Origin of the sequence: Candidatus Thiothrix putei, from assembly GCA_029972225.1 — a bacterium.
In the GTDB taxonomy this organism is placed as follows: Bacteria; Pseudomonadota; Gammaproteobacteria; order Thiotrichales; family Thiotrichaceae; genus Thiothrix; species Thiothrix putei.
Genome location: CP124756.1, coordinates 4178638 through 4234220 on the forward strand (window position 1 = coordinate 4178638; position 55583 = coordinate 4234220).

The 55583-nt window shown below is 52.0% G+C and carries 62 protein-coding genes and 2 pseudogenes (2 of these 64 only partly in view); 40 read left to right on the forward strand and 24 right to left on the reverse strand.

All coding sequences use genetic code 11. From position 1 onward, the window contains the following. Nucleotides 1-907, reverse strand: the 5' portion of a protein-coding gene (locus QJT81_21430; protein ID WGZ94307.1) for an RNA-guided endonuclease TnpB family protein. Its footprint begins 302 nt before the window's first position; 907 of the gene's 1209 nt are visible here — the first part of the coding sequence; the start codon lies at nucleotides 905-907; its stop codon lies off the left edge, out of view. Nucleotides 908-1030: 123 nt separating this feature from the next. Then, nucleotides 1031-1354, reverse strand: coding sequence for a chalcone isomerase family protein (locus QJT81_21435; GenBank protein ID WGZ94308.1), 324 nt, complete (start codon nucleotides 1352-1354; stop codon nucleotides 1031-1033). Between the two features lie 115 nt (nucleotides 1355-1469). Here QJT81_21435 and QJT81_21440 point away from each other — a divergent pair, with 115 nt between their 5' ends. Then, entirely contained in the window at nucleotides 1470-2045 is a 576-nt protein-coding gene (locus tag QJT81_21440) for a LemA family protein (GenBank protein ID WGZ94309.1), read from the forward strand. Further along, nucleotides 2020-2940 carry an EF-hand domain-containing protein gene (locus tag QJT81_21445; protein WGZ94310.1) on the forward strand — a complete coding sequence of 307 codons (921 nt, stop codon included), beginning with the start codon at nucleotides 2020-2022 and terminating at the stop codon, nucleotides 2938-2940. The genes QJT81_21440 and QJT81_21445 overlap by 26 nt, the downstream gene beginning before the upstream one ends. A gap of 175 nt (nucleotides 2941-3115) precedes the next feature. Here the strand turns inward: QJT81_21445 and QJT81_21450 are convergent, their stop codons facing one another. Beyond that, nucleotides 3116-5119 (reverse strand): M1 family aminopeptidase, encoded by a 2004-nt coding sequence (locus QJT81_21450; GenBank protein WGZ94311.1) that lies wholly within the window; start codon nucleotides 5117-5119, stop codon nucleotides 3116-3118. Here QJT81_21450 and QJT81_21455 point away from each other — a divergent pair. The 3 genes from QJT81_21455 to QJT81_21465 all read left to right on the forward strand — a co-directional run bounded on the left by QJT81_21455 (nucleotide 5102) and on the right by QJT81_21465 (nucleotide 7308). Continuing rightward, nucleotides 5102-6286 carry a ChaN family lipoprotein gene (locus QJT81_21455; protein ID WGZ94312.1) on the forward strand — a complete coding sequence of 395 codons (1185 nt, stop codon included), beginning with the start codon at nucleotides 5102-5104 and terminating at the stop codon, nucleotides 6284-6286. The genes QJT81_21450 and QJT81_21455 overlap by 18 nt on opposite strands. Before the next feature lie 112 nt (nucleotides 6287-6398). Next, nucleotides 6399-6719, forward strand: coding sequence for a helix-turn-helix transcriptional regulator (locus QJT81_21460; protein WGZ94313.1), 321 nt, complete (start codon nucleotides 6399-6401; stop codon nucleotides 6717-6719). Continuing rightward, nucleotides 6652-7308, forward strand: a complete 657-nt coding sequence (locus QJT81_21465; protein ID WGZ94314.1) for a thiopurine S-methyltransferase — start codon at nucleotides 6652-6654, stop codon at nucleotides 7306-7308. The genes QJT81_21460 and QJT81_21465 overlap by 68 nt, the downstream gene beginning before the upstream one ends. A gap of 2 nt (nucleotides 7309-7310) precedes the next feature. Here the strand turns inward: QJT81_21465 and QJT81_21470 are convergent, their stop codons facing one another. The 8 genes from QJT81_21470 to QJT81_21505 all read right to left on the reverse strand — a co-directional run bounded on the left by QJT81_21470 (nucleotide 7311) and on the right by QJT81_21505 (nucleotide 13325). Next, on the reverse strand, nucleotides 7311-8024 hold the full coding sequence (locus QJT81_21470; GenBank protein WGZ94315.1) for a hypothetical protein: 714 nt from the start codon (nucleotides 8022-8024) through the stop codon (nucleotides 7311-7313). A gap of 102 nt (nucleotides 8025-8126) precedes the next feature. Next, the gene (gene yidD, locus QJT81_21475; protein ID WGZ94316.1) at nucleotides 8127-8381 is read right to left on the reverse strand and encodes a membrane protein insertion efficiency factor YidD; all 255 of its coding nucleotides are present in this window, start codon (nucleotides 8379-8381) and stop codon (nucleotides 8127-8129) included. 8 nt (nucleotides 8382-8389) lie between these two features. Continuing rightward, nucleotides 8390-8905, reverse strand: a complete 516-nt coding sequence (locus QJT81_21480) for a hypothetical protein (protein WGZ94317.1) — start codon at nucleotides 8903-8905, stop codon at nucleotides 8390-8392. 61 nt (nucleotides 8906-8966) lie between these two features. Continuing rightward, nucleotides 8967-10088, reverse strand: a complete 1122-nt coding sequence (locus QJT81_21485; protein WGZ94318.1) for an ISAs1 family transposase — start codon at nucleotides 10086-10088, stop codon at nucleotides 8967-8969. Between the two features lie 54 nt (nucleotides 10089-10142). After that, nucleotides 10143-11003, reverse strand: coding sequence for a nicotinate phosphoribosyltransferase (locus tag QJT81_21490; GenBank protein ID WGZ94319.1), 861 nt, complete (start codon nucleotides 11001-11003; stop codon nucleotides 10143-10145). A gap of 59 nt (nucleotides 11004-11062) precedes the next feature. Further along, nucleotides 11063-11341 (reverse strand): NUDIX domain-containing protein, encoded by a 279-nt coding sequence (locus QJT81_21495; GenBank protein ID WGZ96524.1) that lies wholly within the window; start codon nucleotides 11339-11341, stop codon nucleotides 11063-11065. 80 nt (nucleotides 11342-11421) lie between these two features. Then, complete coding sequence (locus tag QJT81_21500; protein WGZ94320.1) at nucleotides 11422-12543, reverse strand: ISAs1 family transposase; 1122 nt, start codon at nucleotides 12541-12543, stop codon at nucleotides 11422-11424. 53 nt (nucleotides 12544-12596) lie between these two features. Continuing rightward, nucleotides 12597-13325, reverse strand: coding sequence for an adenylyltransferase/cytidyltransferase family protein (locus QJT81_21505; GenBank protein ID WGZ94321.1), 729 nt, complete (start codon nucleotides 13323-13325; stop codon nucleotides 12597-12599). Nucleotides 13326-13572: 247 nt separating this feature from the next. Here QJT81_21505 and QJT81_21510 point away from each other — a divergent pair, with 247 nt between their 5' ends. After that, the gene (locus QJT81_21510) at nucleotides 13573-14040 is read left to right on the forward strand and encodes a Dps family protein (protein WGZ94322.1); all 468 of its coding nucleotides are present in this window, start codon (nucleotides 13573-13575) and stop codon (nucleotides 14038-14040) included. Here QJT81_21510 and QJT81_21515 read toward each other — a convergent pair whose 3' ends face one another. Both QJT81_21515 and hisI read right to left on the reverse strand, forming a co-directional pair. Next, nucleotides 14041-14775, reverse strand: a complete 735-nt coding sequence (locus QJT81_21515) for a sulfite exporter TauE/SafE family protein (GenBank protein WGZ94323.1) — start codon at nucleotides 14773-14775, stop codon at nucleotides 14041-14043. Then, entirely contained in the window at nucleotides 14775-15161 is a 387-nt protein-coding gene (hisI, locus tag QJT81_21520) for a phosphoribosyl-AMP cyclohydrolase (protein WGZ94324.1), read from the reverse strand. The genes QJT81_21515 and hisI overlap by 1 nt, the downstream gene beginning before the upstream one ends. Nucleotides 15162-15255: 94 nt before the next feature. On the opposite strand from hisI, the gene QJT81_21525 reads away from it, so the two are divergent. The 5 genes from QJT81_21525 (at nucleotide 15256) to QJT81_21545 (ending at nucleotide 20319) form a co-directional block, all read left to right on the forward strand. Further along, nucleotides 15256-15924: a glutathione S-transferase N-terminal domain-containing protein gene (locus tag QJT81_21525; protein WGZ94325.1), complete on the forward strand. Its 669-nt coding sequence runs from the start codon at nucleotides 15256-15258 to the stop codon at nucleotides 15922-15924. Nucleotides 15925-15975: 51 nt separating this feature from the next. Next, nucleotides 15976-17760 (forward strand): AAA family ATPase, encoded by a 1785-nt coding sequence (locus QJT81_21530; GenBank protein ID WGZ94326.1) that lies wholly within the window; start codon nucleotides 15976-15978, stop codon nucleotides 17758-17760. A gap of 25 nt (nucleotides 17761-17785) precedes the next feature. Next, nucleotides 17786-19570 (forward strand): AAA family ATPase, encoded by a 1785-nt coding sequence (locus QJT81_21535; GenBank protein WGZ94327.1) that lies wholly within the window; start codon nucleotides 17786-17788, stop codon nucleotides 19568-19570. A gap of 103 nt (nucleotides 19571-19673) precedes the next feature. Next, nucleotides 19674-19925: a DUF6290 family protein gene (locus QJT81_21540; GenBank protein WGZ94328.1), complete on the forward strand. Its 252-nt coding sequence runs from the start codon at nucleotides 19674-19676 to the stop codon at nucleotides 19923-19925. Continuing rightward, nucleotides 19906-20319 (forward strand): PIN domain-containing protein, encoded by a 414-nt coding sequence (locus QJT81_21545; GenBank protein WGZ94329.1) that lies wholly within the window; start codon nucleotides 19906-19908, stop codon nucleotides 20317-20319. Before QJT81_21540 ends, QJT81_21545 begins: the two co-directional genes overlap by 20 nt. On the opposite strand, the gene QJT81_21550 is transcribed toward QJT81_21545, so the two are convergent. The 3 genes from QJT81_21550 to hslV all read right to left on the reverse strand — a co-directional run bounded on the left by QJT81_21550 (nucleotide 20316) and on the right by hslV (nucleotide 22660). After that, nucleotides 20316-20681 (reverse strand): DUF971 domain-containing protein, encoded by a 366-nt coding sequence (locus tag QJT81_21550; protein WGZ94330.1) that lies wholly within the window; start codon nucleotides 20679-20681, stop codon nucleotides 20316-20318. The genes QJT81_21545 and QJT81_21550 overlap by 4 nt on opposite strands. A gap of 78 nt (nucleotides 20682-20759) precedes the next feature. Next, complete coding sequence (hslU, locus tag QJT81_21555) at nucleotides 20760-22127, reverse strand: ATP-dependent protease ATPase subunit HslU (GenBank protein ID WGZ94331.1); 1368 nt, start codon at nucleotides 22125-22127, stop codon at nucleotides 20760-20762. After that, entirely contained in the window at nucleotides 22127-22660 is a 534-nt protein-coding gene (hslV, locus tag QJT81_21560) for an ATP-dependent protease subunit HslV (protein ID WGZ94332.1), read from the reverse strand. The genes hslU and hslV overlap by 1 nt, the downstream gene beginning before the upstream one ends. A gap of 513 nt (nucleotides 22661-23173) precedes the next feature. Between hslV and QJT81_21565 the strand changes: the two genes are divergently transcribed. From QJT81_21565 to glnE, 3 genes are all read left to right on the forward strand, one after another. Continuing rightward, the gene (locus tag QJT81_21565) at nucleotides 23174-24313 is read left to right on the forward strand and encodes an FIST N-terminal domain-containing protein (GenBank protein ID WGZ94333.1); all 1140 of its coding nucleotides are present in this window, start codon (nucleotides 23174-23176) and stop codon (nucleotides 24311-24313) included. Continuing rightward, on the forward strand, nucleotides 24310-25932 hold the full coding sequence (locus QJT81_21570; GenBank protein ID WGZ94334.1) for an ATP-binding protein: 1623 nt from the start codon (nucleotides 24310-24312) through the stop codon (nucleotides 25930-25932). Before QJT81_21565 ends, QJT81_21570 begins: the two co-directional genes overlap by 4 nt. 81 nt (nucleotides 25933-26013) lie before the next feature. Then, nucleotides 26014-28674, forward strand: coding sequence for a bifunctional [glutamate--ammonia ligase]-adenylyl-L-tyrosine phosphorylase/[glutamate--ammonia-ligase] adenylyltransferase (gene glnE / locus QJT81_21575; GenBank protein WGZ94335.1), 2661 nt, complete (start codon nucleotides 26014-26016; stop codon nucleotides 28672-28674). A 92-nt stretch (nucleotides 28675-28766) separates the two neighbouring features. Here glnE and purE read toward each other — a convergent pair whose 3' ends face one another. Next, a complete protein-coding gene (purE, locus tag QJT81_21580) occupies nucleotides 28767-29270 on the reverse strand; it encodes a 5-(carboxyamino)imidazole ribonucleotide mutase (GenBank protein WGZ94336.1) in 504 nt (167 codons plus the stop codon). Between the two features lie 77 nt (nucleotides 29271-29347). On the opposite strand from purE, the gene QJT81_21585 reads away from it, so the two are divergent. Continuing rightward, nucleotides 29348-30250, forward strand: coding sequence for a phosphoribosylaminoimidazolesuccinocarboxamide synthase (locus QJT81_21585; GenBank protein WGZ94337.1), 903 nt, complete (start codon nucleotides 29348-29350; stop codon nucleotides 30248-30250). On the opposite strand, the gene QJT81_21590 is transcribed toward QJT81_21585, so the two are convergent. Next, a complete protein-coding gene (locus QJT81_21590; GenBank protein WGZ94338.1) occupies nucleotides 30237-31928 on the reverse strand; it encodes an AAA family ATPase in 1692 nt (563 codons plus the stop codon). The genes QJT81_21585 and QJT81_21590 overlap by 14 nt on opposite strands. A 188-nt stretch (nucleotides 31929-32116) precedes the next feature. On the opposite strand from QJT81_21590, the gene QJT81_21595 reads away from it, so the two are divergent. From QJT81_21595 to QJT81_21605, 3 genes and pseudogenes are all read left to right on the forward strand, one after another. Further along, nucleotides 32117-32254, forward strand: coding sequence for a hypothetical protein (locus QJT81_21595; protein WGZ94339.1), 138 nt, complete (start codon nucleotides 32117-32119; stop codon nucleotides 32252-32254). 22 nt (nucleotides 32255-32276) lie between these two features. Beyond that, nucleotides 32277-33325 (forward strand): annotated as a pseudogene (locus QJT81_21600) (IS630 family transposase). A gap of 115 nt (nucleotides 33326-33440) precedes the next feature. After that, a complete protein-coding gene (locus tag QJT81_21605; GenBank protein ID WGZ94340.1) occupies nucleotides 33441-34886 on the forward strand; it encodes a hypothetical protein in 1446 nt (481 codons plus the stop codon). Nucleotides 34887-35095: 209 nt separating this feature from the next. On the opposite strand, the gene QJT81_21610 is transcribed toward QJT81_21605, so the two are convergent. Beyond that, nucleotides 35096-36151, reverse strand: coding sequence for a transposase (locus tag QJT81_21610; protein WGZ96525.1), 1056 nt, complete (start codon nucleotides 36149-36151; stop codon nucleotides 35096-35098). Next, nucleotides 36138-37462 (reverse strand): annotated as a pseudogene (locus QJT81_21615) (UPF0236 family protein). Before QJT81_21615 ends, QJT81_21610 begins: the two are co-directional and overlap by 14 nt. An 84-nt stretch (nucleotides 37463-37546) precedes the next feature. On the opposite strand from QJT81_21615, the gene QJT81_21620 reads away from it, so the two are divergent. Continuing rightward, nucleotides 37547-37675 (forward strand): hypothetical protein, encoded by a 129-nt coding sequence (locus QJT81_21620; protein ID WGZ94341.1) that lies wholly within the window; start codon nucleotides 37547-37549, stop codon nucleotides 37673-37675. Between the two features lie 22 nt (nucleotides 37676-37697). On the opposite strand, the gene QJT81_21625 is transcribed toward QJT81_21620, so the two are convergent. After that, entirely contained in the window at nucleotides 37698-38111 is a 414-nt protein-coding gene (locus QJT81_21625) for a hypothetical protein (protein ID WGZ94342.1), read from the reverse strand. A 283-nt stretch (nucleotides 38112-38394) separates the two neighbouring features. Here QJT81_21625 and ybaK point away from each other — a divergent pair, with 283 nt between their 5' ends. The 11 genes from ybaK to QJT81_21680 all read left to right on the forward strand — a co-directional run bounded on the left by ybaK (nucleotide 38395) and on the right by QJT81_21680 (nucleotide 43809). Further along, the gene (ybaK, locus tag QJT81_21630) at nucleotides 38395-38871 is read left to right on the forward strand and encodes a Cys-tRNA(Pro) deacylase (GenBank protein WGZ94343.1); all 477 of its coding nucleotides are present in this window, start codon (nucleotides 38395-38397) and stop codon (nucleotides 38869-38871) included. A 44-nt stretch (nucleotides 38872-38915) separates the two neighbouring features. Further along, complete coding sequence (locus QJT81_21635; GenBank protein ID WGZ94344.1) at nucleotides 38916-39755, forward strand: MOSC N-terminal beta barrel domain-containing protein; 840 nt, start codon at nucleotides 38916-38918, stop codon at nucleotides 39753-39755. 156 nt (nucleotides 39756-39911) lie between these two features. After that, nucleotides 39912-40037 carry a hypothetical protein gene (locus QJT81_21640; GenBank protein ID WGZ94345.1) on the forward strand — a complete coding sequence of 42 codons (126 nt, stop codon included), beginning with the start codon at nucleotides 39912-39914 and terminating at the stop codon, nucleotides 40035-40037. 2 nt (nucleotides 40038-40039) lie between these two features. Further along, nucleotides 40040-40723: an alpha/beta hydrolase gene (locus QJT81_21645; protein WGZ94346.1), complete on the forward strand. Its 684-nt coding sequence runs from the start codon at nucleotides 40040-40042 to the stop codon at nucleotides 40721-40723. Between the two features lie 94 nt (nucleotides 40724-40817). Next, nucleotides 40818-41306 (forward strand): hypothetical protein, encoded by a 489-nt coding sequence (locus QJT81_21650; GenBank protein ID WGZ94347.1) that lies wholly within the window; start codon nucleotides 40818-40820, stop codon nucleotides 41304-41306. A 93-nt stretch (nucleotides 41307-41399) separates the two neighbouring features. After that, entirely contained in the window at nucleotides 41400-41624 is a 225-nt protein-coding gene (locus tag QJT81_21655) for a DUF3955 domain-containing protein (protein WGZ94348.1), read from the forward strand. After that, on the forward strand, nucleotides 41621-42004 hold the full coding sequence (locus QJT81_21660; GenBank protein ID WGZ94349.1) for a DUF2809 domain-containing protein: 384 nt from the start codon (nucleotides 41621-41623) through the stop codon (nucleotides 42002-42004). Before QJT81_21655 ends, QJT81_21660 begins: the two co-directional genes overlap by 4 nt. 57 nt (nucleotides 42005-42061) lie before the next feature. After that, complete coding sequence (locus QJT81_21665) at nucleotides 42062-42241, forward strand: hypothetical protein (protein WGZ94350.1); 180 nt, start codon at nucleotides 42062-42064, stop codon at nucleotides 42239-42241. Nucleotides 42242-42392: 151 nt separating this feature from the next. After that, a complete protein-coding gene (locus QJT81_21670) occupies nucleotides 42393-42833 on the forward strand; it encodes an NlpC/P60 family protein (GenBank protein ID WGZ94351.1) in 441 nt (146 codons plus the stop codon). A 16-nt stretch (nucleotides 42834-42849) separates the two neighbouring features. Then, on the forward strand, nucleotides 42850-43659 hold the full coding sequence (locus QJT81_21675) for a hypothetical protein (protein ID WGZ94352.1): 810 nt from the start codon (nucleotides 42850-42852) through the stop codon (nucleotides 43657-43659). 9 nt (nucleotides 43660-43668) lie between these two features. Further along, on the forward strand, nucleotides 43669-43809 hold the full coding sequence (locus QJT81_21680) for a hypothetical protein (GenBank protein WGZ94353.1): 141 nt from the start codon (nucleotides 43669-43671) through the stop codon (nucleotides 43807-43809). A gap of 25 nt (nucleotides 43810-43834) precedes the next feature. On the opposite strand, the gene QJT81_21685 is transcribed toward QJT81_21680, so the two are convergent. Further along, entirely contained in the window at nucleotides 43835-44251 is a 417-nt protein-coding gene (locus tag QJT81_21685) for a hypothetical protein (GenBank protein ID WGZ94354.1), read from the reverse strand. Nucleotides 44252-44315: 64 nt separating this feature from the next. On the opposite strand from QJT81_21685, the gene QJT81_21690 reads away from it, so the two are divergent. Both QJT81_21690 and QJT81_21695 read left to right on the forward strand, forming a co-directional pair. Beyond that, the gene (locus QJT81_21690) at nucleotides 44316-44873 is read left to right on the forward strand and encodes a GNAT family N-acetyltransferase (GenBank protein WGZ94355.1); all 558 of its coding nucleotides are present in this window, start codon (nucleotides 44316-44318) and stop codon (nucleotides 44871-44873) included. Nucleotides 44874-44949: 76 nt separating this feature from the next. Beyond that, nucleotides 44950-45525, forward strand: coding sequence for an ankyrin repeat domain-containing protein (locus tag QJT81_21695; GenBank protein ID WGZ94356.1), 576 nt, complete (start codon nucleotides 44950-44952; stop codon nucleotides 45523-45525). Here QJT81_21695 and QJT81_21700 read toward each other — a convergent pair. Continuing rightward, on the reverse strand, nucleotides 45519-47150 hold the full coding sequence (locus tag QJT81_21700; GenBank protein ID WGZ94357.1) for a HAMP domain-containing sensor histidine kinase: 1632 nt from the start codon (nucleotides 47148-47150) through the stop codon (nucleotides 45519-45521). The two genes, QJT81_21695 and QJT81_21700, sit on opposite strands and share 7 nt — an antisense overlap. Then, nucleotides 47141-47842, reverse strand: a complete 702-nt coding sequence (locus QJT81_21705; GenBank protein WGZ94358.1) for a response regulator transcription factor — start codon at nucleotides 47840-47842, stop codon at nucleotides 47141-47143. The genes QJT81_21700 and QJT81_21705 overlap by 10 nt, the downstream gene beginning before the upstream one ends. A 400-nt stretch (nucleotides 47843-48242) precedes the next feature. On the opposite strand from QJT81_21705, the gene fusA reads away from it, so the two are divergent. The 8 genes from fusA to QJT81_21745 all read left to right on the forward strand — a co-directional run. Next, nucleotides 48243-50339: an elongation factor G gene (gene fusA / locus QJT81_21710; protein WGZ94359.1), complete on the forward strand. Its 2097-nt coding sequence runs from the start codon at nucleotides 48243-48245 to the stop codon at nucleotides 50337-50339. Nucleotides 50340-50598: 259 nt separating this feature from the next. After that, a complete protein-coding gene (locus QJT81_21715; protein ID WGZ94360.1) occupies nucleotides 50599-51333 on the forward strand; it encodes a DNA-binding response regulator in 735 nt (244 codons plus the stop codon). A gap of 56 nt (nucleotides 51334-51389) precedes the next feature. Next, nucleotides 51390-51650, forward strand: coding sequence for a helix-turn-helix domain-containing protein (locus QJT81_21720; GenBank protein WGZ94361.1), 261 nt, complete (start codon nucleotides 51390-51392; stop codon nucleotides 51648-51650). Between the two features lie 110 nt (nucleotides 51651-51760). Continuing rightward, nucleotides 51761-52882 (forward strand): ISAs1 family transposase, encoded by a 1122-nt coding sequence (locus tag QJT81_21725; GenBank protein ID WGZ94362.1) that lies wholly within the window; start codon nucleotides 51761-51763, stop codon nucleotides 52880-52882. 88 nt (nucleotides 52883-52970) lie between these two features. Beyond that, nucleotides 52971-54092 (forward strand): ISAs1 family transposase, encoded by a 1122-nt coding sequence (locus tag QJT81_21730; GenBank protein WGZ94363.1) that lies wholly within the window; start codon nucleotides 52971-52973, stop codon nucleotides 54090-54092. Nucleotides 54093-54201: 109 nt separating this feature from the next. Further along, the gene (locus QJT81_21735; GenBank protein ID WGZ94364.1) at nucleotides 54202-54426 is read left to right on the forward strand and encodes a type II toxin-antitoxin system prevent-host-death family antitoxin; all 225 of its coding nucleotides are present in this window, start codon (nucleotides 54202-54204) and stop codon (nucleotides 54424-54426) included. Then, nucleotides 54423-54866 (forward strand): type II toxin-antitoxin system VapC family toxin, encoded by a 444-nt coding sequence (locus tag QJT81_21740; GenBank protein WGZ94365.1) that lies wholly within the window; start codon nucleotides 54423-54425, stop codon nucleotides 54864-54866. The genes QJT81_21735 and QJT81_21740 overlap by 4 nt, the downstream gene beginning before the upstream one ends. A gap of 24 nt (nucleotides 54867-54890) precedes the next feature. Beyond that, nucleotides 54891-55583: the start of an N-6 DNA methylase gene (locus tag QJT81_21745; GenBank protein WGZ94366.1), read on the forward strand. The gene runs 1374 nt beyond the window's last position; only the first 693 of its 2067 coding nucleotides appear in the window; it begins with the start codon at nucleotides 54891-54893; its stop codon lies beyond the right edge, outside the window.

Consider the following 55583-nt stretch of genomic DNA (forward strand, 5'->3'; position numbering starts at 1 on the left):
CCTTGTATTCCAGTTGCCGCCGGAACTCGAAGAATCCCATGTCACTGATGGCACGGGATAAATGACGGTTTTTCACCATACCCGACACGTTCAAATCTTCAATGCCGATGGTGTGAAAACGGCGGGTTAAATCCGTAGTGAGTTGGTGCAAACTGTCTTGGCGAATGTTGGCAATACGTGCGTGAAGTGTTGCCAGCTTCTGCTTCGCCTTGTGACGGTTGGCACTGCCTTTGACCTTGCGGGACAGGCTGCGCGAGAGCCGTTTTAGGCGGGAAAGCAAGGCTTTATGCGGCTTTGCCCCAACCACTTTTTCCCCCGTTGATAGGGTTGCCAGTGCAGATACGCCCAAATCCACCCCTACCGTGCCTTGGTTTTTGGCAGGCGGGAGATGGTTTGAGGTGGTGTCCACGGTGATGCTGGCGAACCACTGGTCAGCGGTGCGGGAAATCGTGGCAGAGAGAATTTTACCGGAAAAGCGTAACGTTTCCCGCATCCGTACTACCCCAAGGTTGGGAATGCGGATGCGGCAACCGTCAAGGCTGAACTGGTCGTTGGTGAGGGTGAAACTGTCGCGGCTTTTGCCTTTCTTTTTGAATTGCGGGTACTTGGCTCGCCCCGCAAAGAAGTTCTTGAAAGCTGCACCGAGTTGGATAATCGCCATTTGCGGGGCGTTTTTGGTGACTTCCAGCATCCAGGGGAATTGTTCGCGTTTGATGGCGTTCAATTGGCGGCGCAAGCCCATTTGGTTGGGTTTTGGCTGGGTGTTATCGTCTTTCCATGCGGCGTATTGGGTTTGCCATTCTGCCAACGCCCAGTTGTAGGCGAACCGTGCTGTACCAGCGGCTTTCGCCAAGTACGTCGCTTGCTTATGGTTGGGGTCAAGGCGGATTTTGTGGCTGATGATCATGGCAAACAGAATGCAGCACGGTGTGATAGTTGTCTAGTCATCCGTGCTTTTGCTGCTATCTTTTACGGATAAACGGCACTACGCTTTTATAAACCTAACCAAAATGATAAAGTTTGAATAGATTTATATAGATTTTATGGTAACTGTTTCAAACCCCTCACGCACGGCTGCTTCCATCTTTTCACTGGTAATCATGCCGGAGGTAATTTCTAAACGCATCGCAGTTGGTTGGTTCGCAGCAAGGATCGCAGCCGCATCCGTGCTTTTCTCCTGCACATACAAGCCTGCTGTGTAGAGATTGAAAAAGGCTTTGGTGCGAATACCTTTGCCATTCAGATTCAGCGCCTGCCCAGCAAATGTCTGTTGGGTGGGAAAAGCATCAGCGGCATCACCGACCAGCGGTAGCAGGCACAATAAAGCCAGCCAGAATTTTAATAGGGTACGCATACCTTCCTCCTCGTTTTTGCTGTGATGATAACCACTTATCTATACCACGTTGGCTGGTCTACCACTAGCTGTTAGACTCAGCGCAACCCGATAAACCATCGATAAAAATAACGCCATGAATACCGGACTCATTATTTTCTTCTCCCTGTTGGGTGGCCTGCTATTGTGGGGCATTCTGCTTTACAACCAATTGGTGTTACTGAAAAACAATACCGAAAAAGCCTGGAGTAATACCGATGTGTTGCTTAAACAACGCAATACCGAGCTACCGAAGCTGATCGCGGTGTGCAAAGAGCACATGCAATACGAGCAGGCGACGCTGCAAGCGGTCATGGAGGCGCGAAATCGTGTGGTCAGTGCCATGCAATTCGGCAATATGGATGCTTTGGAGTCCGCCGAACAGTCCTTGCGCGTTGGGTTGGGGAATTTGTTTGCCGTTGCCGAAGCCTACCCTGAACTCAAGGCCAGTGAGTCTTTCCGGCACTTGCGTGAACGCATCAGTGGTTTGGAAGACAGCATTGCTGACCGTCGTGAGTTCTATAACGATTCTGCCGCCATCAATAACACCCGCATTGAACAGTTCCCGGATGTCGTGATTGCCAAAGCGTTTAGTTTCAAGCGTTTCCGTTTGCTGAGTTTTAAGTCTGAGGAAACTGCGGATGTGGATGTGGCTGCGCACTTTACTGTCTGAACTGAGCCATTCTCACGAGCGTTCGGATGCTGATGGCCTGAACTGGTATCAAGTCGTTGAAAACCAAAGGTTTGCCGTATTACGTAAAGGTGGCATGATTAACCTTGCCTCGACATGGGGCTTTGCGCTGGTTTGGGGGGCAGGCTGCGTCTGGCTGTCACAGCAATGGGGGCGGGAATGGCTGTTGTTGCCCGCTACCGTTAGCTTGTTATTGGCTTTGGGCTTATACCGCCGTTATCGCTTGATTGTGGATACCCCAACCTCGCGTTTGAGCAGTAGCGCCCAAGGTTATGTGGAGTTATGCGGCAAAGCGGCGTTGCCTGAAGGCGAAAGTTTTCGGGGTTTGCCACACTTGCCGGTGATGGTGTGGCTACCGGGTTATGTGGAGGATCAACCATTTGTGTTGGAAGATTCCCATGGGCGTTGTCTGCTTTACCCGCAATACGCTGAAATTGTGACACGCACTGGTGATAACCACTTGTTTTTGCTACACGCTATTTACCCCGGACAGCCGTTGTATGCACTCGGCGAATTGCATACGCAGCGCCATGACACGGTGTCATTGGAACGCCGCGAACGTTTAGCCGCGCTACTGGCTGAATGGAAAAATAACCCGCAGCAATTACTGCAAAACTTCGATGCGAATGGCAATGGGCAAATCGACCCCGATGAATGGCAGACAGTACGCGCCGCAGCAGAACGTTGGGTGGATGATGACATTCGCGAACAACAGCGAGCGCCGGGTACGCACGTGATGGATGGGGCAAAAGCAGGCCAACTGTTCCTGATTACCAATATTCCACCGGAAGAACTCGCGCAACGCTATCACTGGGCAGCGTTGTTGCATATGCTGGTGTGGTTGGGGTTGATGGGGTTAGCTCACGCTAGGTTTTAAAACCATACTCATGGGTAAAAAAAGAAAGCCGGGCAGTTGCCCGGCTAAAATCCATCTACAAGAGAGTCGAGAGAAAACCACCATCGGCGAGAAATGTCAGATTGCTGCTGATGTGTTGAAATCATTATTTCATAAATTTTATGAATAACCAGTCGTGATCGAGATAGCCGTCGAATTAAAGGCGATGGGCGGAAAAATTCAAGGTTAACGGTGAATCTTTCAGCTCCCACTGGCCTTTGGCGACGTTTTCACCGTTGGTACTGTCAAACACCAGATAGCTGTATTTGCCATAATGCGGCAGTTTTGCCAGCATCCTCTCCAATCCATCGGGGCTAGAGGCATCCAATAAAACAATATCTTGCTGTCCTGCCCGCAAACCCAGCGCCAGTGTGTGCAAGCCGCAGGTATAATTCACGCTATTGAGCGTATACGCTGCATCCGTCATGCGAAACGGTTCTTGCGCCCGCTCCAGCAGCCCTTGCAAGGCCGCATTATCGCCACCCAGCAATATCACTGTACCGGTATCCGGCAAAGGTGCATCGTCGTATTGCACCCGCAAGGCAGGGTCACGTTCTTTCAACCCATCCAGCCAGCTTTGCCATGCCAACTGCATCGCCTCATCAGTCTGGCGCGAGAGCACGTAAGTCTTGGCGCTCTTGCCATTCATGACGCCGATGGTGGCAGGCATTTCTGCCGCATCCGGCAAGCGGAACAGGTCAAACTCAGGGTCAACGGCCACTTGCTCAGGCTTAGCAGGGAATACTAGCTCGAAGGTTTGTGTAGTCTGCGTCATCTGCAACGTGTCGGTGCGCTCCGGCTGCTCACCCGCAAAACGGCTGCGCACCGGAATGCTCAGTGGGAACGTCTTACCGCGTTGTTCCTGCTTCAAGGTCAGTTGCAAACGGTAGTTGCCCCCCTCCTGCGTCAAGGTATGTGCCGCAATCGCTAAGCGTGGCGCACCCGTACCCTCTAGCCATGTTTGCCGGAAGGTTTTATCTGCCTGCAAACTGTCCAACAAGTCGCCAAATGTCGCTGCTTTAAAGCGGTATGCCGCATAAAATTGCTTTAAGCCCGCAAAAAACGCCTCATCCCCCTGCTGTTGGCGCAGCATATGGAACAGCATCAACGCTTTGCTGTAACCAATCGCCTGCGTGGTTTCATCGTGGCGGCTGCGGAAGTTAGTCAGCGGAAAATCGTCTTGCTTGCCCACAAACGTCGCGTATTTTTGCAAGCTGCTGCGGCGGTATTCCGCGCCTTCGCCGACTTGTGCCTTGATGCGCTGGTCAGCTAAATACGCGGTCAAGCCTTCTGTCCAGTTGCCTTGGCTGGCATCGACATACACGCTATTGCCCCACCAGTTATGCAAAATTTCGTGCGGAAACGACGAGTGCAAAATAAACGGCAAGCGTATCACCCGTGACCCCAGCAAGGTGAACGACGGCATTCCCCAGCCGGTTTCCCAAAAACTTTCCACCGTGGCAAATTTGGCGTAGGGGTAATCACCGAGGAGTTCGGAATATTCGGTCAAATACTGTTCGGTGGCTTGCAAGTAGCGTTTTGCCAAGGCTTCATCCGGTGCTTGCAAATAGACCATCGCATTCGCGTGTTTGCCCGCTTGTTGGTACACATGGAAACGTCCCGCGAGCAAATACAGGCTGTCTTGCGGTTGGGTTTCTGCCCAGCCGTCAGCGGTTTGCTTGCCTTGGCTCAGGCTCACCCAGCCCTCCGGTAAATTGACGCGCAGGGTGAAGGTGTGCAGTGCATCTGCGGTTTGTGCATACCATTGGCTGTTCGCATCCAAATAAATACCGCGTTCATTCAATAAGATGCACGCTTGGGTCAGCCAAGCACAATCAGGGGTGGAGCTTAGCCTACCACGGTATTTGAGGGTGATTTCCCCTTGTTCCGGCTTAAGTGGAATACTATAAGCACCAGCCGCCTGTGGGGGGTGCGGCACACCGCCAGCCTCTAGCGTGAATTGTGGGTTGAGCATGAAGCTAAATTGCCCGTTTTGCCGCAATTCGGCGGGGATGCGCAGGGTATCTTCCACCTGCAATTCGCTGGTTTTAATATCAGGCGTTACCCGTAAATCGTGGTGTAACACCGGCAACGCGGTGGCAGCACTCACGCTTGGCAGCCATAACAGCAATAGGATCACAACATGTTTCACAATCGACATACACTATTTCCTGATTTGATGCGGCGCACGTTATTGGCAGCGTGCGTGGTGGTCATTGGCGTATTACCCATCAGCAGCATCGCGGCAACGGTGGAACACGCGACGCTGGATGAGGCGCTGGCGCACATTGGTGAACATGCGCCCACCGGCGTGATGCAAGGTAAAGCGTTGCCATTTTCTACTTTAATGGACGGCTTGGCACAAAACCGTGTGGTGTTTGTGGGTGAAATTCATGACCGCTATGACCATCACCTGCATCAATTAGCGGTATTGCAGGGCTTGCACCAGCGTAATCCGAAGCTGGCGATTGGGGTGGAATGGTTTCAGCAATCGTTTCAGCCGGTGTTGAATGATTATTTGGCGGGCAAACTGACCGAAGTGGAGTTTTTGCGCCGCAGCGAATATTTCGAGCGTTGGGGCTACGATTACCGTCAATTACGCCCGATTTTGGCATACGCCAAAGCCAATGGCTTGCCGGTGCTGGCGTTGAATGCACCCGTTGAGTTGACCCGCAAAGTCTCAGAAGGCGGTTTGGAAGCGTTGAGCAAAGCTGAACGAGCGCAATTGCCACCGACGATTCACCCGGCGGATGCAGATTACCAAGCACGCTTGCGTAAGGTATTCGAGGCGCACTCGCAAGACCCCCAGCAATTCGAGCGCTTTATGCTGGTGCAGCGGATTTGGGATGAAACCATGGCGTATAATGCGGCAAAGTATTTGAACGCTAACCCCGAACATCAACTGGTGGTATTGGCAGGCGTGGGGCATATCAGCGATGGCGTGGGCATTCCGGCAGATTTGGCGCGGCAGTTACCGGGCAGTAAAGTGGCGACCGTTGCCAGCAGTGACAGCCAAGACGCGGCTCCGGCGGTGGATTATACCCTGCTTACCGCAGCGGTGGATTTACCGCCGACTGGCAAATTGGGTGTATTGTTGGATACGCAAGGCAAGGGTTTGAGCATTTCCGCCTTGGATAAAAACAGTGCGGCGGCTAAAGCGGGGCTGCAAAAAGGCGACCGTCTTGCGACCTTGGAAGGCGTGGCGCTGAAAAACATGAGTGATCTGAAATTGGCGTTATCGCAACACCAAGTGGGCAATGCGGTGAAAATGACCGTGGAACGCGCTGGTTCAACAGACCTATTGGCATACACGGTGGTATTACAGTAAATCTTAAAATGATCAGAAAAATCTATTTTTGATATAATTCAAATGAACATTTGCTGCGGATAATGCGACCCACCTCTGAAGTTTATAGCGAAAAACAACTGGAGGGGCTCTTATGTCAAGCAGCGATTTGGCTGATTACTTGGAACAGCGCGTGGCAATGTTGGGTATTTCGCGCTCGGAAGTGGCGCGTCGCGCCGATATATCGCGGCAAACCTGGTATCGGCTCTTGAGCGCTGATCTGACGGATGCCAAACTGTCCACCATCATGCGCTTGGCAGAAGCGCTGGAAACTCCCCCCTTGCACTTATTGCGTTTGTATTTGGGTGAGGGGCAGACAACCACACCCCTTAACGGAGCAAGCAACGATGCAGGCGGATTTTTGGCACGAACGTTGGGAACACCAGCAAATCGGATTTCACCAAGCGGAAATTAATAGCCACTTACAGGCATTCTGGGGGCAAATGCGCGTACCCGCCGATAGCCGCATTTTCGTACCATTGTGTGGCAAAAGCCGCGATATGCTGTGGTTGCGCTCGCAAAATTTGTTGGTAACGGGCGTGGAAATCAGCCCGATTGCGGTGCATGATTTTTTTGCAGAAAACGGTTTGGAGCCGGTCGTCACGCAACAAGGCGCGTTTGAGCGCTGGGAATGTGACGGGTTGGTGATTTTGCAGGGCGATTTTTTCGACCTGAGTGCGGCGGATGTGGCGGATTGTGCCGGTGTGTTTGACCGCGCTTCGCTGATCGCACTGCCACCCGATATGCGTACCCGCTATGCGCAACATTTGACGAATATTTTACCGACTGCGGTACAGATACTGTTGATTACGATGGAATACGACCAGCGTGAAATGAAAGGCCCGCCGTTTTCGGTGCATGAGGCGGAAGTGCGCGGTTTTTATGAAGAGCGCTACGCGGTGGAGCGTTTGCAGGCGCTGGATGTATTAGCGGATGAACCCGGTTTTCGCCAGCGCGGGCTGACCCGGCTGGATGAAAAAGTGTATGTGTTGACGCCGCGTTAAGCTTATTTAGCAGCCGCTGCTTCTGTGGCGGCAATCGCTGACGGGTCGGGGGTTTCAGTTGCGGGCTTATTGAACATATACAGCGCGGCAATGCCGATACCGATGGCGGCAATCACGGCGGCGATTTTCAGTTTGGGGTCGCTGTTGCTGGTCTCGTCGGCGCCCAATTGACGCCGCGCTTCGCGGTAAAGTGCGTCGGATTCTTCTTGTTGGGCGCGTTGGTGCGCTTCCTTAATGCTTTTCGCCAATTCGTTGTCGTACTTTTGGCGTTCCATCTCGACGGCTTCTTTCATGCGTTGAGAGCGTAGAAAGTGATCGCCAATCACGCCACAGGCTTCACACTTTTCATTGATTTCTTTGGTTTGCACTTGAGTGTGTTTGCAGGCAGGGCAAGTGTACAGCGCAGCGGTGGGCGGGTTGATTTCGTCGTCTTTGGGAACAAGTTGCAGGGTGGGGCGAATGGCGCAATGAATTGCCAGCGTTTGGAGTTGTTCGCTGAGCGCTTGCGCTTCGGCTTCGGTGATGTTTTCACGAATCGACACCATGCCGTTGTTGAACAGCAGCGCATCGGATAATTTGAATTCGAGGTAAGGGCTGTGATCGTCCAGCAAATCCAGCACATCGCGTACCAAGGCTTCGACTGACTTTTCAGAACGGTGTCCGGTGACGACCAGATCGAACAGTTCCTGAATTTCAATGGCTTGTGATTCTGACATGGCGTTTTGTCCTGTGTTTTTTATTGTGCGCCTACGCAAGGCAATCTTGGGCAAAGGGTATAAGCAGCCGGACAGGATGTAAACAGTGAGCAGATAAGCGTGCTACTGATCAGACGGTTTGCGGTGCGGTTTGCCGCATTCACACGCTTCGGGAACGGGGTCAAGACCTCCTTCGTGCCAGGGGTTGCAACGCCCGATACGCCGGATGGCGAGCCAACTGCCTTTAAGTGCGCCGTGTTGCTCGATGGCTTGCTTGGCGTAATGCGAACAGGTGGGGTAGAAACGGCAATTGCTCCCCAGCAGCGGGCTGAGGAACAATTGGTAGAAGCGGATGATGGCGATTAAAAGGTATTTCATGCCGTTGATTATACGGCGTTGCTGCGCTCCCGTACTACGTCAAAACGGTCATCTATTAGCAACTCGCCATTGCGGAACACCGGACGCAGCAAATTGCTTTCCCACGACAGCGCATCCGCGCGAATCGTTTTGATCACGCCCGCATCTTTGATCACCGCCAGCCGTCCACGCTTAGAATGCTTACCCGCATCAGTAATCGGCTGCTTATACACATCGCGCCACGCACCGTTGATTTGCATCGCGGAAGCCTTCATCGCAAAGCGCAAGGTATCGCGGTTGACCTTCTGCAATAACCCGCCACCCATGCCAAACGCGACATTTTCGGTAGAAAATCCCGCTTGCTGAATACGCTGCAAAATCACGCCGATGGAATCCACATCCACCCCATCACCTTGAATCACCCGCACGCAATCGCTCAACACCTTGTAACCCTTGCTGTTCACCCGACCGCCGAATTCGGCATACAAACGCTCCAGTACCTCCGGCACGATGGCTTCAGGCACGCCAGAATCGGGGCGAATCACCACGGTTGCGCGGCTGCTTTCGACTTGCGCCCTAGGGCAATCGCTTGAATAATCGCCTTACTTACATGACTTGCTCCAGCAGTTGTGCCAGATAGTCAGTTGACCACCCTGCCTGTTTACGACGGACTTTGAGGCTATGTTTGTTGGTTTTGTCATTGCGCAGCAGGTTAGTACCCATGTGGCGCAGGATGGCGAGATTATGTGCGCCATGGTTGCTACGGTTTCTCGCCAAATCTTCCCGCATCAGGACATCCAGCACCCAATGCAACTTGTTTTCGATTGCCCAGTGGGAGCGGACGGCATATTGTGCGGCCTTGGCGATCATCGCCAGTGAACAGATGTAGTGGCGGATGGAATAGGTGGATTTTCCTGCTTTTTCGACCCAGGACTCGATACAGATGATGCTGGCAAGTCCTGCCCATTCCTGCCGTTGTTCCAACCAAGCAACATCGGTGCAAATGCGGCAACGGCGGGTTTCGAGCCGCCCGTGGTCTTTTTCCACCTGGGTGTCTTCATCCAGCACATAACCGGCAGGCGGCTTTTCGAAAAACAGGGCGATGTCTTCTGCTAACGTTTTCTGATTGTCTTTGACTGCCAGTAGGTAATCACCGCCTGCTTCCACGATTTGCTTGGCGATGGCCTTTTGTGTCCCCATCGCATCAATGGTGATCAAGCAGCCTTCAATGTCGAGCTTGCGTAGCAAGGCGGGGATGGCAGTGATTTCATTGGATTTCTGGTCGGTGGCTTCCTGCCCCAGCACTAGATTTTGCTGGTTTGCCCACGCTGACACCAGGTGCAGAGGGTTCTGCCCGTTGCCACCACTGCGCCGTGAGGTTTTGCCGTCAATGTTCAATAGGTCAGCCTCCCCTGCGGACAGGCTGTTTGTCCAACGGATAAACAGTTCCGAAAACAGCTTAGCATTCAGCGCGTTGAACACGTCACTCACCGTGTCATGGCTGGGAAAGCCCCGTGCATAGGGATAATAGCGGCGCAGGAAATCCGCGTTTAGCTTTGCCCAGCGCACCATTTCCACCACATCGTCTGCCCCTGCTAAGCTGCCTGCCAAACCCAGCAATAGGATTTCAGGTAGGGGGTAGAGAACTTTGGCTTGCTGGCGTGGGTCTTCTAAAACTGACAACTGTTCCAGTAGGCGGCTGATAGCGCTGGACGGCAAGTTCGGCATCGGTTTTGTCCTTTCGGGAAAAACCTTATTTATGCATGTTTTGCAACCAAACTTTCAAGCGATTGCCCTGACTTGCGCCCGCAATTGCTTGCCCCAAATCTCGGAAACGGCGTGGTAGATGTCGTAGGAATCGGAGACCACCGCGAGCAATTTTCCTGCTTGCCCGAATTGTTGCAGCATATTGGCGTAAGCATCCGCTTCGCCTTCGCGTCCCCATGCGGTTATGGTGGAATGTTCAGCAGCGGGAATCGAAAAGCCTGCCATGTCCGCGCCGTAATACTTACGCGCCGCCAGCAATGCCACTACCGTATCGCTGCCCATGAAATTGACCAAATGCTCCATGCCACCGAGTGCAGCAGATTCGTGCGAAGACACCCCGCGTGCGCCGAAGTCATGCAACTTGAACGGCAATTCATTCGCCGGATTTTCGCAGGTGGTTTCAAGGGCTTGGCGAATGCTTTGTTTCACCTGCCACGACAACGTAGCAACCGTGGTGGGATACCACACCGCCCGCAACAATGCCGTTTCCAGATACGAAGTCAGCCAAAACGCTTGCGGGTCAGTATTGCGAATTTGTACCAACGCATTGCCGGTAGGGACAATCATGCCTTCGGGTAAGGCTTCGATTTCAATCGGCAAAAAACCACCGTGCTGCTGCACAATTTGTTCCCAGCCTTGACGGAAAAACGGCACACCGTGCGCCGCAAACAACGCCTCCGCCTCATCAATATCTGCCGTCGTGACAGGTTTGAGCAAGTATTCCTTGATGAATGCCTGCAAGCCAAAGAACAGCGTTTGCGGAAATTCCCCGCCACGCGATTCGATGTAGGATGACACCACTTGCGTCCCCGCAGGGTATTGCAAAAAGTGGCTGGCTTTGTAGCTGTCAGTATTGAGAATCAAGTTAGTGAACATAGGAAATCCTCCTGTGTTGAGTGTTAAACGCCGGTCTATCCAGCGTCGGGAGAGAAGTTTTACCCAATCATCGTTTTGATGATCTGGAAATGGTCTTCAAACAGCCGTTCGGGATCGAGATCGCCCAGCGGCATCCAGAAAGCATGTTGCGCATCATCGCCACCTTTCACTTTCGGCAAACCATGCGCATCCGGTTTAAGTTCAATCAGAAACGCATGGGTAATGGTGCGCCCACGTGCCGAACGGTACGGATCGTCAAACACTTGCTCTTTCACAATCGAACCCGCCAACACGGGTGCTGGCACTTTGATGCGGGTTTCTTCACGCAATTCGCGGATTACCGCATCACGCAGCTTTTCGTGCGGGTCAAGGAAACCACCGGGTAATGCCAGGGCAATCGCTTGAATAATCGCCTTACTTACATGACTTGCTCCAGCAGTTGTGCCAGATAGTCAGTTGACCACCCTGCCTGTTTACGGCGGACTTTGAGGCTATGTTTGTTGGTTTTGTCATTGCGCAGCAGGTTAGTACCCATGTGGCGCAGGATGGCGAGATTATGTGCGCCATGGTTGCTACGGTTTCTCGCCAAATCTTCCCGCATCAGGACATCCAGCACCCAATGCAACTTGTTTTCGATTGCCCAGTGGGAGCGGACGGCATATTGTGCGGCCTTGGCGATCATCGCCAGTGAACAAATGTAGTGGCGGATGGAATAGGTGGATTTTCCTGCTTTTTCGACCCAGGACTCGATACAGATGATGCTGGCAAGTCCTACCCATTCCTGCCGTTGTTCCAACCAAGCAACATCGGTGCAAATGCGGCAACGGCGGGTTTCGAGCCGCCCGTGGTCTTTTTCCACCAGGGTGTCTTCATCCAGCACATAACCGGCAGGCGGCTTTTCGAAAAACAGGGCGATGTCTTCTGCTAACGTTTTCTGATTGTCTTTGACTGCCAGTAGGTAATCACCGCCTGCTTCCACGATTTGCTTGGCGATGGCCTTTTGTGTCCCCATCGCATCAATGGTAATCAAGCAGCCTTCAATGTCGAGCTTGCGTAGCAAGGCGGGGATGGCAGTGATTTCATTGGATTTCTGGTCGGTGGCTTCCTGCCCCAGCACTAGATTTTGCTGGTTTGCCCACGCTGACACCAGGTGCAGAGGGTTCTGCCCGTTGCCACCACTGCGCCGTGAGGTTTTGCCGTCAATGTTCAATAGGTCAGCCTCCCCTGCGGACAGGCTGTTTGTCCAACGGATAAACAGTTCCGAAAACAGCTTAGCATTCAGCGCGTTGAACACGTCACTCACCGTGTCATGGCTGGGAAAGCCCCGTGCATAGGGATAATAGCGGCGCAGGAAATCCGCGTTTAGCTTTGCCCAGCGCACCATTTCCACCACATCGTCTGCCCCTGCTAAGCTGCCTGCCAAACCCAGCAATAGGATTTCAGGTAGGGGGTAGAGAACTTTGGCTTGCTGGCGGGGGTCTTCTAAAACTGACAACTGTTCCAGTAAGCGGCTGATAGCGCTGGACGGCAAGTTCGGCATCGGTTTTGTCCTTTCGGGAAAACCTTATTTATGCATGTTTTGCAACCAAACTTTCAAGCGATTGCCCTGCCGGGTAATGCCCATTGCCCTTTGCCGGGGCGAGCTTTGCGTTCGATCAGCAAGATGTGTCCGGCTTGCACCACCACCGCATCCACGGTAACAAATGTCGGTGCGTAGGGCGCAGCTTCCCAGCCCTTGCGGTATTGGTTAACGAATTCCCACTCGCTGGCAATGTGCGCAAAGGTGTCAGATTCACGGAAGGTTGCCAGCCAGGTTTGCACCGCATCCGGCAATTCGCCTTGCGTCGTACCGTGTTGAAAATACTGTTCGCGCAACGGCGTAGACGACACCCCGCGCACGTTTTCCACCGCCACCGATTGCCATTGCGGAAACATCGACAGGTAATAGGAACTGTGGTCTTTGCTGTGTCCGATCAAGCCAATGCGCGGCGCAGCACTGCCCACTTTCGGCGGGAAACGGCAGGTAATGCCATGCACGGATTGTTGCACACGGGTAATCCAACCTTGCTCGTTGTAGGTGTCATCCAGCAATGGCGCAAGAATCAAGCGTTCGCCCGCTTCAGGAAATACAGCACGGATAACAGATTCACGCTCGGAAAATGTCCACGGATTACGCAAAGTGCGCGGTTGGCAACTCGAACCGACCAGCACAATCACGCGCTCGGCACGTTGCAACGCCGTAGCGACCACGGCTTGATGACCCGTATGAAACGGCTGGAAACGACCAATGAAGACCAGAAAATCAAAATCAGGTTTGAACATGTCAGTAAGCTCCTTACTGAGAATGGTGGAGCTTGGTCTATCCAAGCTGTTTATGATTAAACGCTGATTAGTGCGTAGCGTCAATGCCAAGTATCTGCTAATTGCGACAGCTTAAGCACGAGTGCCCGTAGCGTTTGTTCTGTTTTTATGAATGTTATGAGATAAACATTCAATTTCTTAAAACAGTGCGAGTGTCCTATACTTATCTCATCTGATCAAAACAGCCATACAGACAGGGAGACATATCATGGACATCAATATCGGCATTCCCAACGACCAACGCCAGGCGATTGCTGATGGGCTTTCGCGCTTGCTCGCTGACACTTACACGCTTTACCTGAAAACCCATAACTACCACTGGAATGTGACCGGGCCGATGTTCAACACTCTGCACCTCATGTTCGAGACGCAATATAACGAACTGGCCTTAGCCGTCGATTTGGTGGCAGAACGTATCCGCGCCCTTGGCTACCCCGCACCGGGTACTTACGCGGCTTACAGCAAACTCTCCTCCATCAAGGAAGAAGAAGGCGTGCCGAAAGCGCAAGACATGATCCGCAATCTGGTGGAAGGTCAGGAAGCGGTGGTACGCACTGCCCGCAGCATTTTCCCACTGGTCGATGCTGCCAGTGACGAACCAACAGCGGATTTGTTGACCCAGCGGATGCAAATCCATGAAAAGAATGCGTGGATGTTACGCAGCATGTTGGAGTGATTAGCTCAACGCCTTGAGCGTCAGCGACACGCTCGCCAGCAACAACAACACCCCAATCAGGCGTGTCATGTGCGTTTGCGTCAACCCCGTGTGCACATGACCGCCCACCCACAATGCCCCCAACATAATGGGCAAGGCAAACAACGCATTCCACCACACCGTTTGCGCCAGCAACAATCCGGCAATAAAAAACGTCGCAATCCGCACCGCCCCTTCGATGAAAAACAGCGCGGAAAATGTTGCCCGCAACAGCGTTTTATCCTGAATCCGATGATTCAAATAAATCACATACGGCGGCCCGCCTGTGCCAAACAGCCCGCCGACCGTGCCACCTGTGAACGAAGCCGGAATTGCCCACCAGGCCGACACCGGCTTTTCACCTTTCAAATTCAACAAGCTGCGCACCGCAAACACGGCAATAAACGCCGCCAAGATCAGCAACATCGGCGTCAGTGGTAAATTCACCAGCAATTGCGTGCCGACCATCACCCCGATTAAGCTAAACGGAATCAACATGCCGACTTCACGCCATTGCACCCGTTTCAAATCCAGCCCACCCATCACCAGCGATGCAGTGAAATCCAGCAGCAAAATCAGCGGCACCACAAACGTCAGCGGCAAAAACAACGCCAGCAATGGCACGGCGATTAAGCCCGACCCAAAGCCCGCAATGCCGCGAATGAAGTACGCCAGCAAGATAACCGCCACGGCAGCGCCGTATTGCCAAGCTTCCATCAGGCGTACAACGTCTTAGGATCAATCAATACTTCACGGTCAATAACCACCTGATCGCCTTCCACTTTATTGTAAAAGCACGAACGCCGTCCGGTATGGCACGCAGGCCCCGTCTGATCGACCAGCAGTAGAATCGTGTCCGCATCACAATCAATACGGAACTCCTTCAACACCTGCATCTGCCCTGACGATTCCCCCTTGCGCCAGAACTTATTGCGCGAACGCGACCAGTAACACACGCGCTCGGTTTCCAGCGTTTCCGCAATGCTTTCACGGTTCATCCACGCCATCATCAGCACTTCGTGCGTGTCGAATTGCTGAGCAATCGCGGGAATCAAGCCATCGCTATTGTATTTGAGGGAATCGAGGGTTTCGGTCAAGGTCATGGGAATTCCTGTATCGGCAGTCGGTTAGTGGTGCGAGTATACCAGCCTGTTGTAGGATGTGACCTATTCCTGATTGAGATGAAACAAACCACTTATGATAACCCTGTACCAATTCAATTCCTGCCCGTTTTGCTGGAAAGTAAAAGCCTTCCTCAACTACACCAAAATCCCGTATGACGTGGTGGAAGTGACCCCGTTTGGGATGAAAGAGCTGGATTTCACCGACCACAAAAAAGTTCCCGTACTGAAAGATGGCGCGGAAATTGTGGTCGAATCCAGTGCGATTGTGCGTTACCTCAACGACAAATACGCGCATTTGCTGCCAACGCCGCAGGATGATGAATGGCAGGCATGGGTAGATAATACCTTGGTGCATTACCTGCCGCCCTTGATCCACCCCAATATGGGCAAGTCCTTCCAAAACTTGGGAATCGTCATGACGGGAAGCAAAGACGGGGCAGCAAAACGCTTCTTTGTGCGTCTTGCAGGCGCAATAGTGATGCCGCGTGTTGCCAATAAAATGAAGCTGAAGCACAGCATCCAAAACCCTGAAGCCGAGTTTCAAACGGCGTTAGCGCATTGGGTGGATAACGGTTTGGCTGGCAAAGCCTTTTACGCGGGGGAACAACCGGGTTTGGTGGATACTAGCGTATTTGGAATATTGCGTTCGGCGCAAGGCATGGGAGTTCTGGAAGCAGCCGCTGTGACAAATCCCGCGTTTGGGCGCTGGTATGAGGCGTGTCGCGGGGTGATGGGGGCGTAACGGGCTGGTTATGCTATGCTAAATCCAGTTGCATACCGGAGTTTATTTGCCATGATCCGCTTTCCTTACGGTATCAGTAATTTTAAACGTATCCGCGATGAAGATTTTTTGTATCTTGATCGCACTCAACATATTCCAGTGTTGGAAGAGGCGGGAGAGCAACTGGTTTTCCTGCGTCCGCGTCGCTTTGGTAAATCCCTGCTGCTGTCTACATTGGCGAATTATTACGATGTTAAGACGGCTGATCAGTTTCAAGCCCTGTTTGGCGGACTGGAAGTCGGGCGTAGCCCAACCCCTGAACACAACCGTTACCTGATCCTGCGTTGGGATTTTTCCAAGGTATCGGCGCAAGGCAGCATTGACGACATCAAAAGCAGTTTATTCAAGCACCTTAATGTCGCAATTAAGGGCTTTATCCGTGATTATACGGATGTGCTGCAAGGTAACGTTGAGGTTGAAACTGACGCACTCGCCTCTTTCCAGTCCCTGTGCAATAGCGTTAGTAGTAGTGGGCAACAGCTCTACCTGCTGATCGACGAATACGACAATTTCGCCAATGAAGTGCTGGTACGTGACCCGCATAACAGCCAGCGTTATCAGGACTTGCTGGAAGGCGAAGGTATTCTCAAATCATTGTTCAAAATCATCAAAGGCAGTGCGGCAGAAGGCAAAATCGGGCGCGTGTTCATTACCGGCGTATCACCGCTGGTGCTGGCGGACATGACCAGCGGCTATAATGTCGCCACCGATATTTCTTTACTGGCACGCTTTAATGCCTTGTGTGGTATTACCCACGCGGAATTAAGCGAGCTGGTAAGCGGCGTTTTGCAACATTGCGGGCAAGATGGGAATCAACGTAATGCGTTGTTACAAACCTTAAAACAGTTTTATAACGGCTACCGTTTCTGTGCTCAGACGGATAAGCCATTGCTCTATAACCCAATTTTATGTTTTTATTTTCTGCGCCATTATCAGGAGGAATGCACCGCCCCGCGCCAAATGCTCGACGGCAATCTGATGATGGATGCAGCGCGTATCCGTTACCTTGCCAGTCAGCCCAGTGGGCAGGGTGTGGTAGAGCGTATTCTCGATGAAGAAAGCACCATCACGCTTGACCTTCTCGAAACCCGTTTCGGTGTGGAAAAACTAGCTGATTTACAACAGGATGAAAGCTACCTGCTGTCGCTGCTGTATTACTTTGGCATACTCACGATTGTTGGGACGGATATGCTGGGTAAACTGATATTGGGCATCCCCAACCTCGTGACCCGTGCGTTGTATGTGGATGAATTGCGCCAGCGCATCCTGCCTGCCCCGAAGGAGCGTCACGCGGTTGCCAATATGGCAGAAAAGTTCTACCAATCCGCCGATCTCCAGCCGCTGGCGGATTATCTGGAGCAAAAATACTTCGCGGCTTTCAATAACCGTGATTATGCGTGGAGCAATGAACTCACCATCAAAACCGCATTTCTGACCCTGCTGTTCAACGATATTTACTACGTGGTCGATTCCGAAACCGCGCTGCAACGCCGCTATGCTGATTTGGTACTGGTGATCCGCCCCAGTATGCGCCAATACCCCACCCTGAAAGACATTGTGCTGGAATTCAAATACCTGTCACTCAGCGACCTCAAACTCAGCGGTGAGCAAGTACGCGCCCAATCCCGCGAAACCCTGGCGCAACTGCCAGCGGTACAAACCGCACTGCACGACGCGCTACAGCAATTGCAGCACTATCGCGCCGTGTTGGCAGAAAAATACCGCGAGCCGGAACGTTTACGCTGTCTCGCGGTGGTATCGTTGGGTTTTGATCGCGTGGTTTGGCAAGCGTTATAAACCATTATTTGACAGGAATAACCGCATGATCCGTTTTCCCTATGGCATCAGTAACTTCAATGCTATTCGTACCGAGGACAATCTGTACCTTGATCGCACTCAGCATATCCCTTTGTTAGAAGCAGCGGGCAAGCAATTGGTTTTTCTGCGTCCGCGCCGCTTTGGTAAATCCCTGCTGCTGTCTACGCTGGCGAATTATTACGATGTTAAGACGGCTGATCAATTTGAAACCCTGTTTAACGGACTGGAAGCCGGGAGTAATCCAACTCCCGAACACAATCGTTACCTGATCTTGCGTTGGGATTTCTCCAAAGTATCCGCGCAAGGCAACATTGATGACATTAAAAGCAGTTTATTCGAGGTCTTGAATCAAGAGTTTGAAGGGTTCATTGAAACCTACCGGCATTACCTGACAGTTCCCGTCAACATTCGTGAAGATGCGCTGGCTACCTTCATGGCGGTACTGAATAGCGTACATCTTAGTGGTCAACAGCTTTACCTGCTGATCGACGAATACGACAATTTCGCCAATGAAGTGCTGGTACGTGACCCGCACAACAGCCAGCGTTATCAGGACTTGCTGGAAGGTGAGGGTATCCTCAAATCGGTATTCAAAATCATCAAAGGCAGTGCTGCCGAGGGCAAAATCGGTCGGGTATTCATTACCGGCGTGTCGCCCTTAGTATTGGCGGATATGACCAGCGGTTATAACGTTGCTACTGACATTTCACTGATGCCACGTTTCAATGCCCTGTGTGGTATTACCCAACCGGAACTGAGCGGGCTGGTGACAGGTATTTTGCAGCACTGTGGGCAGGATGAGCAGCAACGTGATGATCTGCTGCACACCCTGAAACAGTTTTACAATGGCTATCGTTTCTGCGCCCAATCGGACAAACCGCTGTTGTATAACCCCACGCTGTGCTTCTATTTTCTGCGCCATTATCAGGATGAATGCACCGCGCCGCGCCAAATGCTCGACGGAAACCTGATGATGGATGCCTCACGTATCCGCTACCTTGCCAGCCAGCCTAGCGGCACGGGTGTGGTAGAGCGTATTCTCGATGAAGAAAGCACCATCACGCTTGACCTTCTCGAAACCCGTTTCGGTGTGGAAAAACTAGCTGATTTACAACAGGATGAAAGCTACCTGCTGTCGCTGCTGTATTACTTTGGCATACTCACGATTGTTGGGACGGATATGCTGGGTAAACTGATATTGGGCATCCCCAACCTCGTGACCCGTGCGTTGTATGTGGATGAATTGCGCCAGCGCATCCTGCCTGCCCCGAAGGAGCGTCACGCGGTTGCCAATATGGCAGAAAAGTTCTACCAATCCGCCGATCTCCAGCCGCTGGCGGATTATCTGGAGCAAAAATACTTCGCGGCTTTCAATAACCGTGATTATGCGTGGAGCAATGAACTCACCATCAAAACCGCATTTCTGACCCTGCTGTTCAACGATATTTACTACGTGGTCGATTCCGAAACCGCGCTGCAACGCCGCTATGCTGATTTGGTACTGGTGATCCGCCCCAGTATGCGCCAATACCCCACCCTGAAAGACATTGTGCTGGAATTCAAATACCTGTCACTCAGCGACCTCAAACTCAGCGGTGAGCAAGTACGCGCCCAATCCCGCGAAACCCTGGCGCAACTGCCAGCGGTACAAACCGCACTGCACGACGCGCTACAGCAATTGCAGCACTATCGCGCCGTGTTGGCAGAAAAATACCGCGAGCCGGAACGTTTACGCTGTCTCGCGGTGGTATCGTTGGGTTTTGATCGCGTGGTCTGGCAAGCGTTATAGCAGCCGTGAACTGTGGGTAACGACGGAATAATCACTTTTACTTGCCTGCCAGCGTGTCAGTGCACTACACTTGTAGTACATCTGTATTACAGGGGTTCTCACTATGAGCATTTCAATTCGTCTGGATAAATCGCTGGAAGAAAGCCTGCGGCAGCGTTTGCAGTCTGAAGGTATTTCGTTGTCGAATTTTATCCGTGAAGCGGTCAGCGAGAAACTTTCCCGTTACGAAAACCGCCCGACACCCTACGAACTGGGTGAGCATTTTTTTGGGCGTTATAGCAGTGGGCGTGACGATCTCAGCATTAACCGCAAAGCCCTGTTACGGGAGAAGCTGAATGCAAAACATCGTCGTTGATAGTGGGGTCTTCATTGCGTTGTTTGACGGTAGCGATCGTTATCATGCACAGGCAAAGCACTTCATTAAGCATGTTCGGGGGCGATTGCACACCAATTTGCCGGTCATTACGGAAGTTGTCCACATGCTGGATTTTTCGCAACAAGCCCAACAGGATTTTCTGCTGTGGGTGAATCAATCCGTGCAAATCGACGCAAGCACGGTAAGCGATTGGGAACGCATTCTGGCGTTACTGAAGAAATACGCTGATTTGCCCGCCGATTTTGCCGATGCTTCACTGATTGGCTTGTGCGAGCGCATCAACACCCGCACGGTGGCGAGCGTTGACAGCGATTTTACGGTTTACCGCGACTATGCACGTAACCACTTTACCAATGTGTTCTGGGAAGCTTAAATCACCTGCCCCGGCAATTTGCGCGTATACCCCGCCGCATCTAGCTTCGCCAAATACTCCGCCCAGTTCTGTTCCATATTCTTACCAAGCTCATACAGCAAATTCCAGTCGTAAATACCGCTGTCGTGATTGTCATCAAAGGTCAACTGAATAGCGTAATGTCCCACTGGCTCAATGCCCTTGATATTCACGTTTTCCTTGCCGATTTGCAGCTTTTCTTGGCCTGGCCCATGCCCGCGTACTTCGGCTGACGGCGAATTCACGCGCAAGTATTCGCAACTCAGCGCGTGGACTTCATCGCCCGGCCAGGTAATCAACAATTCGCGGGTTTTCTGATTCAGGGTAATATCAAGTGGTGTCATCTCAAATCTCACGGTAGGGGCGTATTGTATACGCCCTTGGTATTTCGGGATTCCGGCGAGGGCGTATTCAATACGCCCCTACAGGATATAACGGCTAAGGTCTTCGTCTTTGACCAATTCGCCCAAAATCTGGTTGACGTAAGCCGCATCAACCGTCATCTGGTCGTCGCAATCAGGCGCTTCAAACAGCACATTTTCCAGCAAACGCTCGACCACGGTATGCAGGCGGCGTGCGCCGATGTTTTCGGTGCGTTCGTTGACTTCAAACGCAATTTCCGCAATCCGGCGAATCGCATCGGGGGCAAAGGTCAGCTTTACGCCTTCGGTTGCCAGCAAGCCTTGGTACTGTTCGGTCAGGGATGCGTTCGGTTCGGTGAGGATGCGTTCAAAGTCATTCGCGCTCAAGGCATCCATTTCTACACGAATTGGTAGCCGACCCTGTAATTCCGGTATTAAGTCGGAGGGTTTAGCGACGTGAAATGCGCCGGACGCAATGAACAAAATATGGTCGGTTTTCACCATGCCGTATTTGGTATTGACGGTGCAACCTTCGATCAATGGCAGCAAATCGCGTTGCACGCCTTCGCGGGACACGTCCGCACCGCTGGTTTGCCCGCTACGCGCTACTTTGTCGATTTCGTCGAGGAACACAATGCCGGTTTGCTCGACTGCAAACAACGCGCGTTGCTTGAGTTCTTCCTCATTGACCATTTTATGCGCTTCTTCCTCGATCAGGACTTTGAGCGCGTCCTTGATTTTCATCTTGCGCTTGCGCTTTTTGCTCTGGTTGAGGTTTTGGAACATGCTTTGCAACTGGCTCGCCATTTCTTCCATGCCCGGTGGGGTCATGATTTCCACGCTTGCGCCGCCAACCGCCACATCCAGCTCGATTTCTTTGTCGTCGAGGTCGCCTTCGCGCAATTTTTTGCGGAATTTCTGGCGGGTGGCATTATCTTCGCGCACGGGTTTGGCAGGTTCGTCATCACCTGTGGATAGCCATTCGTTGACCGGTGTTTCCTTACGGGGTGCAGGTAACAGGATGTCGAGGATGCGTTCTTCGGCTGCTTCGGTGGCGCGGTATTTGACCTTTTCCACTTCCTGTTCGCGCATCATTTTCATCGCCATATCCGCCAAGTCGCGGATGATGGAATCGACTTCCTTGCCCACGTAACCGACTTCGGTGAATTTGGTGGCTTCGACCTTGATGAAGGGCGCATTCGCGAGTTTGGCTAAACGGCGGGCAATTTCGGTTTTACCGACACCCGTGGGGCCAATCATCAGGATGTTTTTCGGGGTTACTTCCGGGCGCAGCGTGTCATCGAGCTGCTGCCGCCGCCAGCGGTTACGCAAGGCAATGGCGACGGAACGCTTGGCCTTATCCTGACCAATGACGTGTTTGTCGAGTTCCTGGACAATTTCGCGGGGGGTCATCGTGCCGACGCTCATTAGAGTTCCTCAATGGTCAGGTTGTGGTTGCTGTAAATGCAAATGTCGGCGGCAATGTGCAAGCCTTTTTCGACGATTTCGCGGGCGGAAAGCTCGGTGTTTTCCAGCAAAGCGCGGGCGGCGGATTGTGCAAATGCGCCGCCCGAACCAATGGCGATTAAATCATTTTCTTGCTCTACCACGTCGCCGTTGCCGGTAATCAGCAGGGATGCGGTGGCATCGGCAACAATCAGCAGCGCTTCAAGGCGGCGTAACATGCGGTCGGTACGCCAGTCTTTGGCGAGTTCCACCGCAGCACGGGTGAGGTTGCCATTGTGCGCTTGCAGCTTGCTTTCAAAGCGTTCAAACAGGGTGAAGGCATCGGCGGTTCCACCGGCAAAGCCTGCAATGACCTTATCGTTGTACAAACGGCGGACTTTGCGGGCATTGCCTTTCATGACGGTATTGCCCAGCGTGACTTGACCATCGCCGCCGACAACGACTTTGCCGTCGCGACGCACGCTTAGGATGGTGGTTCCTCGGTATTGTTCCAAAATGCGCTCCAGATGCTTTTGTGTAGGCTATAGCGTGTGGGTGTTTGAGGTAAATTTCAAGGGCTAGGGCGAACCCGTATGCGCATAAAAAAATATTGGTTAAGAAATTGTCGTGATACAGGTATTATGCTGGCTGACCTTAGGTATTTTTGCTTTAAACTTCAATGAGTTATTCTTGCAACATTGTTGTTTTGATACCACAGAAATTGTTCGCTCGTTGAGCCTTAAGGAGGTGCATTATGAGTATTCTTGGTTTAGTTATTTTTGCGATCATTGTACTCGCTGCTTGTTATACCTCTCGTTGCTTGCAGCAGGGTGCGCGGCGTGAAAATTTACCTCGCGAAATTGAGAAGCTGTTATAACGTCTTATCGACCACCACCGGATTATTAAACCTGCCCGCTTTATGCGGGCAGTGTTTTTGTGCATTAACGTGTTGCTATGCCAGTGATTGCGCTATGCTCAAGGGTAAGGGCTTTTTACGATCCATTAATGTTTTACGGAATTTTGGTTGAATGCGGCAAGAAAACACGGCGCTTATTCTATTGGTGGATGAGGCACGTGAAAGCGAAAATTTATTCCGTCATGCGCAAGCGGCAGTCGCAGCAGGTGCGCAAAGCCTGCTATTGCTAGCGTGCGACCGCAATGGTCTGACGCCTGCATTGGTGGATGCGGGTTTGCAAGCCTTGTCCGTGCCGGTCTTTGGCGGCGTTTTTCCGCAAATTGTGATTGATTCGCGCCGTTTGGAACAGGGCTACGTGGTGTGTGGTCTGCCGTTTGCCGTTACTGTCGAATACGTCGCTAAACTCTCCGAACCCAGTGCGGATTACCGTTCCGCCCTCGCTGCCTTAACCGCTACGGTTAACCCGCCGCAAACGTTGGTGGTGTTGGTTGATGGGTTGAGCACGCGGATTTCAGCTTTATTGGAAAGCCTCTACGGTGAATTCGGCGATGAATGCACCTATATCGGTGGTGGCGCGGGGTCGCTCAGTTTTCAGCAGCAGCCGTGTTTATTCAGCAATCACGGTTTGGTCGGTGATTGCGCCCAACTGACCGCGTTGGATCTTCCTGTTAGCATTGGCATTGAACACGGCTGGCATAGCTTTGCAGGGCCTTTTTTCGTGACCGGCTCACAGCATAACACCCTATTATCATTGGACTATCAACCCGCGTTTGAGGTTTATCGCCGCGTGGTGGAAGCGGATAGCGGGCGTTCGTTTGCGGATACGCCGTTCTTTGAATTGAGCAAGGCTTACCCGTTCGGGTTGGTGCGTTTGACCAAGGATGTGGTGGTGCGTGACCCGCTATCGCTTAACGGAAATGCGATTACGTGCATTGGTGAAGTGCCTGCGCATCACATGCTGTACATCCTCAAAGGCGATGCGGAACATTTATTGCTGGCTGCTCGTGATTGCACCTTAACGGCGTTACGCGCCCAGCCCGCACCGTGCATGGCGTTGCTGTTTGATTGTGTGAGCCGCGCCTTGTTTCTCGACAGCCGTTTTCAGGAAGAACTCGACACTATTCGCGCCCATTTACCCGCTGATTTGCCGCTGTTGGGCGTCTTGTCGCTGGGTGAAATTGCGGATGCAGGCAATGCGTGTCTGGAGTTTTTTAATAAAACCACGGTATTGGGGATTGTTGCTGACGCATGAGTACAACATTAGAACTGGTATCGGTGCAATACGCCTTGGCGTTACTTGTCGGGCAAAGTCTGGATTTGCGCACGATGTTGCACCAGTTTCTGCCGCCTGCCTTGAAACTGTTGAATTGCCGCAGTGGTTATCTGTGGCTACGGCGTTGTGAGTCATTTGACACGATTGCAGGCATTGAGCCTTGCTACAGTTACCCCAAGCTGAAAATACCCTTGGTGGATAAGTCCGCCACATTAGCAGCAGCGATTCAGGCATTGGCGGATAATGCGTGGTTGTTGGCAGAGCCGTTGGATATTGTTGAAACGGATGGCAGTTATTGCCACGTGTTACCTATTGGGCAAAGCGGTTTGCTGGTTTTGCGGCGAGACCCGCCCTTATTAGCGGCACAATTGCAGGCACTGACGCCGGTATTAATGCGTTTGGAAACCGCGTGTCTGGCGTGTGTGCAACACGCCAATTTGGAGGCAGCGCGTCAGGAAGCCGAACGCGCGAATCAGGCAAAAAACGCATTTCTGGCAATGATCAGCCATGAAATCCGTACCCCCATGAACAGTGTGATGGGGCTAACCGATTTGCTGGGATACAGCGAACTCACACCTGCACAACGTGAATACGTGAAATTGATTCGGGAATCTTCGGGTGCGTTGCTGGGCATTATCAACGAAATTTTGGATTTTTCGCGGATCGAATCCGGGGCAACGCGGTTAAACAATGCGCCATTCAGGGTGCAAGCGCTGTTGGAAACGGCATTAGCACCGTTGGCAGTCGCGGCGCGTGATAAGGCTATCGCTTTTCACTGGCGCATTGCGGCTGATGTGCCGGAAACCTTGCAAGGTGATGCTGGGCGCTTACGGCAAGTGTTGATCAATCTGGTGGGCAATGCGCTCAAATTTACGAACAGTGGCGGTGAGATTGCGATTGAAATCACTGCCGAACCACACGCTCCAACGGGCAGTACGCGGGTAAGGTTTAGTGTGCGTGATACCGGGATTGGGATTGCATCCGAACAGCTTGAGACTATTTTTCAGCCGTTTCAGCAGGTGGATAGTCGGATTTCACGGCGTTACGGTGGCACGGGTTTGGGGCTGACCATTGCCGCGCAATTGGTGGCGATGATGGGTGGGAAATTGCAGGTGGAAAGCCAGCTTGCACAGGGCAGTACCTTTCATTTCACCTTATTGCTGCCAACGGATGTGACACCCGCGCCTGCAACACCCGTTGGCGATGTTTTAAGCATGGCACAACGCCCGCTGACAATTTTGTTGGCAGAAGACAATGAAATCAATGGCATGTTCACGCGCTTGCTGCTCAATAAAATCGGGCATCAGGTGACGGTCGTGGTAAACGGGCGTGAAGCGCTGGAAAGCTGGCAACAGCAACGCCCGGATGTGATCTTGATGGACATGCAAATGCCGGTGATGGATGGCATGGAAGCCACCTTGCTGATTCGCGCTCAAGAACAAATAACCGGCACTCACACGCCGATTATTGCCCTGACAGCGAATGTATTGGCAAGCGACCGCGAGCGTTGTTTGCAAGCCGGTATGGATGATTTTCTCAGTAAGCCATTCGAGTTACCGGCATTGCTTGATGTGCTGGCACGGGCAACCGCCCGTTAAAATATCACTGAATGTTGGTCATTCCCCGTGCACTATGATGGGGCGTATAATGGGTCAGTACGTAGCCATGTGAGAACAACCATGCCACTGATCAATGATGCCATTTGGACGAATAGCCCTTACCTGCAACACCAGCTTGCTCGCCACCTCGAATGGCAAGCCTATGTGGAGTCCAGCCAGCCGTATGCCGATGGTGAGTTGGTGGCAAACATTGTTGCCGAAGTCCTCGCCCAACCCGATTACGATAGCGTATTGCGCACCGTGCGGCTGATCCGCAACCGTGAAATGGTGCGCATCGCTTACCGCGATTTGCTGGGTAAAGCAGAACTTGCCGAAACCTTGCAAACCACGTCCGACCTTGCCGATGGCTTGGTAGACGCGGCCTATCGCTGGTGTTACGCCGAACTTACCGCCAAACACGGCATCCCGCGCAGCCGCAGCGGTGAACCCCAGCAGATGGTGATTATCGGCATGGGTAAACTCGGTGGGCAGGAACTCAACTTTTCCTCCGACATCGACATGATTTTCGCCTTCCCCGAAGCAGGCGCAACCGATGGCAAGCGCGATCTCGACAATCAAACGTTTTTCACCCGTGTCGGGCAGCGCATGATTGGGGTATTGGGGCAAACCACGGCGGAGGGCATTGCCTACCGCGTCGACATGCGCTTACGCCCCTTCGGTGAAGTCGGCGCACTCGCGCTGTCGTTCGATGCGATGGAGCATTACTACGAAACCCACGGGCGCGAATGGGAACGTTACGCCCTGATCAAGGCGCGGGTGATGGCAGGCGACAAACACAATGGCGCGGAATTGATGGCACGCTTGCGCCCGTTTGTGTTTCGCCGCTACCTCGATTACGGCGCGATTGAGCAATTACGCGATATGAAGGCGATGATCAACCGCGAAGCCGAACGCCGTGGTAAATACCTCGATGTGAAACTTGGCACGGGGGGGATTCGCGAAATCGAATTTACTGCGCAAGTATTTCAATTGATGCGCGGCGGGCGGATTCCTGAATTGCGGGGGCGTAGTTTGCTGCCGACGCTGGATGCGTTGCTGGCACAACAACTGCTGACGGCGGAAGAGTTTGGCGTGTTGCAACCGGCGTACCATTTCCTGCGCCGCACGGAAAACCGCCTGCAAATGTGGAATGACGAACAGACGCATTCGCTGCCAACCACGCCGGAACGCCAAGCCTGCCTTGCCAGCTCGATGGGCTTTGCGGATTGGGCGAGTTTTGAGGCGGAACTCAATCGTCATCAGCGGGCGGTAGCGCAGATTTTCCAGCGCGTGTTTGCGCTCGAAACCCAAGAAAGTCAGCCGATGCCGGAACATCCCGCGATTCAGGCACTGTTACACAGCCGTTTGTATAACACGCTGACGGATACGGGGCGCAGCCGGTTAAACCGCTTGCTGCCTGCGTTGTGGGATGCGTGCCATGCGCTGGCTGACCCCGAACAGGCGTTGGAACGGTGTTTGCGAATTGTGCAAAAAATTGCGCCACGTTCCGGCTACATTGCCATGCTCGCCGATCACCCGAATGCGTTGGAGCAGTTCGTGCGCTTGGTCAGCGACAGTTTGTGGATTACCAGCCAGTTGATCGATCACCCGATTTTGCTGGATCAATTGCTGGATTCGCGCCAGTTGTATACGCCGTTGGATCGTGAGCAATTGGGTGCAGCATTGCGCTTGGAATTGGAGCGTATTGATCAGGGCGACACCGAACAGGTGATGGAACGTTTGCGCCAATTCAAGCAAGCGCAAGTGCTGCGGGTGGCAGCGGCGGATATTACCGGCGTATTGCCGCTGATGAAGGTGTCGGATCAGTTGACCTGGATTGCCGAGGCGGTGCTGGAAGAAACCCAGCGGCACGTGTGGGCGACGATGACGGCGCAGACGGGCGTGCCGTGTTACAAGGATGAGACGGGGGAAACGCAAGAAGCCGGTTTCGCCATTATCGCCTACGGAAAACTCGGTGGACTGGAATTGGGTTACGGGTCGGATCTCGACATTATTTTCCTGCACGACAGCCACGGTACGGTGCAGCAAACCAATGGCAAGAAGACGCTGGAAAATGCGGTGTTTTATGCACGATTTGCGCAGAAAATTATTCATACGCTGACGACGTTTACGCCTGCGGGACGTTTGTACGAAACCGATACGCGTTTGCGTCCCAGTGGTGCATCCGGTTTGCTTGTCAGTAGCTTGAATGCCTTCCGCCTTTACCAACAGGAAAAAGCGTGGGTGTGGGAACATCAGGCGTTGTTGCGGGCGCGGGTGATCACAGGCTCTGCCAGCTTACGGGTGCAGTTTGAGCAAGTGCGTCATGAGATCCTCTGTCAGCCGCGTGACAAAGCAGAATTGCGCAAGCAAGTGATCGCGATGCGTCAAAAGATGTGGGAAAGCATGGCGAGTAAAGATGCCAATGTGTTTAACCTGAAAAAAGACCCTGGTGGGGTGACAGATATTGAATTCATTGTGCAGTTTCTGATTCTGGCTCATGCACATGAACACCCTGAATTGGTGCGCTGGAGCGACAATATCCGCCAGCTTGAATCGCTGCAACAGGTGGAAATTTTGCCCGCCGACACGGCGGCGATGCTGGCGGATACTTACCGGACATTGCGTGATCGTATCCACGCATTGTCTTTGCAGGAGCAGGACGCAGTGGTGGATGGGGGGCAATTCGCACGGGAGCGTGACGCAGTACAAGCAGCGTGGGTCGCATTGGTGGAAGCATGAATGATTACCTCGCCAAACCCAAGTGTACGATTGCCTAACAATCTGCCATTAAGGGATTTTAACGGTTTCAAAATCCAGAGCATGATTTAGGATTAAGCCGGAGGTAACGCCATATTCATCGCACATTGGCGTTGTTCTTCACGGAATTGCGCCAACTTTTCCGCTAACATTGGATCGTCATTCGCTAACATTGCCACGGCAAACAACGCCGCGTTTGCCGCACCCGCTTCGCCAATTGCAAACGTGGCAACGGGCACACCTTTGGGCATTTGCACAATCGAATACAGCGAATCAATCCCGTTCAAGGCACGGCTGGTGACGGGCACGCCTAAAATCGGTAAGGTGGTTTTTGCCGCTAACATGCCTGGCAAATGCGCCGCACCGCCAGCGCCCGCAATAATGCATTTCAGACCGCGTTCGCGGGCAGTTTCGGCGTATTCAAACAATAAGTCAGGTGTGCGATGGGCGGAAACGACGCGGTATTCATGCGCAATACCGAATTTTTCCAGTTGTTCAACGGCTTTGGACATCACGTTCCAATCGCTGTTGCTACCCATGACAACCCCTACCACTACCGCCGAATTGGGTTGAGTCATGATGCTCCCCTTATTTCTCTGCAAAATCTGATATTATAACGCGATGTACCTTTTACGCACTAACTAACCGCAAGCGAATGAATACAAACAGTCACCCAAGCAGCGTTCTTGAGACGCACATCACCTCCCTGCCGCTGATTGCACGGGGCAAAGTCCGCGATATTTACGCCGTCGATGACCAGCACATGCTGATCGTTACCACGGATCGTTTATCGGCATTCGATGTGATCATGCCGACCCCGATTCCCCAGAAGGGCGTTATTCTCACGCAAGTAGCGAATTTCTGGTTTGGCTTGCTGCATGACGTGATCCCGAATCACTTGAGCGACAAAACGCTGGATGATCTGCCGCTGACAGCCGAGGAAAAAGCGCCACTGCAAGGGCGCAGCATTATCGTGAAACGCCTCAAGCCGTTGCCGGTGGAGGCGATTGTGCGCGGTTACTTGATCGGTTCGGGCTGGAAGGATTACCAGCAAACCGGCGCGGTGTGCGGTATCGAATTGCCCGCCGGTTTGCAGATGGCAGACCGTTTGCCTGAACCGATTTTCACGCCCTCCAGCAAAGCCGACGTGGGTGATCACGACATCAATATCAGCTTTGCCGAGATGCAAGCGCGGATTGGCGCAGGCCTCGCCGAGCAAGTGCGCAGCGTGAGTTTGGAGTTGTATCGCCAAGCGGCGGAATATGCGCTCAAACGCGGCATTATTATCGCTGACACCAAGTTCGAGTTCGGGTTGGATACGGAGGGTAAGCTGGTGTTGATTGACGAAATCCTCACACCGGATTCCTCGCGTTTCTGGCCTGCTGATCAGTACAAACCCGGCATTAGTCCGCCATCGTTTGACAAACAATTCGTGCGGGATTATTTAGAAACGCTGGATTGGGGGAAAGTCGCGCCGGGACCGGAATTGCCTGCGGAGATTATGGAAAAGACAGCGGCTAAGTACCGTGAAGTGGCTGAGTTACTCACCGCACCTTAACCACTTCCACCCGCACCCCGTCACTCACCAGCAGCCAAGCGCTCAATTTCGGCAAAGCGGCAAGCGTCGGCAACTGCAAATAGCCTTGCACTTGCGCAATGCCCGCTTGGCGCTTGGCTGCCCAGCCCGCTGTACCGTCGCTTTGCTTGCTGTATTTCAGCTCGATCAAATGCTGGTGATCCACCGCAATCGGGTTGCGTTCCAAGAGCATAATATCGGGGTATTTGCGGTTCATTTCCCGCTCGCTTTGGATGAAATACACCGATGATTGGTACAGCAGGGTCAACAGCAACACTTTGACGTGCTTTTCATCCATCCCCATCGCGTCGCGGTTGGAAAGGCATTGCAAGGCTTGCTCCATTTCTGTCACCAGCGGCTGCATATCGTCTTCCAAGGCAAGGGCTTGCACCGCAAACGCCAGTGCTTGGCTGGAAATCGTCATCTGGTTGCGGCGTTCCAATTCCACCTTGAAGTACTGGAAATACAATTCCTGCATCACGTAGTTGGGGATGCTAAACACTTCACCCGCCAGACTTTTTCTTAGCGGTGAAATAAAGCCCATATAGGCGACTAAGCTGATGAAATCATCACGCCCAAAGCCTTTTTCCAGATCAAATTTACGGCGTTGTCGGGCAGTCACTTCCCCATTGCTGATTAACTCATCCAATACGGCGAAATTGGTATCACGATTGCCGATACTGAACATGCTGAGAATTTTGCCGTAATCGGAGGCGATGTTTTCATCTAGCATCGGGTCAGGGTAAGTGCAATCGGCACTACGGAAGTTTTTCAGGAAATACAGCACCATATTGGCGTTGTAAACCGTATCCACGGCTTTGGGGGCAAAGCGGTAGCCGTTATACCAACGGGTGATGTCAGCCAACAACACCTCTGGGTCAAGCTGACACTCTGTAGCCAAGGGTTGCAACAATCCCGCGACTTCGGCTTTGGTAAAGCCCACCGCTTCGTTGAACGCTTCCAGCAGTGACAGGTTTTCACCAATGTTAAACCCGCTGGTCATACTATCGAGCATGATTGGGGTAACACCCGTGACAAACAAGCGGTCAATCGCACCACGCTGGGTGGCGGTTTTCAGCGTTTCATAGAAACTGCGCACGAATCCACCTTTGCCCACCACCGCTTGGAATAGATTAAGGTCATCCGCTAACAGCGTATTGGCGAAATGGTCGTATTCGTCAATCAGAAACAGGAGTTTTTGCCCCGCCGTCACCCGGAAAAAATACTTCATCTGCGCTTGCGGGGAGGGTTCGCCTTCGATAGCCGCCAGCGTACTGTCGGGATAACCATAACGTTTGAGAAACGTTTGCAGGGCTTGCGCGACTTCACGCCCAAAATCTTCGTACAGCCGTGTGAAACCCTGCCCAGTGGCAATACCGCTGAATTCCATGAACAGCACTTGGTAGCTGCTTTTCAGCGGGGTCGGGTGTTTGCCGATATGCAAATGGCTGAACAATGCGTCAAAGTCCGCTTGGTAGGCGCTGTCGTAATAGTATTCCATTGCCGACAACAGCAGGCTTTTGCCGAAACGGCGCGGGCGCAGCAGGATTTGGTACCTGCCTGCCTCTTCCAGTTGGGCGATGTACGCGGTCTTATCGACATACACATAGCCTTCGCTGATCACTTGCTTGAAATTGCTCAGACCGTAGGGGATTTTCATCGGCTTGCTCGCGGTTTACTGCGGTTAATGAGTCGCAGTTTAGCATACACGGTGGCAGTCACTTCAAATGGGGTAATAAGTGCCCACTGCGTTAGTATCATATTTGTTCGTCAGAAATTAATGACACTCCCCTACATTTTTCGTTATGCTGCTATTTTAATAATAAATTTTTATAAGCGAGCCTTGCCATGTCACAAGCCCCAGCCGTGATCGACACCGCTACGGATGCATTCGATATTCTCACCCAAGCCGAGTTTCAGGAATATACCAGTCCGTGCCATAAAATAGTTTTTTTGATCAGGGAAATATGGTTAGATGACTGGTAACAAAAGCAGCCATGAGTAATGTATGACATTAAAAATCACTTTCACTGAGGATGAGATAGCGGAGCTGTTCTACTGGAAGGAGCGCCATCCTCATCCCAGAGTCCGTAAGAAAATGTCCGTGCTGTACCTGAAATCCCAACAGTTGACGCATAAGGAAATCAAACGATTGGAAAGGATTACAGAAGCCACGCTGCTTGCCTACCTAAACGCCTACCTACAACCTAACGGTTTAGAAGCTCTTAAAGAAATACGATTCAATAAACCACAGAGTGATTTGATGGCATATAAAGACAAGATTGAAGCCTATTTTCGTGAATATCCCCCCGCAACCAGCAAGGCGGCAGCCGCTAAGATTGAGGAGCTGACAGGCATCAAACGCAGTGAGGACAGGGTACGTGTCTTTATGAAGAAAATAGGGATGGACATCCATAAAGTGGGGATGATACCCGCCAAAGCTGATGTGGAAGCACAAGAAAAGTTCCTGGAAAATGAACTAAAACCGCGCATTCAGGAGGCTAAGGAGGGCAAACGCGCCCTTTTTTTGTCGATGCCGCCCACTTCGTGTTAGCACCGTTTCTGGGGTTTTTGTGGTCATTTTCCCGCGTATTCATCAAAGCCCCCTGTGGTCGACAACGCTACAACGTATTGGGCGCACTCAATGCGATAACGCTACAACTCATCACGATCACTAACGACTCCTATATCAACGCTAACAGCGTGTGTGAATTATTGGAAAAAATTGCAGCGTTAGCACTCAAAATACCGATCACTTTGGTCTTGGATAATGCCAAGTATCAACGCTGTGAAGCCGTGTTTGCCTGTGCGAAAAGGCTCAATATTGAACTATTATTTTTACCGACCTATTCACCCAACCTCAATCTGATTGAACGGTTGTGGAAGTTCGTCAAGAAAAAATGCTTGTACTCGAAATACTATGATAAGTTTCCCGCTTTCAAGGCGGCCATCACCAACTGTCTCGACAAGCTGGATACCGATCACAAGAAAGAACTGACCCAGTTGATGACAACAAATTTTCAAACCTTTAAAAATGTTCAGGTCTTGACGCTGTAAGGTATATCAGGCAACCCAACTGCGCCAAGAAGCTTTTGGTCATGAGAAAAACGCCCAAAAAACCGGCGATCTCATTGCTCATTTTGCAACCTCTCATGAGCAACACAAGCGTGATATGCCGCTGGATGCGTGGTTGATTAGGGAGTTTGCGCTCTACTCAACGCTTTGGCAGAGCCAAGCAGAATTGGAGCAAACCGCCCGCGATATTATCGCCAGTGTTGAGCGCAATAATGCTGAAAAAATTTCTTTACATGAGCATCTGGACAAGGGCAAGAGCCGCGAAAGCTGGTTGGCGAAACGTATCGAACAGGGTGCAACTGCTGAGGGTGTCACCAATGTCGGGGCGTATGCGGCAGAGATTGATCAAGCAATGGGTCAAGCTAATCAAGACATGCATGACACCATCATGACCCAAAGCGGCAATGTCAACCGATGCCTGAATCTGGATGGGTTTATTGCCGAGCAACACCATGTTGACACGTTCAATTTAGAAGCAGCCGCTCAGGGTAGTGGCTATCGGGCTAGAGTACTTACGCCAGACGGCACAACCTACAGCAAAAACTCGATGGACATCGGTATCTATGATGCCAATGGCAAGCTAGTGAAACGTTATCAAGCTAAGTACGGGCAAGATGCGGATAGTACCGAAGCCTTGTTTGACAAAGGTAATTACCGTGGGCAGCGTAAACTAGTACCCGCTGATCAGGTTGATCAAGTGGATAACGCCACCGATGTGATTGAAGTAGACGGCATCAAGTCTAAACCGCTCACTAAAGCCGAAGCTAAAGACCTGCAAGCTAAAGCACAATTAGAAGCCGAAGCCAAACAATACGATTGGAACGATGCTAATCGCATTACGATTGCCCAAAATATTGGTAAGCAAGCCCTTATCGGTGCCGCTCTAACTACTAGTATGCAGGGGACACGAATTTTGGGGCGGCGTACTTGGAACTGGATAACCAGCAAGAAAAATCCACCCGCGAGTGAAGATATGCGAGAGTTTTTTGAAAGCTCTTTAAAAAGTGCGAGTAATGTTGGGGCACAGGTGGCTGTCTCTGGGGCGCTGGTTGTCGCCGTCAAAAACGGCTGGATCAGCGGATTATTAAAAAACACTCCGGCTGGGAAAATTGTCAACATTGCTTATGTGGGCATGGAAAATGCTAAGATTATCTATAAATATGCTAAAGGTGAGGTCAGTGGGAAAGAAGCGCTTGATTCAATGGGGGGCACTACGGTCAGTGTCATAGGTAGTTTAGCGGGGGCAACGAAGGGCAGCGTTTTAGGCGGAACGATAGGTACGGTATTCGGACCAGTTGGTACAGTTGTTGGTGGTTTAGTCGGGGGTGTCGTCGGCGGTATAGCTGGTAGCAAGATCGGGCAATCTGCATATCAAGCTGGAAAAATCATTGTAAAAACAGCAGTAAGTGAGACCAAGCGTATTTCTAATCCTACGTTGTCAAGCTCTTACGACCAGCGCCTAAGCCGATCTCGGAATAAATGCAGAATTGGGGGGAAGCAACAAAAAATAGCACAACGTTCGACCCAATTAGCGAATCGCTAAATGAGCGACTTGCAAAATCCGACAAACTGAGTTGCTCAATTTTCAGCATTGACCGAACGCCGCATATTCAGCCGATTTTTTACTCAATTTGACCAACGAAACCTGAGCTTTTTCAGTTTTACCGTAACTTTTGCTAAATTTCACCCATACCGATGCGACTGCTCCTGTTTTTCAGTCAGTCTTCCCGTGTTTTTTCAAACCCAGTCGCTTTATAACAAGACACGCATCAGTTGATCAGCACTCAACACCAAAATCCCAAACATCAAGTGGCTGTAAACTTTTTGCGCACCTTGCACCCACACATTCCGACCACCAAATTCATCCTTCAGGCGGGCATTGGTTCGTTCTACGGTGCTGCGAATTTTGTAACGCTCGGCATCAGCAGGTTCAAACGCTTCTTTCTGTCCGCCGCGAGGATTGTGATCAATCAGAGGGACATGCCCCAGATGACGGCTGTATTCGTGCAAATCAGCACTGCAATAGGCTGCATCCATCAGGTCGTAGAGACTGGTGACACGTTGGGCACTGATTTGAGAGAGTGGGATGGCTGCCCCGCTGTCGTGAAACGAGGCGGAAGACAGAATGGCTGCTATCGGGACACCACAATCGGCGGTATCGATATGCAGTTTGTAGCCGTTCCAACTGTGCTTGTAGCCTTGGGCATTCTTCTTCGTCCCCCGGTTACACTGAACCGGTATCTCATCGAGTGCTTGCTGAAGTGACTGTTCCCGTTGGCGCTGAATCCGTGTTTGCCCTTGTTTTTTCTTTGGCTTTTCCTCGGCAACAGGCCGTTCACGTGCCTCAATGGCTGTTGAATCCCGACACAGGTGGCCGATCAGCGCATCGCCCAAATACGTTTTCACCAACGTTTCATGCACACGTTCCGCTAAACGCTGTTCAGCAAATTCAGCGAAGGCACGTGAAAAGGTGGATTCGGAAGGCAGTTTCTTGGTCAGGGGAAACCCGCAGATGCGTCGCAGGGAGCGATCGTTTTGCAGCCGGTCAATGAGTGCTCGCGTATTGACAATATTGAGCACGCTTTTGGCGACAAAAGCATTGGCAAACCAAGATCGCTCCGTCGCTGGCCGTCCAGACCCATCACGAAAAGAGCGCACAAAATCTTCAATGCGCGTCAGCTCCAGTACGTGAATGAGTTTTTCAAGCTTGGGGGTCAATGTGCCAAAGGCATCATTGAAGCAAGGTAGTATTTCAATTTGCAGCAAACGGGTGTGAACAAAAGTGCGGTAAACCTCATGCCGCCTCAGCGGTGTTTCGCCAATAATGCTTCCATTGCTGGTTTCCCCGCATGACCCTCAACGCCAACATATCCGCCGCATTATCACTTTTCCACCATGCCCCCGATTTTTTTAAGCGTTGCTGGATGATGTAACGGTGTGCACTTTCTATTTCGCCCGACCCCACGGGCAATCCGAGGGATTTTGCTGTCGGGTAATCCAGTTGCTCAATGCGGTTGCTCAGGTAACGGTGACAAGCTCGTACTGGGGCGTTACTGTCTTCTACCGTTTCTGCTTCGAGGAAAGGTTTCAGTGTGTCGATGACCGCTTGAGCTTGACCATCCTGTAGGGCTTTTTTCTGTTTGGCAAACCATTTATCCTTGTCCTTGAGGCATGAACAGCTTGCGGATGCTGCTGATAGGTATTCACAAACATGATAAAAATCAATCAGGTAATGTCCTTGTGTGCCAAATTGTTCATCCACTTGACGGTTGATCCAGCTTGCCCCATCACCCACCGCATGGAGGAACGTGCTTTTTCCAAATCCAGCACGGCAGGCGGTGTCGAATAAGATTTTTCCAGCATCTTCTACCGTGCCACCGAATATTGCGCCAAACGTTGGCGTAGCACTGCCTTTGGCGTGGGCAAGACACAGGCGGGCTTCTTTCCAGCTTTCCTTTTTGCCTTTGCGCTTGTCGGGGGCTGTTTCGTCAATCTCGACGATGGGGATCATGCTGCCGTCCATTTCGGCAATGACATAGGCTTTTCCCAACGTGCTTGGATAGTCTTTTATCAACACTTGGGATTCATGGATGCGTTTGGCGTGACCTTCGGTGATGTGTCGGATGCTGCTGGATGCCAGCCGTATCCCGTAATGTTCTTCTAATTTATCAGGCACTTGAGCAAATGAACAGTCCGCCCCAAAGTCCGTCACCGCCCGTTGCAGCGGGAGCGAACAGCCTCGGCAAACAACCTCGGCACTCTGGCTAAAGGGGCGGACACGCTTGCCGGGAATCCGGTAGACCGGTTCGCTTATGTGGATTTTTCCGTAGGTCGTGTGCCAATGACAGTTTTTTTTCCACTCTTTACATACTTCCCAATGCCTTCTTCACAGGCTGGGGCTGTGCATTTTTCTACACGTTTGTTTGCCCATGCAGTGATCGCATCATTTCCCATTTGGCGCAGTTCTTCTATCACCCGCTGTTCGGCGTCTGCTGCTTTGATAATGTCATCACCGGCATTTTCAACCACCTCGATTAGCCCTTCCATCCGAGCTTTTAATGCGGGGTTGCGGTTCAAGGCTTCTAAAAGTTTTTGGTCGCGGGAGCTAACTGTCAACATGGGAAAGTCCTTTTTCTCTGGTTTTAGGGGATGCCATCTTAGTCTACAGGACACCGCACTTTTGTTCACACCCGCATCCGTGCTATGCCGACGGTGCTGCTGTTCCGTGACGGGGAATGCGTGGAACGTTTTACGGGGGCAAAACTGCCGCATAGCATCCAGTACATCCTGACGAAACACGGGATTCATGAACCGAAGGCTATGCAAAGCTGAGTTGCCACAGACTACACTGGCGTTATTTCCCTGGGCAGGGGGCAAATTCGCAATGTGGGCCGCCCCGGCCTACCGCACTGCCATCCGGGCAGAGTTTGGCTTCCATAGTACACATGACCTGATCATCGGCAGTCAGATCAGTCTTGGCATTGGCTTTGATGGTGGCAACATCGGCAGCACTGAGTGAACGGCGGCTGGTTTCGGTATTGGCAATGCCACCGTAGACCACTGCAATGTCACCGGCACTGAGTTGCTGGTCGGCATTCTGATCCAGCACGTTGACCGTGAATGGGCTGCTGGGGGTTAGCCCTAACAGGGTGCGTAGGTTGGTTTGCTGGGTGGCGTTCAGCGTTAGGCTTTGCGGTGTCACCGGCGGCGTGGCGACGCAGGCGCTGAGTGATAAGGCAGCAAACAGTGTGGCAGTGAGCAGTTTCATGGGGTTTTCCTCGCGTGACGGTGGGTTATACCTGTTTGACCTGTTGGTGGCGGAGTGGTTGCAGCAAGGATGTAAACTTCCAATGCCTGCAAGTCTTGCTTGAACAGGTACCAAATCAACTAGCATGATATCCCTTGGAGTGTTGGTCGCTGGTAACGCCTACTTTAAGGGATTTCATGCTGCTGGGGGATCAGGAGAACTTACGACTGTTGAGTGATTGTAGAATAAACGTTATAGCCTGTACCATTCCACCAATGGACACTACCGCGCAGGACATTAACCCATGACCCCAGCCATCAACCTTGCCAAAAAAGCCAACATCGTCTTCAAAGTACACGAATACACCCACGACCCGGATAATGCCGCCTACGGTCTGGAAGCCGCCGAAAAACTCGGCCTGCCCCCCACGCAAGTTTTCAAAACGCTGGTCGTCAGTCTGGATGGCAAGGAACTCGCCGTCGGCATCCTCCCCGTGGCGGCGATGCTCAGCATGAAGCACATCGCCAAAGCCGCCCACGCCAAAAAAGCCGACATGGCAGACAAAGCACTGGTTGCCCGCACCACCGGCTACGTACTCGGTGGGGTCAGCCCGCTGGGGCAAAAAAAGCTGCTAAAAACCTTCATAGACGCATCTGCCCTGCAATTTCCCACCATCTACGTCAGTGCCGGGCGGCGTGGGCTAGAAATCGAACTTGCCCCACAGGATTTGCAACACCTGACCCGTGCGGTGTTCACGCCTTTGATGCAAACAGAGCAGTAATCCTGCCAAAAGCCGCATTCATTACCCACTATCAAGGAAGCCCCATGCCAACCATCAGTAGCCTGCACCTTTACCCAGTCAAATCCCTCCAGGGCATGACCTTGGATGAAGCCACCCTCACCACCCAAGGGCTGGCCTTTGACCGGCAGTGGATGCTGGTAGATGCCGAAGGAAAATTTGTCACTCAGCGGCAAATCCCACGGCTGGCCAGCATCGGCGTGCGCCTGACATCCGATCATTTAGTGCTGGAACACGCCGGGTTGCCAGCGTTGTCGATTGCGCTGGAACCGATTCCAGCCAAGCGCTGCGAGGTGCTGGTGTGGCGCGACACCTGTATCGGCTGCGAAGAAGGCGACGCGGCTTCCCGCTGGTTGACGCAAGCGGTGGGGCAATGGCAAGGCGCAGACTTGCGGCTGGTGCGTTTCGCTCCCGAAGGCGTGCGCCCGGTTGACCCGGTGTATATGGATGGCGACAGCGCGGATACGGCGTTTTCCGACGGCTACCCGTTCCTGATCGTGTCGGAAGCCTCGCTGGACGCGCTGAATGCACAACTGCTGGCGAACGGCGCGGATGCGGTGCCGATGGCACGTTTCCGCCCCAATATCGTCCTCAACGGCATGAGCGCGTTTGAGGAAAATGACTGTAAAACCCTTACCTCCGCCGACTCCAGCTATGCTTTCACCCTCCGCAAACCTTGCCAGCGCTGTAAAACGACGACCGTTGATCAGCGTACCGGGGTGATTGCGAATCCGAAAGAGCCGTTGCGCACCTTAACAGCGATGAACCCTTACCCGCATTTGACCGGGGCGTATTTTGGGCAAAATGCCACGCTGATAGCGGGCAGCGGCAGGCTGATCAAGGTCGGGGATCAGCTCGACACGTAACTTTCCTTATTGCCTGCACCATTCCTGCAAACGTTTGTCATATTCTGTACCTCAATCAACAACAGAGGGACACAGAGTGAAACGTGCGCTAACGCGGATCATACGGGGAACAGCCCTAACGCTAGTGTTGGGGCTGGTGACGGAGGCGAATCCGCTATGAATATCCAACTTTCCCCCAAAATCCTGCTATTCCTGCTGGCAATCGCGCTGCCGGGTGGGGTGTTATTGTTGCTGTTTCCGCTGGTGAATAGCGTGAAAGCTAGAATCCGGTTGACTCGCTAAACATGATGGCAATGAAACTGGTGCTCCTCCCCGGTCTTGATGGCACGGGCTTGTTGTTCCAACCGCTGCTGGAACAGTTGGGTCATGCTTGTAGCGTGCAAATCATTCGCTACCCACCCGACCAATGCCAATCGGTGCAAATCTTGGCGGCAAAAGTGCGCGAACAAGTGGCTTTCGATACGGATACCGTGTTGCTGGCAGAATCGTTTTCCGGCTTGGTTGCGATGGAATTGCTGCGGCAAGGCATCGCACTACACAGCGTTATTTTCTGCGCGTCGTTTGCCAGTGCGCCACGCCCGTGGTTGCTGCAACTTGCCACAGTTTTGCCGTTGGAAACACTGTTCCGCTTGCCGTTACCTGATTTTCTGCTGCGAGGGTTGGGGTTGAATGCGCGGCTGGTTGCACTCATTCGGCAAGTACGGACACAAGTTTCGCCTGCTGTATTTGCCTACCGCTTGCGCTTGATTGCGGCGGCACAGCATCAGCCGCAGGAACAGTGCTGGGAAATGCCTTGTTACTACCTGCGAGCAGCGGATGATTGGGCAGTGCCGGAGCGATGTGCGGAAGACTTACGGCGGCACTTTACCAAGGTGGACATTATCCGTATTGCGCAGTCGGGGCATTTTTTGCTGCAAAGCCAGCCTGATGCTTGTGCTGCCGTTCTAAACCGTTTGATTATCCACTAAAAATCCACTGTATTTCCTCAGCCTCTGCAAAACCACTGCACGTCTGCACCGGATAATCCTCGCCATCTAAACCACTGACGAGGCGTATAGAGCGATGGATTTTTCAGCCGAAAACGGTTGGCGCGAACGCTTAATGCGCTGGCTGGTGCAAATACTGCATGGCTTGTATCGTTGCGCTAACTATCGCCATGCAACAGCTTGGGATGTAACGCTTGAAGATTTGCAGCAGCTACCCGCCGCAAGCACGGGGCGAGCATTGGCGGCATTCTTACAGCAGCACGGTTTCGCGCTAATGCCCAAGTTTGAAAGCCATGATTTGTTTCATGTGTTACTCGGTTACGGCGTGACGGTGGTTGATGAGGTGCGGATGCAATGTTGTCTGGCAGGCAGCGGGCGACGTACTGCACCGACGTTGGTGGTGATTGCGGTCGGTTGGATGTTTTACCCGGAATACGGCAGGGATTTTTGGCGGCATTATCAGCGCGGCAAAGGTATGGTGAATTTTTCGGGTTGGGATTTTAAAGCGCTGTTGCTTGAACCGATGGCGGTTTCGCAGGCTCGAATACACAATCCATGCTCATAACGATGATAGAGAAATCACGATGAAACACCACGCTAAATACTTGCTTCTTACCAGTACTGGATAATTCTTACCACACTAAGAGGAATAAACAACATGAAATACTTCACTGTGACAAATGGGAAAATATTTTTTCTAGTCATGGGGGCTGTGTGCCTGCTAGCGTTTCAATTCATCGGGGGGACTGTAGATGCCGAGGGCGTGCTGCATGAGCCGTTTGCCTTGCTGCCACTAGGCTACCTCTTTTTGCTAATCGGGGTAGTGCTGGGCTTGTTTGGCTTGCTCCGCGCTGCATTCCGGTGGAAAGGCTTGGGTTCATGAGGCGGGCATTGGGATTACAGGTACATTTTAACCTGCGGATGTTGATCGCTGCCATTGCCTTGTTTGCAATCGAGGTGATTATCGCCACTAAACTCAACGACTATCACTTTATCCGTGCTTATTTCGGCGATTTTCTGGTGGTGATGTTGGTGTATTGCGCGGTGAAGGCCTTCTGGAATGTGGAGGCAACACGGCTGGCAATCGGTGTATTTGCCTTCGCCGTGGCGGTGGAATTGGCGCAATTGTTCCGTGTGGCGGATGTACTGCAATTGACCGGCTGGGCGCGGGTGGTGGTGGGGACGAGTTTTAGTTTTCACGATGTGCTGATGTATGCAGCGGGGTGTTTCGTCGTCTGGTGGGTGGATCGCTTGAACCGATAGCGGCTTTGCAGACTCGAATACAAAATCCATGCTTATAACATTGACGGAGGAATCACTATGAAACGCCACGAAAAACACTTACTGCTCTGGCTGTGCCTGCTGGGGCTGAATGCCTGCGCCACACCGCACCCAGAATGTGAGAAGGCAGATGCATTCGGGCATTGCCAGCAGTGGAAAGGGGTTGAGCCGAGTTGCGCCAAACCGGACTTTCTGGGCTTTTGCCCACCGAGTCGGTGATTATGGAAACATTACTGGTTTTACTTTTTGTACTGATTTTGGCAGCAATAGGTTCAAATCATTTCATTGTTAATTTTATTGTATTTCCTCGGCATTGCCGCCATCTGGCTCGACAGCGCAACCACCGGCTATGAACAATCGGAATACGCAAATGAATAATATGGCGCAGCCTACTGCCTCGATATTTGTTATCCCTCCCCATTTCCTGACCATCCGTTACAACGGCGCACACTACCCCGGTTCGCCGAACACCAACGGGCTGGAAGGCGGAGCCAATTGTCAGCAATTTGCCTACGAACTCCTACGCCATAACAGCTTCAGCGTCCCAGATTTACGTTCCCGCGAATTGTGGGAAGACACAACCCATACTTACCGGGTCACGGAATTGACGTGGGGCGATTTGCTGTTGTGGAACAAAACACCCGATCCTTACGGGGCACACGTTGGGGTGTATATCGGCGATGGGCAGGCTATCCACCTTGCCAAAGACAACGGCTACCCGGTGATGGAGCGGCTGGAAAATATTGCGCAACATCCTGCGTATCGTGTATTTATCGGCGCAAAACGCGCCATGCTTCATGGAGGAAATTAAGCCTATGGAGCAAGCCATGAAACACCTCACCCACCTACTGGTTTTCCTCACCCTGACAGCCCTAACCCAGCTCGGCGGTATTATTTTGTGGCTGAGTTTGCCCGTGTTACGCCTGATCCGTCGCCCATCACGCTGGCAGCAAACAGGGCTACGCGGCGCGGCATTCCTGCTGATTTACGCCCTGTCGGTCTTCAGCTTCGTACCCACGCTGGCGCAATGGAATGGCAGAGTGCCACTGCCGTGCTTTGCCAGCGATGCCGCCCCGCTGCAAGCTGCCAATGTTGGTTATTGCCTGCTGATGCGCAATTACGTCACACCCGCCACCCAAACCCGCTTACTCACGGTAGCACGGCAATTTCGGAAGGTTCACCCCGATAGCACGGTGCGTTATTTGGATGCTAACTTTCCGTTTTTGAACGGTTTTCCCTTGCTGCCGCATTTGAGCCACAACGATGGACGTAAAGTGGATCTGGCGTTTTTTTACCAGCGCAAAGACACCCACGAACCGTTAAATACCTCACCCTCATGGCTGGGGTACTGGTGTTACGAACAGCCACAACACCCGAAAGAAGCGGCGTGTTTAGGCAAATCCAGCTATTTACGTTGGGATTTCGACTGGTTGCAATCACGCTATGCGGCGTATGAAATGGATGCAGTGCGTACCCGTACCCTGTTGCAATTGCTGGCGGCGGATGCGCAAAAAGTGTTGTTAGAACCGCATTTACAAGCGCGGCTAGGCGTTCAGGCTGCCAACGTCAAATTTCAAGGTTGCCGTGCAGCGCGGCACGATGACCATGTTCATGCACAATGGTCATCAGCAAAGTAGCAACGCGCCATGTGGATGGCACATGATGTAGGCATTGCCGCCGTATCCTCGCCCACGCCGACCAGCATGTACCGCTCGCTGGCAACGCAATTACCGTTTCTGGCGCGGGAGGTGTATTTTATTCATCACTTCGCGCTGACCGGGATGTGACTTAGAAGCGTAGAAACTTTAGCGATCAGCGCACCAGAGACAACGCCTTGAATGCCGGATGCCCAACTACCAGCAAATGCTTGCCCCAAATCTTTGCTTTCACCGTAACGGTGTAACGATTCGGTGGCTCAAACACATAATCACCTTTATCAGACAATTGTTCAGGGGGCAGTATGCACGGGTAAATTTTCCCTTTCTGCTCACCTAACACTTCCGCTCCCTTATTTAGGCAGCTATTGGGCTGGATAGTACGCTCAAGAAAAATCCTGCCTTGCAACGGCTCATCTGTTTCAGGATGCACCAAATCCATAACATCAAGATAGCTGTGCAGAACGTGCTTGTAACCGCCCCTGTTCTGGTACAGCTCATAAGTGACGGCAGCCTGATAATGAGTCTGAACCCTCAATGACACCAGTGGAAGCGACTGGATATACCAGCCCACAGCAAAAAACACCGAACCGGTAGTAAACTCCCGGTAGAGCAACCCAACGGATAGGCAGAAAACGATGCTACACCTCCCCACTCTCACTACCGCACGCTTGCAGTTACGCCCCTTTGTGCTCGCGGATGCCGAACAAATACACGCCCTTGCCAGCGATTACGCAATCGCCCGCTTCACCTCCAACATCCCGCACCCGTATGAAGAAGGCTATGCGGAACGCTGGATTGCAACCCATGCCCACCAGTTTTACACCAACCAACACGTCACCCTCGCCATAACTGATCCCGCCAACGACACTATCCTTGGCACGGTTAGCCTCGGCACACACCGCACCAACAAACGCGCTGAACTCGGTTACTGGGTCGGCGTGCCTTACTGGGGCAAGGGTTATTGCACGGAAGCAGCGCAAGCCCTCATCCGCTACGGCTTTGAGGTGCTGGATTTACACAAAATCGTCGCACGGCATTTCGTCAGCAATCCCGCTTCTGGGCGAGTCATGCAAAAAATGGGGATGCAGCACGAAGCGATCTTGCGCGAAGAAATTCTCAAGGATGGCGTGTATCACGATATGGCGGTGTATGGGCTGATTAACCCCGCGCATTCCCAGCAACATGTTCCTTAAAAAAACCACCGATCATAAATGCAACTTGAATAATTCCACCTATAATAAAAGCTCAACAATACAAGGACAGTTAACAATGCCAACAATACAACGCACCTTTGCGACCCTGCTCGTTGCAGCTAGCCTGCTGACCGCCTGCACCAGCACCCCGACCCAGCCCGACACAAAACCCGCCAGCAAAACCATCATCACCAGCACCGCCAAGCCCACTACTTGCGCCATCCTCAACGGCTACACCGCGCAAGACGAACTCATGCTGGAGCCACCCGTGTATTACGCTGTCATCTCCAAAGACTTGGCGAGCGCGGAATGCCTGCTGAAAATGGGCAAAGACCCCAACAAACCGGATGGTATCGGCACAACCCCGTTACTCGCCGCCATCGACCAAGGCAATACCAACATGGTCAGCCTGCTGCTCAAACACGGCGCAGATGCCAACCATCTCAAAGATTGGCAACGCCCGCTGGATGTTGCCCGTAAAAAAGGCAACCCCACCATCATCAAGCTGCTGGAACAGGCAGGTGCAACCTCAGAAAACGACCGCACCCAACGCGCCTACAACGAAGCGGCAACCTTTGAACGCGCCAGCAATCAAGCCCTATTCGACGCAGAACAAGAATACCAGCGTGAACAACAACTACGTGGTCAATGAAAAAAGGGCAGCTCAATAATAAATTCCGCCCCCTGTGCAGCATCCCCCAGCCGGATCCTACCGCCATACGCTTTAAGGATAGAAGCCACGATTTCCAGCCCCAAACCCGTTCCCCCCTTGGTACGCTTAGTGGTGAAAAAGGGGGTAAATATTTTGTCACGATTAGCCGGGGAAATGCCCTCGCCATTGTCATGTAGCCGCAAACATAACGTGTCACCTGTACCACCGGTATACACATCCATGCGACTCGCACCGTGCTGCAAGCTGTTATCGAACAGGTTGATAACGATGGTTTCTAAGGCATCGGGGGCAATCGCCAGTGGGGTATTCAACAAGGTATGGTGGATCTGTACCAACAACCCCCGCTCTCGATAACGGTTGCTCAATGCCTTGAACAGAGCAGGCAGGGTACTGGTTTCTTTGCGAGTCTCCAATGCATCCGCACGCGCCAATTCCAACAGACGGTTGACCAGTTGTTTAAGACGCTGCGTATCGGCCAACAGGTTTTGGATGAATTTTTCACGGCGTTCTGGCGGCATAGTTTCCATGTGATCGTGCAGCAACTCCAAAGCGCCTTGCATCGCCGTCAGGGGGGTTTTGAATTCGTGTGACACATGGGTGGCAAAGCGGCGAATATAATCGGAACGTTCCGCTAAGGCGTGCGACATTCCCGCAAAACTTTCTGACAATTGCGCCACCTCCTTAGTGACCGGGTTTTGGATGGGTTCCACTTCACGTTGCTCACCTTGACGTACCCGTTCCGTTTGCTTCAACAGTTCACGGATGGGGCGCGAAATGGTGGAAGACACCAATAAAATCAGTAAAACCGCCAATACCAACAAGCTAAGGGTCGCTAAAAAAACTATCCCCTTATTGGCATACAGGTGTTTGATAATGTTAGTTGGGGTACGCGAGAGCAGCAGAACCCCCTGCAACCTCTCATTTTCAATAATCGGAAAGGCGGTAAACACCCGAATTTGGCTACCCCGACTGATAGAATACAACGGTGGCGGTGGTTCGTCAGAAATGCGTTGGCGAATCAGGCTCGCGTATTTGCCTTGTAAGGCTTGTTTCACCTCTGCAACATGCGCCAGTGACAACCCCACCTCTTCGCGCCCGGCAATGACCGTGCCATTGGCATCCAAAAGACGAATACCAGAGAGTGTCACTTGCTGCGTATCACGCAAAATCTGATTCATTTTTTCGCCAATTTTACGCGCCAGAGGGTCAACAGCCTGAGTGCTGGGACGAGCTTCGGGGCGAGGCGGTGCAATAGGCGCAATCAAGTCAACACTCGGCGTTACGGGCGTATAGAAAGTATCATTGCTAGGCTGTTCTTCGGTATAAGGCGGGTCTGGCAGTGTCAGTGAATGAGAAAATTGAATGTAACCGTAATGGTTTTCATGCTGCTGTTCACGCACTAATTGCCGAAAGGTAGCAGCTAATGCGGCAGATTGTGAAATCAGTTCCAGCTCAGTTTGTTGTACCAATTCATTTTCGTAAATACGGAAAAAATATAATCCACCCAGTGGCAATGCTAACACCGCTAACATCACCAAGAGCAAAATACTCCGTAACCTGAATAAGGTTTTGCGTGGCAGAGGCAAACGAGCATTTATTGGCATGTGGCAAGTTTATAACCCACTCCGTGTACGGTTTCAATCACATTATCACACCCAACATCGGCAAATTTCTGACGTATGTGACGGATATGGCTGTCGATGGTACGATCACTCACATACACATTGCCATCGTAGGCATTGCCCATGATGCTATCGCGACTAAATACACGGGTTGGCTGACGGGCAAACAGTTGCAACATAGCAAACTCAGTGGCGGTTAGGCTTAAGGATGCTCCACCCCAACTGGCAGTATGCTGCTCTGGTTGAATACTGAGTTTACCGTAACGGATGCTGCTGCCATGCTCTGGTTCAGTCACGGATTTGCTGTGCTGTTGTGTACGCTTCAGGATGACATTAATCCGCGCCACTAATTCGCGCGGGCTAAAAGGCTTGGTAACGTAATCATCCCCACCAATCTCTAACCCTAGAATCCGATCAATCTCATCATCACGGGAGGAAAGGAATAAAATTGGCACATCCGAAAACTTGCGGATCTCGCGACACACTTCCAAGCCATCCAGCTCCGGCATATTAATGTCGAGCACCAGCAAATCACTGGGATACTGGCGGAAAGTATCCAAGGCTTGACGCCCGTCTTCGGCTTGAGTGACTTGCATCCCCGCTTTTTCCAGCGCAAAGCTAATCACGTCGCGGATGTGGGGATCGTCGTCGGCAATGAGGATATGTTTATTCATACAGCTAGTGTAGCAAAAAATAGAAAACCCCAAACGGCGGGTGTCGTACCGCCGATCGGGATCCAGGAGTCTCAGGGTTGCTAAAACCCCGCCGGGAAAACTGGTCGTAAGCAAAGATTATTGTTGTCATCGCCAGTACCCGTTCGGTGAGTAGTGTCAGGAATGTATGCTACGGGGAGAATGTGCAGGCTTTATCCTGATAATGTGGAGATACATCGGAAATAATTTGCAAATTGTGTGCAGAAGTACTTCTGCTGGTGAATCCTCAGCGCTGCCATCATAGAAAAATCATGGATTTCTGCAATTCACGCTTGAAATTCCCCTTACTCCATGCTCCAAGATGCATTACAATCGCCCCCTTATCCGCAGTTCCTGCGTTTCTTCTTTGAGATTTGGACAAATGACTGACTTAACACTTTACCGGAATATCGGCATTTTCGCCCACGTTGACGCGGGCAAAACCACCACCACCGAACGTATCCTCAAGCTCACTGGCAAAATCCATAAACTGGGTGAAGTGCATGACGGTGCAGCGACCACTGACTTCATGGTTCAAGAGCAAGAACGCGGGATTACCATCCAGTCTGCTGCGACCACGTGTTTCTGGAAAGGTCATCGCTTCAACGTTATCGACACCCCAGGGCACGTTGACTTCACCATCGAAGTTTATCGCTCACTGAAAGTTCTCGATGGCGGCATCGGCGTATTCTGTGGTTCCGGTGGTGTTGAACCTCAATCAGAAACCAACTGGCGCTATGCGAACGACTCCAAAGTTGCGCGTATTATTTACATCAACAAACTCGACCGTATCGGCGCTGACTACTACCGCGTTGTCAAACAGGTAGAAAATGTCTTGGGCGCACGCCCAATGCCAATGACGCTGCCTATCGGTATCGAAGACAACTTCATCGGCGTGGTTGACCTGCTGACCCGTAAAGCATGGGTATGGGATAACTCTGGCGATCCAATGAACTACACCATTCAAGACGTTCCTGCCGATATGGAAGGTTTGGTAGAAGAATGGCGTGAAAAGTTGATCGAAATGGCGGTCGAACAAGATGACGACATGATGGAAATGTACCTCGGTGGCGAAGAGCCAGCGTTGGAAGACATCAAACGTTGCATCCGCAAAGGCACAATCAACTTGGACTTTTTCCCAACTTTTGCTGGTTCTTCCTTCAAAAACAAGGGTGTGCAATTGGTGCTGGACGGCGTAGTTGATTACCTGCCAAACCCAATGGAAGTTAAGCCACAGCCTGAAACTGACTTGGAAGGCAATCCGACTGGCGAATTCGCTATCGTGGATGCTAACCGCCCATTACGTGCCTTGGCGTTCAAAATCATGGACGACAAATACGGCGCGTTGACCTTTACCCGTATCTATTCCGGTACAATGAAGACGGGTGATACCATCCTCAACACCTTCACCGGCAAAACCGAACGGGTAGGCCGCATGGTGGAAATGCACGCTGACGACGCAAACGCGATTGATTTCGCACAAGCGGGCGACATCATTGCATTGGTTGGTCTGAAAAACGTGCAGACTGGTCATACCCTGTGTGATCCGAAAGCACCTGCTACGCTTGAACCAATGGTATTCCCAGAGCCGGTTATCTCTTTGGCAATTTCACCAAAGAACAAAGCAGGCGCGGAAAAAATGGGTGTGGCTCTCAATAAGATGGTCAAAGAAGACCCTTCTTTCCGCGTTGAAACCGACCAAGAAACCGGTGAAACCATCCTCAAAGGCATGGGCGAGCTGCACTTGGACATCAAAGTCGACATCTTGCTGCGTACTCACGGTGTGGAAGTTAACATCGGTAAACCACAGGTTGCTTACCGCGAATCCATCACGCAACGCATCGAAGACAGCTACACGCATAAGAAGCAGTCCGGTGGTTCTGGTCAATACGGTAAAATCGACTACACCATCGAACCCAACGAAGTGGGTGCAGGTTACGCGTTTGAATCCGTGGTTGTCGGTGGTTCTGTACCACGCGAGTTCTGGCCTGCAATCGACAAAGGCTTCAAGGAAAGCATGGTAAAAGGCCCATTGGCTGGCTACCCTGTGGTTGACGTGAAAGTAACCTTGCGCGAAGGTGGTTTCCACGCGGTTGACTCCTCCGCCATCGCGTTTGAAATTGCGGCGAAAGGCGGCTACCGCCAAACCATGCCGAAAGCTGGCCCGCAAATCCTTGAGCCGATCATGAAAGTTGACGTATTCGCACCAGACTCTCACGTCGGTGACGTGATCGGTGACTTGAACCGTCGCCGTGCGATGATCAAATCTCAAGATACCGCGCCTATCGGTGCGCGTATCAAGGCTGACGTACCGTTGTCTGAGATGTTTGGTTACATCGGTGACCTGCGCACCATGACTTCCGGTCGCGGTCAGTTCTCAATGGAATTCTCACACTACGCGGCTTGCCCGAAATCGGTTTCCGATCAGGTTATCAAAGAAGCGCAAGAACGTAAGAAAGCGTTGGAAGCTGAAAAGTAAGAAGTCCTAAAGGACGAAGAAAAAGCCCCGCTGGGTAACTGGCGGGGCTTTTTTTGTTATAGCAGAAAAACCCATTAACACTATAAAAATAAATTATGAATAATTTTAATCTATTAAATTCGGGTTTCGTAATAAAAACTATGATTTTTGTAAGGGATTTGTAAGTCAGCCTGAGCATAATACATACAAGAAGAATAACAATTAAGCAAGAGAGGCTGTTGAGGGCAGCCTTAAGAGTGGCAAGTCGAGGGCTGATCTCATGTGTCCAGAAAGCATCGTATGGGCTGATTTACGTTTTAACCGCAATGCACCCAGTAACCGTCGCCTGATCCCCAGTGGCTGGCGGGTTGAAAAGGTGGAAACCCCTGATTATGTTAGCAATGTGACGGCGCGTGAGTCGCCGGGGTTGCTGGTGTTTGAATTCGACCGCCCAGACATTCCTTCCCTATCCAGCCTGAGCAGTATCCGGCGGCGGTTTGCGGCTATCCCGGTGCTGATGCTTACCGAATACCATTCGGAGGCGCTGGCAATCTGGGCATTGCGCAACCATGTGTCAAATTATCTGGTGGTTCCCATCTCCCAGCATGAACTGGTGGGGAGTGTGGAAGAGGCCATGACCGCCTCTAATACACAAGGGGGGAACCCGATCCCGAATGAATTGCGGTTTCGCTCGATTGCTTGCCACAAAACGGCGGCGGCAGTGAGTTATGTGAAATCGCATTATCACGAAGCGGTGCGGGAAGAGACACTGGCAGAGGTTTGCAACATGGGTGTCAGTGCTTTCAGCCGGATTTTCAGAAAGGAGCAAGGGAAGACCTTCCGGGATTATCTACTGGATTACCGGATTGGCAAGGCGTGTGAATTGCTGCGCACGCCGGGGGTGAATGTGACGGATGTGGCGTTTACGGTAGGGTTTAATGATGGGTCGCATTTTTCGCGGACGTTTAAGCGGCTGGTGGGGCAGACACCTTCGGGGTTTCAGCAAGGAAATTGACAGATAAGCTAATCTGAGAATATTAACCATCTTTTTATTAGTATGGAGTAGATGATATGAATGCCGACCCATTTTCTGAAACTGTGTTTTCTTATGTCGTGACCAAGCTCCTGCAAGAGCATATGGACAACTTGGGTGATAGTGAACCATCCGATTTTTACCGTAAAGTGATGGACTTGGTGGAACCTCCAATGCTTTTGAGCATGATGCGTTACACGCATGGCAATCAGCAAAGGGCAGCCGACTGTCTTGGGATAAATAAGACTACGCTGCGTACCAAGTTGAAACGTCATGGCTTGATGCAGCCAACAGTGTAAATGGGAAGTGCCTTGGACACCAGGGCAATCGCTTGAAAGTTCAGGGCAATCGCTTGAAAGTTTGGTTGCAAAACATGCATAAATAAGGTTTTCCCGAAAGGACAAAACCGATGCCGAACTTGCCGTCCAGCGCTATCAGCCGCCTACTGGAACAGTTGTCAGTTTTAGAAGACCCACGCCAGCAAGCCAAAGTTCTCTACCCCCTACCTGAAATCCTATTGCTGGGTTTGGCAGGCAGCTTAGCAGGGGCAGACGATGTGGTGGAAATGGTGCGCTGGGCAAAGCTAAACGCGGATTTCCTGCGCCGCTATTATCCCTATGCACGGGGCTTTCCCAGCCATGACACGGTGAGTGACGTGTTCAACGCGCTGAATGCTAAGCTGTTTTCGGAACTGTTTATCCGTTGGACAAACAGCCTGTCCGCAGGGGAGGCTGACCTATTGAACATTGACGGCAAAACCTCACGGCGCAGTGGTGGCAACGGGCAGAACCCTCTGCACCTGGTGTCAGCGTGGGCAAACCAGCAAAATCTAGTGCTGGGGCAGGAAGCCACCGACCAGAAATCCAATGAAATCACTGCCATCCCCGCCTTGCTACGCAAGCTCGACATTGAAGGCTGCTTGATCACCATTGATGCGATGGGGACACAAAAGGCCATCGCCAAGCAAATCGTGGAAGCAGGCGGTGATTACCTACTGGCAGTCAAAGACAATCAGAAAACGTTAGCAGAAGACATCGCCCTGTTTTTCGAAAAGCCGCCTGCCGGTTATGTGCTGGATGAAGACACCCAGGTGGAAAAAGACCACGGGCGGCTCGAAACCCGCCGTTGCCGCATTTGCACCGATGTTGCTTGGTTGGAACAACGGCAGGAATGGGCAGGACTTGCCAGCATCATCTGTATCGAGTCCTGGGTCGAAAAAGCAGGAAAATCCACCTATTCCATCCGCCACTACATCTGTTCACTGGCGATGATCGCCAAGGCCGCACAATATGCCGTCCGCTCCCACTGGGCAATCGAAAACAAGTTGCATTGGGTGCTGGATGTCCTGATGCGGGAAGATTTGGCGAGAAACCGTAGCAACCATGGCGCACATAATCTCGCCATCCTGCGCCACATGGGTACTAACCTGCTGCGCAATGACAAAACCAACAAACATAGCCTCAAAGTCCGTCGTAAACAGGCAGGGTGGTCAACTGACTATCTGGCACAACTGCTGGAGCAAGTCATGTAAGTAAGGCGATTATTCAAGCGATTGCCCTGCTTGAAAGTTTGGTTGCAAAACATGCATAAATAAGGTTTTTCCCGAAAGGACAAAACCGATGCCGAACTTGCCGTCCAGCGCTATCAGCCGCCTACTGGAACAGTTGTCAGTTTTAGAAGACCCACGCCAGCAAGCCAAAGTTCTCTACCCCCTACCTGAAATCCTATTGCTGGGTTTGGCAGGCAGCTTAGCAGGGGCAGACGATGTGGTGGAAATGGTGCGCTGGGCAAAGCTAAACGCGGATTTCCTGCGCCGCTATTATCCCTATGCACGGGGCTTTCCCAGCCATGACACGGTGAGTGACGTGTTCAACGCGCTGAATGCTAAGCTGTTTTCGGAACTGTTTATCCGTTGGACAAACAGCCTGTCCGCAGGGGAGGCTGACCTATTGAACATTGACGGCAAAACCTCACGGCGCAGTGGTGGCAACGGGCAGAACCCTCTGCACCTGGTGTCAGCGTGGGCAAACCAGCAAAATCTAGTGCTGGGGCAGGAAGCCACCGACCAGAAATCCAATGAAATCACTGCCATCCCCGCCTTGCTACGCAAGCTCGACATTGAAGGCTGCTTGATCACCATTGATGCGATGGGGACACAAAAGGCCATCGCCAAGCAAATCGTGGAAGCAGGCGGTGATTACCTACTGGCAGTCAAAGACAATCAGAAAACGTTAGCAGAAGACATCGCCCTGTTTTTCGAAAAGCCGCCTGCCGGTTATGTGCTGGATGAAGACACCCAGGTGGAAAAAGACCACGGGCGGCTCGAAACCCGCCGTTGCCGCATTTGCACCGATGTTGCTTGGTTGGAACAACGGCAGGAATGGGCAGGACTTGCCAGCATCATCTGTATCGAGTCCTGGGTCGAAAAAGCAGGAAAATCCACCTATTCCATCCGCCACTACATCTGTTCACTGGCGATGATCGCCAAGGCCGCACAATATGCCGTCCGCTCCCACTGGGCAATCGAAAACAAGTTGCATTGGGTGCTGGATGTCCTGATGCGGGAAGATTTGGCGAGAAACCGTAGCAACCATGGCGCACATAATCTCGCCATCCTGCGCCACATGGGTACTAACCTGCTGCGCAATGACAAAACCAACAAACATAGCCTCAAAGTCCGTCGTAAACAGGCAGGGTGGTCAACTGACTATCTGGCACAACTGCTGGAGCAAGTCATGTAAGTAAGGCGATTATTCAAGCGATTGCCCTGCGCGCCTGGTGGATTTGAGTGACGTGAACCAAGCAATGTGACACAATAAAAAACAATGTGACACAAAGAGGAATGTTTGCATGGAAATGTCGATCCGCGAAATGCGCCAACAACTGACCCAACTCCAAGGCGTCTTGGAAAAAACGCCTGAAATCATCATTACGCGGCATGGCAAACCGTTAGCGCGGTTAGTACCCATGACAAAACCACGCCAACGCCCCGATCACGCCAAACTACGGGCACTGCAACCACGGCTGCGCATCGCCAGTGAAACCCTGATCCGTGCTGACCGGGATGAGCGATGAAAACCTATCTGGACACCAGCGCACTGGCAAAATGGTATTTGAATGAGCAGGAATCAGAACGCTTCGCCGCGTGGATGATTGAACAGGACGATACCCATATCAGCACCCTGACAGTGACAGAATTACGTTGCTTGTTGGCACGGCGTGAACGTACCAAAGAACTCGGTGAAGCATCAGCACAGCAAATTTTTGCCACGTTTGAGCGGGATATTGAGCAAGGTTTCCTCATTTTACACGAGGTTGGCAACGACGACTTGATTGCCGCCCGCCAATTGATTGATCGAGTTGGTAATATTCCCCTGCGCACCTTAGATGCCATGCACCTCGCCATTGCCGAATGCAACGACATGGAAAGCATGGCGAGTGCCGATAAAGTGATGCTGGATGCAGCGGATTACTTGGGTATGCTCACCGTTTCGTTTGTACCTGTACGCCTTTAACCTGTAAAGCAAACAAGAGACCTCATGGCCATTAAAAAATCCGCGCTCTATTCCTCCCTGTGGGCTTCGTGCGATGAATTGCGCGGTGGCATGGACGCCAGCCAATACAAGGATTACGTGCTGTTCATGCTGTTCATCAAATACATCTCGGATAAATACGCGGATTCGGATGATTTTGCCCCACCCGTGACCATTCCAGCGGGGGCAAGTTTTGCGGACATGATCCAGCTCAAGGGCAAAAGCGATATTGGCGACAAGATCAATAAGCAGATTATCCAGCCCTTGGTGGCTAGCAATGCCCGTCTTGCCCGCAGTGACTTTCCCGACTTTGATGACCCCAACAAGCTGGGCGAAGGGGCGGCGAAAGTGGAACGCCTCACTAACCTGATCAGCATTTTCCAAAAGCCCGAACTCGATTTTTCCAAAAACCGCGCCGATCACGATGACATTCTTGGCGATGCGTATGAATACAATCCGCCGTTTTCTGACAAAACGTGGAGTACCGGGCTGAACCCCAGCAACGACCCTTACCAACGCTTTGCCTGGGGCGAACCACCCGCCAAACAAGGCGATTACGCTTACCTGTTGCACATCATCCGCTCGATGAAACCCAACGGCAAAGCCGCGTGCATCCTCCCGCATGGCGTGCTGTTCCGGGGCAATGCCGAAAGCGTTATCCGCCAGCAACTGGTGCGTTCCGGCTATTTGAAAGGCATT

What these genes read in the sequence shown, in the direction of transcription:
- QJT81_21490 (WGZ94319.1), bottom strand. Translation starts at nt 11,003, where the DNA reads ATGTTCACTAACTTGATTCTCAATACTGACAGCTACAAAGCCAGCCAC.
- QJT81_21465 (WGZ94314.1), top strand. Translation starts at nt 6,652, where the DNA reads ATGCAGGCGGATTTTTGGCACGAACGTTGGGAACACCAGCAAATCGGA.
- QJT81_21675 (WGZ94352.1), top strand. Translation starts at nt 42,850, where the DNA reads ATGAAACACCTCACCCACCTACTGGTTTTCCTCACCCTGACAGCCCTA.
- QJT81_21505 (WGZ94321.1), bottom strand. Translation starts at nt 13,325, where the DNA reads ATGTTCAAACCTGATTTTGATTTTCTGGTCTTCATTGGTCGTTTCCAG.
- QJT81_21620 (WGZ94341.1), top strand. Translation starts at nt 37,547, where the DNA reads ATGCCGACGGTGCTGCTGTTCCGTGACGGGGAATGCGTGGAACGTTTT.
- QJT81_21735 (WGZ94364.1), top strand. Translation starts at nt 54,202, where the DNA reads ATGGAAATGTCGATCCGCGAAATGCGCCAACAACTGACCCAACTCCAA.
- QJT81_21570 (WGZ94334.1), top strand. Translation starts at nt 24,310, where the DNA reads ATGAGTACAACATTAGAACTGGTATCGGTGCAATACGCCTTGGCGTTA.
- hisI (WGZ94324.1), bottom strand. Translation starts at nt 15,161, where the DNA reads ATGACCTTGACCGAAACCCTCGATTCCCTCAAATACAATAGCGATGGC.
- yidD (WGZ94316.1), bottom strand. Translation starts at nt 8,381, where the DNA reads ATGAAATACCTTTTAATCGCCATCATCCGCTTCTACCAATTGTTCCTC.
- QJT81_21695 (WGZ94356.1), top strand. Translation starts at nt 44,950, where the DNA reads ATGCCAACAATACAACGCACCTTTGCGACCCTGCTCGTTGCAGCTAGC.
- QJT81_21660 (WGZ94349.1), top strand. Translation starts at nt 41,621, where the DNA reads ATGAGGCGGGCATTGGGATTACAGGTACATTTTAACCTGCGGATGTTG.
- ybaK (WGZ94343.1), top strand. Translation starts at nt 38,395, where the DNA reads ATGACCCCAGCCATCAACCTTGCCAAAAAAGCCAACATCGTCTTCAAA.
- fusA (WGZ94359.1), top strand. Translation starts at nt 48,243, where the DNA reads ATGACTGACTTAACACTTTACCGGAATATCGGCATTTTCGCCCACGTT.
- hslU (WGZ94331.1), bottom strand. Translation starts at nt 22,127, where the DNA reads ATGAGCGTCGGCACGATGACCCCCCGCGAAATTGTCCAGGAACTCGAC.
- QJT81_21665 (WGZ94350.1), top strand. Translation starts at nt 42,062, where the DNA reads ATGAAACGCCACGAAAAACACTTACTGCTCTGGCTGTGCCTGCTGGGG.
- QJT81_21725 (WGZ94362.1), top strand. Translation starts at nt 51,761, where the DNA reads ATGCCGAACTTGCCGTCCAGCGCTATCAGCCGCCTACTGGAACAGTTG.
- QJT81_21515 (WGZ94323.1), bottom strand. Translation starts at nt 14,775, where the DNA reads ATGGAAGCTTGGCAATACGGCGCTGCCGTGGCGGTTATCTTGCTGGCG.
- QJT81_21510 (WGZ94322.1), top strand. Translation starts at nt 13,573, where the DNA reads ATGGACATCAATATCGGCATTCCCAACGACCAACGCCAGGCGATTGCT.
- QJT81_21565 (WGZ94333.1), top strand. Translation starts at nt 23,174, where the DNA reads ATGCGGCAAGAAAACACGGCGCTTATTCTATTGGTGGATGAGGCACGT.
- QJT81_21535 (WGZ94327.1), top strand. Translation starts at nt 17,786, where the DNA reads ATGATCCGTTTTCCCTATGGCATCAGTAACTTCAATGCTATTCGTACC.
- QJT81_21645 (WGZ94346.1), top strand. Translation starts at nt 40,040, where the DNA reads ATGATGGCAATGAAACTGGTGCTCCTCCCCGGTCTTGATGGCACGGGC.
- QJT81_21595 (WGZ94339.1), top strand. Translation starts at nt 32,117, where the DNA reads ATGTCACAAGCCCCAGCCGTGATCGACACCGCTACGGATGCATTCGAT.
- QJT81_21460 (WGZ94313.1), top strand. Translation starts at nt 6,399, where the DNA reads ATGTCAAGCAGCGATTTGGCTGATTACTTGGAACAGCGCGTGGCAATG.
- QJT81_21740 (WGZ94365.1), top strand. Translation starts at nt 54,423, where the DNA reads ATGAAAACCTATCTGGACACCAGCGCACTGGCAAAATGGTATTTGAAT.
- QJT81_21445 (WGZ94310.1), top strand. Translation starts at nt 2,020, where the DNA reads ATGTGGCTGCGCACTTTACTGTCTGAACTGAGCCATTCTCACGAGCGT.
- QJT81_21540 (WGZ94328.1), top strand. Translation starts at nt 19,674, where the DNA reads ATGAGCATTTCAATTCGTCTGGATAAATCGCTGGAAGAAAGCCTGCGG.
- QJT81_21670 (WGZ94351.1), top strand. Translation starts at nt 42,393, where the DNA reads ATGAATAATATGGCGCAGCCTACTGCCTCGATATTTGTTATCCCTCCC.
- QJT81_21640 (WGZ94345.1), top strand. Translation starts at nt 39,912, where the DNA reads ATGAATATCCAACTTTCCCCCAAAATCCTGCTATTCCTGCTGGCAATC.
- QJT81_21720 (WGZ94361.1), top strand. Translation starts at nt 51,390, where the DNA reads ATGAATGCCGACCCATTTTCTGAAACTGTGTTTTCTTATGTCGTGACC.
- QJT81_21680 (WGZ94353.1), top strand. Translation starts at nt 43,669, where the DNA reads ATGTGGATGGCACATGATGTAGGCATTGCCGCCGTATCCTCGCCCACG.
- QJT81_21625 (WGZ94342.1), bottom strand. Translation starts at nt 38,111, where the DNA reads ATGAAACTGCTCACTGCCACACTGTTTGCTGCCTTATCACTCAGCGCC.
- QJT81_21485 (WGZ94318.1), bottom strand. Translation starts at nt 10,088, where the DNA reads ATGCCGAACTTGCCGTCCAGCGCTATCAGCCGCCTACTGGAACAGTTG.
- QJT81_21590 (WGZ94338.1), bottom strand. Translation starts at nt 31,928, where the DNA reads ATGAAAATCCCCTACGGTCTGAGCAATTTCAAGCAAGTGATCAGCGAA.
- QJT81_21705 (WGZ94358.1), bottom strand. Translation starts at nt 47,842, where the DNA reads ATGAATAAACATATCCTCATTGCCGACGACGATCCCCACATCCGCGAC.
- QJT81_21450 (WGZ94311.1), bottom strand. Translation starts at nt 5,119, where the DNA reads ATGTCGATTGTGAAACATGTTGTGATCCTATTGCTGTTATGGCTGCCA.
- QJT81_21530 (WGZ94326.1), top strand. Translation starts at nt 15,976, where the DNA reads ATGATCCGCTTTCCTTACGGTATCAGTAATTTTAAACGTATCCGCGAT.
- QJT81_21655 (WGZ94348.1), top strand. Translation starts at nt 41,400, where the DNA reads ATGAAATACTTCACTGTGACAAATGGGAAAATATTTTTTCTAGTCATG.
- QJT81_21525 (WGZ94325.1), top strand. Translation starts at nt 15,256, where the DNA reads ATGATAACCCTGTACCAATTCAATTCCTGCCCGTTTTGCTGGAAAGTA.
- QJT81_21500 (WGZ94320.1), bottom strand. Translation starts at nt 12,543, where the DNA reads ATGCCGAACTTGCCGTCCAGCGCTATCAGCCGCTTACTGGAACAGTTG.
- QJT81_21635 (WGZ94344.1), top strand. Translation starts at nt 38,916, where the DNA reads ATGCCAACCATCAGTAGCCTGCACCTTTACCCAGTCAAATCCCTCCAG.
- QJT81_21690 (WGZ94355.1), top strand. Translation starts at nt 44,316, where the DNA reads ATGCTACACCTCCCCACTCTCACTACCGCACGCTTGCAGTTACGCCCC.
- QJT81_21715 (WGZ94360.1), top strand. Translation starts at nt 50,599, where the DNA reads ATGTGTCCAGAAAGCATCGTATGGGCTGATTTACGTTTTAACCGCAAT.
- QJT81_21545 (WGZ94329.1), top strand. Translation starts at nt 19,906, where the DNA reads ATGCAAAACATCGTCGTTGATAGTGGGGTCTTCATTGCGTTGTTTGAC.
- QJT81_21435 (WGZ94308.1), bottom strand. Translation starts at nt 1,354, where the DNA reads ATGCGTACCCTATTAAAATTCTGGCTGGCTTTATTGTGCCTGCTACCG.
- QJT81_21440 (WGZ94309.1), top strand. Translation starts at nt 1,470, where the DNA reads ATGAATACCGGACTCATTATTTTCTTCTCCCTGTTGGGTGGCCTGCTA.
- QJT81_21605 (WGZ94340.1), top strand. Translation starts at nt 33,441, where the DNA reads ATGCCGCTGGATGCGTGGTTGATTAGGGAGTTTGCGCTCTACTCAACG.
- QJT81_21455 (WGZ94312.1), top strand. Translation starts at nt 5,102, where the DNA reads ATGTTTCACAATCGACATACACTATTTCCTGATTTGATGCGGCGCACG.
- QJT81_21730 (WGZ94363.1), top strand. Translation starts at nt 52,971, where the DNA reads ATGCCGAACTTGCCGTCCAGCGCTATCAGCCGCCTACTGGAACAGTTG.
- QJT81_21550 (WGZ94330.1), bottom strand. Translation starts at nt 20,681, where the DNA reads ATGACACCACTTGATATTACCCTGAATCAGAAAACCCGCGAATTGTTG.
- QJT81_21585 (WGZ94337.1), top strand. Translation starts at nt 29,348, where the DNA reads ATGAATACAAACAGTCACCCAAGCAGCGTTCTTGAGACGCACATCACC.
- QJT81_21650 (WGZ94347.1), top strand. Translation starts at nt 40,818, where the DNA reads ATGGATTTTTCAGCCGAAAACGGTTGGCGCGAACGCTTAATGCGCTGG.
- purE (WGZ94336.1), bottom strand. Translation starts at nt 29,270, where the DNA reads ATGACTCAACCCAATTCGGCGGTAGTGGTAGGGGTTGTCATGGGTAGC.
- QJT81_21470 (WGZ94315.1), bottom strand. Translation starts at nt 8,024, where the DNA reads ATGTCAGAATCACAAGCCATTGAAATTCAGGAACTGTTCGATCTGGTC.
- QJT81_21700 (WGZ94357.1), bottom strand. Translation starts at nt 47,150, where the DNA reads ATGCCAATAAATGCTCGTTTGCCTCTGCCACGCAAAACCTTATTCAGG.
- glnE (WGZ94335.1), top strand. Translation starts at nt 26,014, where the DNA reads ATGCCACTGATCAATGATGCCATTTGGACGAATAGCCCTTACCTGCAA.